The sequence below is a fragment of the Candidatus Neomarinimicrobiota bacterium genome (assembly GCA_018651745.1).
Lineage (GTDB): Bacteria > Fidelibacterota > Marinisomatia > Marinisomatales > TCS55 > JAAZYX01.
Map to the genome: position 1 here is coordinate 1 of JABIDL010000020.1, position 57,671 is coordinate 57,671.

The window sequence follows — 57,671 nt, forward strand, 5'->3', positions numbered from 1 at the left end:
ACTGCGTTCAGATCCAAAGAAAACAGCTTAACCAACTGTCTAAATTTCTTCTCAGAAATATGGGAACGCTTAACATACTTGTTTCTCATTGTCATACAAGAATTTACAGCCTTTTGTCTTATGCATTCTAGTCATGACCCTATATTATTTAATTCGGATTCGGAAATTTCATCCCCTTCTGCAATTGGGTTAAAAAGAAAAACGTCTTCAGATATTCTGAAGACGTTTCCATTTTCCAATTCAATAATCCGGTGGTTATTTTTCACCTGGACCTTAGTGATTTTAAGATTTCTTTTTGGCACGCTTCTTTTCCGGCATACCAAGAAAATTCCTAACAGCCTTTACGATTTTTTCGCGGATATCCTCATTATCTTTCAGAAATTCTTTCGAATTTTCTCGCCCTTGACCAATCTTAGATCCATCAAAAGAAAACCACGCACCCATTTTCTGAACAATATCACCGGCAACTGCAAGATCAAGAATATCGCCTAAATATGAAATACCTTGACCATACATGATGTCTAGTTCTGTATTCTTAAACGGAGGCGCAACCTTGTTTTTGACAACCTTTACTCTTACCCGATTGCCAACAGGATCTTGTCCTTCTTTGATGGTTGCAATACGTCGGATATCCATTCTAATTGAGGTGTAAAATTTCAAAGCGCGTCCTCCGGGAGTTGTTTCCGGGCTTCCGTACATTACACCAATTTTTTCTCGAATTTGATTGATGAAAATGACACAAGTATTTGAACGCTTTACTGTCCCAGTCAACTTCCGTAGCGCCTGAGACATTAATCTTGCCTGCAAACCAACATGAGAATCACCCATTTCGCCTTCAATCTCTGCTCGTGGAACTAATGCTGCAACTGAATCAATTACAATGATATCCAAAGCACCGCTTCGTACAAGTGTTTCTGTAATTTCCAATGCCTGTTCCCCGTTGTCAGGCTGAGAAATGAGTAGATCTTTTACATTAACGCCAAGTTGTGCAGAATACGCAGGATCGAGGGCATGTTCCGCATCAATGAATGCCGCGTTGCCTCCCTCTTTTTGAGCTTCTGCAAGAATATGAAGTGCAAGGGTTGTTTTACCGGAAGATTCCGGACCATAAATTTCTATTATCCTTCCCCGCGGCACACCACCAACTCCTAGGGCCGCATCTAAACTGAGCGCTCCGGTAGAAATAACATTGTCCATTATCTTGGGCTGATCTGTCCCAAGTTTCATTATAGATCCCTGACCGTACTGTTTATCAATCTGTGCGATTGCAAGTTCGAGGGATTTTGTCTTTTTTGTAGTCGTTGCCATTTAATCGCTCCTAATTATTAATAATGTGGGTGCCTAAAATAGTATACTCAGAACCATTTGGAAAGAGTTCACTTCGCATTAAAGAAAAATATTTTGGTTTCCACGGAATGGGATCGAATCTTTTGGATAAATATTGTTTGATATTGGGTGTTTTTGTTCTCGGATACGTAATTCGACCCAAAGTAATGTGTGGATAAAATTTCTTTTCATCCGGTGGAAATCCAAGTTGGCTCATTGATTCTCGAACAGAATGTCCCAATTCTATTAGAGGAGCAGTGTTTCCTTTGGTACCCACCCAGAGAACTCGAGGTCGTTTGGATGTAGGAAAGCATCCCGATCCTGCAATATCCAATTCAAATGTTTGATGAGATTTTGCCACCGCATCAAGCGCAGTTTTAATATCCGGGATCATTGATTCCGGTGTAGGACCGAGAAATTGCAATGTGAAATGAATATTAGATGGATGCATCCAATTGATTTTTCCTGTATAATCTGCGATTGTTGGCTTAAACATTGACTGAAGATTCGAAACAGCTTCCGGCACCGGTAAGGCAATAAATGTTCGTAAAAGCTGATTATTCACGTAATAAATAAAGTCTGAGCAAATTTATAGCAGCTTGGGATGTAAGTTTTTTATTAGCGAGACGATTCTTTGTAAGATTTAATTTTTTCGTTAAGACTTCCTCATCATTCGCTAAAGCAATATACACTAATCCAACCGGTTTTTCTTCAGATCCACCACCCGGACCGGCAATGCCTGTAGAAGATAAACCAAGGTTTGATTTGAGCGAAGATCGGATTCCTTTTGCCATTTCATTTGCAGTTTGTTCGCTGACGGCGCCAAACTTTTCTATCGTTTCTTTCTTTACTCCAAGTTTCGAAATTTTGACTTCATTTTGGTACGCTATCACACTTCCAAGCAGATAGCCGGAACTTCCGGGAACATTCGTAAGTCGATCAGAAATGAGTCCTCCGGTGCAAGATTCAGCAATAGAAATTGTCAATTGCTTGTCTAAGATTAATTTCCCGACAATTTCCTCTAAAGATATGCCATTTTCTCCGAATATATATTTTCCTACACGTTGATAAATGGATTCTTTTAATGTGGTTAAGGACTTTTTATCTTTGGAACTAATTCGTAAATCTACTCCGGTTAATTTTGGTAAAAATGCAAGTTTTGCATTGATATTTTTCAAAATAGGTTCAAGCTTTTCCGCTAATGCAGATTCCATTATTCCCGTTGTTCTTAATGTGAGAATATGGATTGGATTTTGAATATTTATTTTAAGAAAAGGAATGACCGATTCTACCATCATAGCTTTCATTTCGACAGGAACGCCGGGCAAGGCAACAATATCCATTCCATTTTTTTGTAATTGAATTCCGCGTGCCGATCCTAACGGATTGGGAATCAGTTCACCATTTATTGGCTTCAATGCTTGGTTTTTGTTCAGGTCAGGAATTGAAATGTGCCTGCTTTTAAACCTTCTTTTTAAATCTTGCCAATAATCATCATCGAATTCTGTTTCTACATCGGCCCAATCGAAAAGCGAGTTGGCTGTAATATCATCATGCGTTGGTCCAAGACCACCTGTAATAATTAAGGCATTCAGATATGTTGGAATAGAATTAAAACTATTTACGATTGCTTCATGGGAATCTTGTACTGTGTGGTGCCAAACGATTTCAGCACCAATCTCACTCATTCGTTTTCCAATCCATGAAGCATTTGTATTGGTTGTAAATCCGGAAAGTAGCTCATTCCCGATCGTGATTAAACCGATTTTCACAGTGTGAAATATCTTATAGAGTGTAAAATGATTAGGACAAACAAACCAGCGGCTAAATCATCGGCCATGACGCCAAGCCCGCCCTTTAATTTTTCAAGATCTTTGATGGGACCGGGCTTGATAATATCAAATACACGAAATAATACAAAAGCACCTAAAGCATATTCAGGAATAATAGGAAGTCCGATTACAGCCACCCATTGTCCAGCTAATTCATCAATAACTACAAAAGAAGGATCTTCTTGGCTTTGCCTTTTCACAACCGAATCAGAGACTCTTTTACCAATAAGAGATATGGATAATATTAAACCAATGAAAGTGAAGATATGTAATAAATGCCCAAAATAAAACCACGATAAAATAGCAAACAAACTTCCCCAAGTTCCAGGGGCGAACGGAAGTTTACCAATGCCTACTACAGAAGCAATCCATTCAGGAAAACCCCATTTCATAAGACATGTACTTTAATCAAAGGCCCGCTTTATGATTGAGCGGTTTGTGTAAAAATAATTCATTCCTGTTACAACGGTGAACAGCGTGACGCTAATCGTTAAATAATAAATCACTCTGTATTCCTTAATGATCGCTCTCAAATCTGTAATTGGAAAAAAGGTGAATGCTTTCGCACCAACATAGACCAATACAAAAATGATGAACCCAATCTGTACTCCAGTTTTGATTTTGGCTATTTTGCTGGTTTGAATAATGAATCCTTTTTGATTCATTAACATTCGTAAGCCCGTAATAAACAAATCTCTGGAAATAATAAGTCCGACCATCCAAAATGGGACAATTTTCATGACGGCAAAAGAAATAAAAGCAGATGAAACTAAAATTTTATCGGCAAGTGGATCAAGAAAACGTCCATAATCACTTTCAAGATCATATTTTCTGGCAACATAACCGTCGTACGCATCGGTGATAGACGCAATGCTAAACACTACCAAAGCCCAAAAATTAGAATAAGGATGATCATGAAATAAGAGTACAATAAATATCGGAGTCAAAAGAATGCGTAAAAATGTTAACATATTTGGGATTTGTTTCTTCATAAAGATGTTCTGCCTTCCATTGCACTTAAAATAGTTGCATCATCCGTGTATTCTAAATCTGAACCAACAGATAATCCACGTGCGAGCCGTGATACAGTTACCCCTTTTTGTTTTAGGAGTTTCGCAAGATACAAATTGGTTGCTTCCCCTTCGATGCTCGGATTTGTGGCGAGCACAATTTCCATCCCCTCTTTCACACGGATCAATAAAGAGTCTATATTTAAATCATCTGGACCAATGCCATCCAAAGGTGACAATAATCCACCTAAGACGTGGTATCGTCCCATCGTGATGCTGGATTTTTCAAGCCGATAAATATCGTCGGCATCTTCTACTACACAAATCAAATGATCGTCTCTCTTTGGATCAGAGCATAATGTGCACGGATCTTCTTGCGTTATGGAACCGCAAATAGAACAGGCCAAGATGGATTGTTTCATATCTAAAACGGCTTCAGCTAAATGAATCGATTGTTCTTTCGGAGCATTTAGTAAATAAAATGACATGCGTTCTGCAGTTTTTTTCCCAATTCCGGGGAATTTTGCAAATTGCTCAATTAATCGATCAATAGTGTCCGGTACAGCCATATTACATTCCCGGAATTTTACTTCCACCCATCATGGGTCCCGCTATCGAATTCAGACGCTGCTTACTTTCGTCATCTGCTTTCCGCATGGCTTTATTTACAGCAGAAAGTATGAGATCCTCCGCCATATCCACCTCTTCGCTCAATAATTCCGGTTTCAATTTTAATTCGAGTAATTCATGTTTTCCATTAACAATAGCAGTAACCAAACCTGATCCTGCATCAGCTTCGACTGTCAGATCAGCAAGTTCGGCATGAGCAGATTCAAGTTCTGCTTGCATTTTCACCGCCTGTGCTTTCATTTTATTTAACTGTCCTTTATTAAACATAAGCTACCTCATTATTTCTCCATCAAATCGTTCAATCATTTTTTCCAAAATAGGATCTTCCCCATTAACCGATTTTGCTTCATCATTTAATTGGTCTGGATCTATTTTGGGTTTAATATCCTTATCAATAGTGTAATTTAATCTCAACACTTTCCCGACAACAGATTCAATAATTGTCTCTATATCTTCTCTATTCTTTTTTAGGGAATTCACAGAAAATTTGGATGTGTCCGGGATGCTGATTGTTAACTTACTTCCTTGGACATCTTGTGGAATTGAATGTTCCAAAATAGATCCCAAAGATGGACGCTTGGATGATAAAGTAGTTAAAAATTGACTCCAGTGATTATGTATAGCACCTAAATTTATTCCATTCGAAAGACCATTCGGTTCCGATTCTGGTGCTGTTCTTTCAATGATTGGTACTTCCTTTGGTTCAACCTTCTTTTCAGAGACGGAAGGCTGACTCAAAACCGCCGCACCTTTTGGTTTGACTTCAGGATTACTTTGTGGATTTGAATTGTCTTCTCTTGCTGGATATTTTTTTGGTAATCCCCCGGACACAGGTCCGTTGTTAATTAAATTTTCGATGGATTGCGTTTGATCCATTTCCAATAGTTTTAATGACATCATTTCCATTAACAGCTGGGGTTGTTCTGATCGTTTTATTTCTTTAGAAAAATCGCTGATAACATTTCCGATCCTTAATAAATCCCGGTTATCCCAAAATGTAATTTCTTTTAAATAGGATTCCCGAATATCTTCATTCAATTCAAGAGCATCCAATCCCTTGTTAACAGATGCAAATAATAAATTCCGAATATGATGTGTCAATCCAAAAACTATGTCCTCAAGCGGTGTTCCGAATGACCGAATTTCCCGTAACAAAGCTATCAAATCTTCACTATTCTTTTCACGTAGATATTGTGTGTATTGGAAATATAATTCATGCGGAATGAGACCAAGCACTTTACTGACTTCTTCCATAGAAATCACATCGCCCCCATAAGCAATAACTTGATCGAGAATACTTAAAGCATCCCGCATACTTCCATCAGCTTTGCGAGCAATTTCTTTTAAAGCATCTGCTTCAACTATTACTTTTTCATCTTTTAAAATATGCGATAGTCTGTCTTGAATCACCGGAACAGAAATTCGATGAAAATCGAACCTTTGACACCGTGAAATAATAGTTGAGGGCACTTTCTGTATATCGGTAGTACATAGCATGAATTTCCCGTGAGGCGGTGGTTCTTCTAATGTTCTTAGCAAAGCGTTAAACGCCTGAGTTGTAAGCATGTGTACTTCATCAATAATGAATATTTTATAGGGAGCATTTACAGGTGCGTACTTAATGACCTCTCGAAGGTTTCGTATTTCATCAATACCTCGATTAGATGCGCCATCAATTTCCAGGACATCCATATTTCTTCCATCGGTAATTTCAGTACAAACGGTACAAGAATTACAGGAAACTCCCTCTTTTGATTTGGGACAGTTTAGGCTTTTCGCTAGAATCCGTGCGGATGTTGTTTTTCCGACCCCGCGAGGACCGGTGAAAATATATCCTTGCGCAATCCTGTCTTTTTTAAACGCATTTATAAGCGTTGTTGAAACATGATCTTGTCCAACCAAATCCTCAAAGGATTGTGGTCGCCATTTTAATGAAAGGACTTGGTAGCTCATAATCTGTTTAGAATCATTCTTGTAATTTATAAAAAATTATGGTCGTGCGCCATAGTTTGACTTACCTGAAATTTAAAGCTGTAAACCAGTAAACTCCACTCCAGCACCCATCGGCTTATTGCTTAAAAACGTACCGCTGCTCCCTTCCGGGCCTGACGGGATTCAGTTAAAAGTAACTCCAATAGGATGAAGCTTCAACGTCACTTAATTCAAGAATCAAATCCAGCATAAGCCTCGCCATGGCATTCGATCCTGCTATAGCGGATTGCAGGTTACAGGGCACCGCTGTCTCCCCATCTAGCACGACCAAATTTTCAAAAAACTTCTCGCTCACCAATCGAAGATTGCGAAGATTGGTGGAATCAATCTCGATGTAAAATCGGGACGACCTCTGCATTGCTTTTGTGGAACCGAGGAGGATCGAACTCCTGACCTCTGCATTGCGAACGCAGCGCTCTCCCAACTGAGCTACGGCCCCAAAAAATAATCACATTACGCTAAGGCTATTTATCCGCCGTAGCAAACCATCGGCGTGCTGGCCCAAAATATAACACACAATTTAACGGATATTCTGAACTCGAGGCAATAGTTTGCCAAGTTTCATAATTCAATTAAATAAAATATAGAAAAACTATTACTTTTTCTTCTTCCGTTTAAAGAATCCTTTTTTCTTGGGTTTTTTCTCTTTCTTTTCATCAGTTTCCCCTTTTTTATTTATCCCACTTGACTTGGATTCTTTCTCCTCAATTCTTTTTTCCCAATCACTTGCATCTTCCTGAGGCTCATCTAAACTTTCGGTCGAATCCTTTTCAGGCGTGTCCGACTCATTGGCTTTATTCGCCCAGCGGTTCTTCAGTTTTTCTTGTCGTTCCATAGATCGCTTTTTCAAGTCAACCAGCATATCAGATACTTCCTCATGGAAATCCGCCACCGTTTTTTCTAAACGATTCATCAGTTCTTCCAAAAGTGGTTCCCCATATCCTTCACCAATTCCATCGGAAATTTTATGTAATTGCTCACTTATATATTCTTTTTGGGGATCTAGTTTTTCAGTAGGTTTTTCAGCCATTTTAGACTCCTTTAGTTTTTTAATTTGTCCATGTCATCAGGTGTTAGTTTAAATACAGTTTTTGGCGATGTTAAAACGGAAAATATTTGAAATGATTCCGATCCAGCCAACAACCCAAAAGTAGCACCTAAAAAGCGATTATACCATGCAAAATCTATATCCGGACGCGTTTGGACATTCCACCCCTCAGAAAGTAAAATGCCGGCTAAAGCACTTAAAGAATACACAATTGGTTTCCATGAATTCCGATCTTTAATCTCTTCTCGATAGGTGATTTGCTTCATATTCCACATTGGAATTATTTCAATGGAAATGGGCGTTTGAATTTCCAATTGATTGTTTTCAAAGGATGTAAGTGTCCCCTGAATTTTGCTGCCGTTTCTATGCATTAACGTGACAAATTGTCCACTGGGAATATTTTGAACCGTTTCTTTTGTTCGCAGAAATGTGAGGTTTTCCCGAATCCCGAGTCGATCGTTTTCTGTAATCATTTTTTGTAAATTCACGTGCGTTTGCATGGTTGTGAATTCTTGTAAGGAATAATATCGTTTTGAAGATTGCAAATTACTGAATTCCACGAAAACAATTCTCGCCATGTACTTATTTTTTTTGATTTCGTAAAATTGCACACTTTCTAATCCTTTGACTCCCTGAATAATTCCGTAGTGAATATTTTCTTCTGCATCAATGAGGAATCCTACTTTTTTGCTTAAGGCTATTACTTCAGGTTCAGATCCATTGGACCATCCAAACAGAATGGCCATCAATAAACTATTCCGAATCAAAAAGAGCAATGATTTCATTGTCATCAGGAAAACGGTCTAAAGATTTTTTTGAAAAGATTAGGTTTTGATTTAGTATGACTTCAAATACGCCTCTGCCGGAAGGTATCATCTTTAGCGAAGTAATTTTCGTCCCGTAATTTTCGAGTAATTCGGTGGCCAGACCGGCCGCCCTTGGGAGGTAATTTCAAACGGTGCAATATTCGATTGATATGTTCATAGAAAGTCCTAAAATGAGGTTATCCAAAAAATTCCGAAAATTACAAGCATGGCTGACATTCCAACGAGAAATATCGCGGCTTTTTTAAAACCCTTCCCACCGGAATCATAGCGATAAATCGTCGTTTCATTATTTGCTTCAGTCGCCATGTCAGAATGTAAAAGCTGTTTCAATCGTTGTCATTTTCACAGGTTCGAGACTACCTGTACCATCATCACGGTAAAACTGTTTAAAATCCCAAATAAGACTCACACCCGAACTCACTTCGTATCCTAGCCTGTATCCCAGCACTGTATTAACGGATGGATTCGCAAAATCAAACGGATTTGAATCGTTGTTGCGCTGATAATACACCATTGCTTCGCTGAGCTTTGGAATTTTTTCTGCGTTGATATTGATGGAAGCTGTAAAACTCTTCACTGTGTCAGTTTCTGAGGTCATATTCGCATATGCGCCGGTAATACTAGCAAAGCCGAATACATCCGCACCCATCGACCCGTAGAACCCTGTTAAATCTTCGTTCATAGTTGAATCTGCAAACAATAGCATATCTTTTGTATAGATCGATGCCTGCTCGTCAACAAATGTTTGAGTTACACGGGTAATGTCGTATGATTGATCAAAAAACTGAGGTACGTAATACCCGCTTTTCATTCGGAATTCAAAACTGAAATTCAGAAAACTGAATACGCTGGCTCTAATGCCGGGAACGGAAAAACCGGATCCGGATCTCGCTGGGCGGTAAAATGTAGAAGCGCCTGACGAATCCTGCGTTCCCGCTTCAGGAAAATTCAAGAAATTGAACTCAGCATATATGTCCAGTTTAAATACTTTTCCTTTAAGAACAGGATATCCAATATCAACCGCATAACCCGTTACTGAAGCTTTATTATCTTCAATACTAAAAGGGGTGCCTTTAAGACCAAGATTCGTTTCATTGGCATCCACAACATTGTTTCCATTCGCATCAATATCAACCAGCGAGCTGTCTAGTCCCGGATGCGGATCCGGAAAACCATCTCCGTCAGTGTCGTTCCAGAGAGAAACGTCATCCGGAAAATCATCAAAAATATCCGGATATGAATCATCATCTTTATCGGACATACCGGAAAATTGGTTCATATCCATTACAAAATTAGCACCGATTCGTAGCGGGAATTTTTTAGAGACCGTATAAGATCCACGTAAACCCATTAAGGTGCCACCTCGAGAAAAATCCTTGATATTTGAAAGAAATACTTCAGCACCCATTTTTCCAAAATTGACACCTGTATTAATGCCAATACGACGGATAGACGGGAATTCCATCATATTTGAATATCCGGAAAGCAAACCACCATATCCGAGCGTTACATTATCCATAGAACCCCATTTAACCCAAAATGGATCTTCCTTTTCTCCCCAACGAATGAAGAGGAATTTGTCAATATAATCACTGGCTTCATCCCATTCATCTTTTCGAATTTCGCCTGCATTATCAATGTACAAAGCAAGATCAAGGCCAATGCCGAGTTTCCCAATTTTGAATTCCGGACGAAGCGCTAGCTGATTGTAAAGAACACCATCAATCGTAACCGATCCAACACCTAGACCCAGATCAAATGGTTTGTCCGGTACGTCTTTTGTATCTGCATCAGGTTCGCCTGCATCTTCACCTTTTTCAGCTGACTGCTCTTCAGAATCTTCCGGTTCTTCCGTTTCCTCAATCTCTTCCTTTTCATCTACTTCTTCAGATTCCTCAATTTCTTCCTGCGTTTCAGAATCTTCTTCAGATTCCTCTTCTTCAGCTTCTTCCTCTGGCTCTTCCTGAAAACCGGTTTCCGGGTCTTCCGGATAATCTCCGGGTGCGGCAGGTGCTTGCATTAAATTTCCCATGGAATTTGAGATCGCCTTTTGCCCGGCACCTACATTAACAGTTTGTCCTGTAATCTGATTTGTTACATCAAAATTCCCAGACTTCCCTATAAAATTATCAACTCCAGCAGGATTTACGATTGCTGCAAATTCTGTTCCTTTTACACTAGCGACAGACACCGGAGTTTCTACTCGGAAATTTTTAGTACGCCCTTCTTTATTAATGTTATTTAATATCGTTCCCTGATCAATTTGAAGCGTTCGAGTATTAGATGTTTCGATAAATTGGAATTCTGTATTTTCACGAACTTTCACTACTGAACGATCATCAATAAATATTACAACCGCAAAACCACTTTCTCCGACGCGCATCGCATCGCCATTATTGATTGCCAAACCAGGTTTAGCTGCCTTATTGAATGATGAGCTTCCCATCGTTTTCACCTTTACATCTCCATTGGACTTCATAACTCGTGCAATCGTTTCAGCTTGTCCAATACCGACAAATATTCCTAAAAATGTAAGTAATAATAGTTTTCGATTCCGTTTCATAATACCTCTCTCAATTCTATTTAATTCAATGCTAAGCTGAAATTTACTTAATTATTTACAGACTTCAAGTGATTCAGTTCGCATTTTCATTATTTTGGTTCAGATAATCTCTTACGAGCACAGCGATTGGATAAAATGGATGTTGTATTGCTGTCGTCAATCCAATTTCGCAAGTCAAGCTGGTAGAATATCCTATTACCTCTTTTTCTGTGTTTTTCCACTTTTCTGTAATGTCTGATGTCGCGCTGGCTGTGAGTTCTGGATGTGTCAAACCTCTATCTCCGGCAAACCCGCAACAAAAGGAATTTTCCGGATATTCCACAGTTTTTGCACATTTTTTTGCAATTGCTATTAAATCTGAGTCAGTTTTCATCTTTTGATCCGAGCAGGTTGGATGGACCAGGATTTTTCTCTCTAATGGTGGGAGGACTTCCTTTTTCAATACAGTTTTCATGAAACTTGACATGTCCATAAATGTCAAACCGAATTCTGAAGATTCTTTGGAAATTTCCATGAATTGGGTCATGCATGGAGACGTATCTATTAAAATTGAGTATTTTCCATTGTTTGATACTTCTTTTAACATGGATATGGTTTTCTCTGCCATGCGTTTTCCTGCCTGTGCAAATCCTTTTGAAACAAAAGGTTGCCCACAGCAAAACGTATCAATCCCATCAGGAATCATTAACTCTATCCCCGCACTCCGGACAATTTCATCCAATACATCTGCCATGCTTTGTTTTCCACCTGCACCAAAAATCCTACTAATACAGGACGGGAAATAAATCATTTTTTTTCCTTGCCCAAACAAGCCGGGTTTGATTTTATTTGCCTTTTCCGGAAAATTAAGATTCCATCCCGGGAATTTGGGAAATATTTTTTGCGTGATTTTTGAGATACCAGTCATAATTGTATCACCGAAAAACTTTCCTTTTGCTAATGCCGTTCTTGCGCAAAACTGGATAAATGCAAAATGGTCCACACACCAATTAGCAAGCGCAATAGAAATGTCACTTGCTTTAGATTCTCTCAAAGACTTGATATACGACCCTGTATTGATATTGACCGGACAGGAAAGCTGACACAATCCGTCTGTAGCACAGGTATTTTCACCATCGTAATGATATTCCTTAAGCACCTGAATAATTCTTGGGTCATTTTTGGATCGCATGGATACAATTTCCCTCGAGACCGCGATACGTTGGCGTGGTGTCATGGTTAAATTTTTTGAAGGACAAACTGATTCGCAAAATCCGCATTCAACACAAAGATCAATTTTTTCAGAAACATTGGGTAATGGCTTTATATTCTTTAAATGAAGTGAATTATCCCTATTCAATAAAACACCTGGATTCAAAATGTGATTAGGATCTGAAGCCGATTTGATTTTCCACATAATATCATACAATTCGCCGCCCCATTCCGCCTCAACAAATGGTGCCATATTTCGTCCGGTTCCATGTTCTGCTTTTAATGAACCGTCAAATGTAGTCAAAGTCATTTCGGCAATATCTCTCATCAACCCATCAAATCGGCTGATTCCCGTAGATGTATTCAAATCAACAGAACTGACGAAATGAAGATTTCCGTCTTTCGCATGCCCGAAAATAACCGCATCTTTAAATGTCCATTTTTGAAATAATTCTACTAGAGAATCAACCGCTTCCGGCATTCGACTATAATCGACACAAATATCCTCTGTAATTAATGTCGTTCCCGATTTTCGCAATGATCCGACGGTTGGGTAAAGACCTTTTCTGATTTCCCAAATTCGATTTCGAATTTGAGTTTCGGATGAAAAATTCTGCAATATTTTTGATTCTTGCTTTAATTCTAGCTGAATGGCATTGCACATTGCATTGACAGTTTCCTTGTCATCCCCATGGAATTCAATGAGCATTCCCGTCGAATTCTTATTTAAAATGGTTCTATCGTAAATAGGATTATCTCTATACGAAATGGTACAAAGGGATGCGTAATCCATCAATTCTACAGCGCTGGCATTTTTTTCTATTAACATCGGTATAGATTCACAAGCGTCATGGATGGATTCAAATAATAATAGTCCTGTAGATTTTACCAACGGATTAGGAATTGTGTTCAAAACAACTTCAGAAATAAATGCTAATGTTCCTTCGGATCCCACAAGCAAATGAGCAAAAATATCCAATGGATTATCATAATCAAGAAATGCATTAAGTGAATACCCTATCGTATTTTTAATGCGATATTTATTACGTATTTTTTTCATCAAAATAGGTGAAGATTCAATCTGAAATTTGCATTGGTGAATCGCATCGCAGAGATCAGATTCTTCTGACAGAAACCTTTCTCGATCTTCCTTATTGTCTGTATTGTAAAGATTTCCATTTGCCAGAATAAACCGGATTGAATCCAAAGTATGATATGCATTGAATTGGGTGCCACAAATCATTCCTGAAGAATTATTGGATACAATTCCTCCAATCATACATGCATCCATAGATGCGGGGTCCGGGCCAATCTTTCGACCGTATGGTGCTAAATAACGATTGGCATGACTACCGATAATTCCGGGCTGTAGTCGAATTTTGTCACCATTTTCAAGTATTTTGAATGATTTCCAATCTCTCACCGTTTCGGCTAGGATTCCTTTTGTGACGGATTGCCCGGATAATGAGGTTCCCCCAGCACGAAATGTGACTGGAATCTTGTTGGAGTAACAATGTTTCATCAAAGCTGAAACATCCTTATCATTTCTGGGACGGACAACTGCTTCGGGTACTAGCCGATACATGCTTGCATCATGTGCGTAAGCAAGTCGATCGATTAATCGAATAGATACGCGTTCTTTAGGAAGAACGGAGTTAAGCATCATTAGAATTGATGTAAATGAGCTATGACTTCTTTAGGTACAGGAATAGAATGATTATTGTTATAGTTAAATGAAACCATCCTGAATAAACCGACGCAAAGAGGATGGTCTTTAGTCTTTGAAAAAACAGCGCCTAACAAGTCAAAACTCTTATTCCCAACCCTGTTTACTCTATGGCATATATTTAACTCAACCGGGTGCTCACATTGGTCAAGATATACAATATCCATTCCACCTAAAATAATACTTTTATCTTGTTCTTTCCGTACACTTGAGAATCCCATAGAAACATAAAAATCCGTCCGGGCGGATTCCATGTAGGTAAGGTAAATTGCATGGTTCAAATGTCCAATCGCATCCATATCTCGCCATCTTGAATTCATTTTAATTATATGATCAAAATCGGATCGAGTTAACGCGTTATAATTTGAATTTTTCATATTGCGGAGAGGGAGGGATTCGAACCCCCGATGATCTAGGACCATACCGCATTTCGAGTGCGGCGCATTCAGCCAGGCTCTGCCACCTCTCCCCTTTGGTTCTATAAATTCCTAAAGGATCATTATTTACCAAAAATCTTTGGTCAATTTAAATGGGTTAATCCTAAGATTTTTACGGAAACAGATTATATCTAATAATGTGAAAAAATGCGGAAACACCATCTCGCCAGGTGATTTTTTTTCCTTCATCATAGGTTCGTCCGTGATAAGAAATCGGTACTTCATAAATGCGATACCCTGCTTTGGAAACTTTTGCTGTAAATTCGGGTTCAAATCCAAACCTATTTGATTTAAATGTGATTTTTTCTAAAATTTCTCTCTTAAACATTTTATAACACGTTTCCATATCCGTTAAGTTTAGGTTAGAAAACATATTTGACATAAGCGTTAACATTTTATTTCCAAAATAATGCCAAAAATACAATACTCTATGCGGACCGCCAAGGAACCGGCTGCCGTAAACAACATCCGCATTTCCGTCAATTATCGGTTTCATTAGTTTTGGATACTCTTCAGGATCGTATTCAAGGTCTGCATCCTGAATTACAACGATGTCACAAGATGCTTTTTCGAATGCTGTCCGCAAAGCTCTTCCTTTGCCATAATTTTTTTCATGTTGGTAAAACTCAAGTTTCACATTTGGATATTGATTCTTCAAATCATCCAATGCATTCTTTACCACCGATGCAGAATGATCTGTAGAATAATCATCCACAAGAATCATTTCATTAACGCAAGGTGATTGCGCTACTTTGTTCAATAGCGCCACAACACTATTTTCTTCATTAAAAATTGGAAGAACTACGGTTAATGTAAGATTTGATTCGGGGGAAGTCATGATTTATACTTGAATTCAAGGACATAATTTTCGGGTGCTTGTGTGACATACACAAGCTTAAATAATTCAGGATATTTTTTTACAGCCGGCACTAAATACCGAGGAGTAGATGAAAACCCTAATTGATCCACAATAACATATTTTACTTCATTATCTACCAAATGTTGAACTACCTCATCCGGTTTAAGAGAATATTTATATCGTACACACTTTCTATCGCTAAAAAGGTAAGTAAATTCTCCTTTCCTGCAAGAGATAATATCAGTTTTATCTGAGTTCCGCTTAATCCATTGAGATGCTGATTTGTATTGCGCGAATTGCACAGGATAAGATGATCTCCCAGTTTCGATTCTTGCAATATTTGAACCGATTACACTAATGAATACAATTCCCCTGATCCATAATGATTTATCCCAATTTTTCAATAGTGAAAATCCATAAGTTCCAATTAATAGTAAAAATGGAAGCATCGGAATAACAAATCTTTGGGTAGTCCAGACAGACGGCCATATCAGCAGAATACCACATCCGCAAACTGTGATAGAAACAATTAATGAATTCTTTTTTCGAATTCCGTTTATGATTCCTGCAACCAAAATAATGGTGATTAAAATTGCTAGGATAGTAAAAACAATAGCACCCTGACCATTTCGTATTGCAGCAAGAGCATTAGCATTAAATATCGTCGGAAAAGTCATACTAGGAATTATACTATTTGAATACAGTAAAAAATTATCTACCAACCGTTGAACCAAGTCACCAAGCGAAGCCATACCAAGTTCGGGTCTATACGGGTTTATTTGAAATATTTTTGCGCCATATCCACCTGCTGATACTCCATAGAATTTTTTTATTATTCCCCAAAATAATAATGGGCCAATTGATGAAATTCCAAATACCACGCTTTCTTTCCATTGTTTATTGATGATTAAAAATAACAAACCAGATGGAACTAAAAAAATTAATGCAGATCGGGTCAGAAGACCAATCGCACAAAATAATCCTGCTATAACAACAGGTTTGTAATTATTTTTTGTTATTCTTTGCAAAAATCCTACTGTCATGATTGCAAAAAACATAGATGGAATTTCAGACATAACCCAATGACCAAAACTAACAATCTCAAAATTTAAAGCAAGAATGATTGCCAATAAAAATCCAATCAATTTTGATTGAGGGGAAAATGCCCAATAACACGCCAAGACAGACGCAACATAAAACAAGGTAACAAGTATTTTATAATCCACAATGGTACCGGGAGTAATCCAATGAGTGATTGCAATTAGTAAAGGGAAAATTGGTGGATATTGACTGTGAAATGATTCTGCAGGCGCATGCATATTCTTATAACCATCACCATCGGCTATTGCTTCCCCCAAAATTATATAAATCGCATTATCACCGTTAGTATGAAGAAATTTATCAAATGAAATCACTGCCATGAAAACGCAAACTATAAATAATATTCCATAAGATAGGGTGGGATTTTCGGAAACCCGTTTTAATCTATCTTTAATCGTAACTATCATAATTCATTTCTTTTTTTCATAAAAAAGTTTGATAAAATATCAGCACATTCGTTTTCCATCAAACCACCAATTACGGCTATTGGTTTCCCTAGCCTACGATCCCCGCACATTTGATAGAGAGATCCGCAACACCCTTTTTGTTCATCATAGCACCCAAATACAACTTGTTTTAATCGTGAATTGATAATTGCTCCGGCACACATTGCACATGGTTCTTTGGTAACATACAAAATAGAATCGTTCAGCCGCCAATCTTCTAGCGTATTGGCAGCGGCTGTTATAGCAATGATTTCAGCGTGGGCTGTAGGATCTTTTAATAATTCGGTCTGGTTATAACCGCGTCCAATGATTTTAGAATTATGAACAATGATTGCCCCGATAGGGATTTCACCATTTTTAAGAGCCTTCTCAGCTAGTGAAAAAGCTTTTTCCATGTAAGATTTATGAATTCCGTTCATTGGGAATTTTTAAAATGGATTTTTGTATTTTTATTCTACGGGGTCGCCAAATATGTCTGTAACGAATCCAACTGAACGGCTAGTTCTCTTCTACCATCAACTGTTAAAATATCGATATTTGCTACACTAATACTAGGATTTAACACAGCCCAAATTTCGGAAACATGATCCAAACTTTGTGAAAAGTTTCCTACTCCGAAATTGGACATCCCAAGTGTCAACATGACATCAAGATAGTTCATCGTTGTATCATGAGTAAATGTCCAAGGTGTTTTATTGAATCCAACAGTTGCACCAATTACAGTGTCTCCCCAAATGATTGCCATGGAATCGTCACCCACATTTCCACGTGCATTGTACGCAAAACAAAGTCCTGCTTTTAATTCATTTGCAACATCAATTACATTAAACGGATCATCGGAAAGCAATATCCCTTTATTGAAGTACTTGATACTTGAATCTATATAAGTCAATTGTCCAAAAGACCATGCAATACCGTTGTACCCATCTTTATAAATCGTATCATTTTGAATTGAATTCTGAAACCAAAGAGCGCTGTTAGAAAAGTCTTCTTGTTCATACAAAGTCCATCCATACTCCGACATATCTTGTGCGGTTGCATCATAATTATTTCGACAAGCATCACCCATAATAACCATAAATATCATAGCTAATATCAGACCTGAGTTTTGAAAAAGTTTTTTCATCGAATTAACATAACTTTTAATGTTTTAGCAATTCCTCTATCAGTCATCATTCTTGCAAAATAAATTCCGGAAGAAACTGGAACACCAAATTCATCTTTACCAAACCAGCGAACCGAATATCGTCCGATAGATTTATCTTCATTCACTAAAGTCTTTACATGTTGCCCGAGTAAATTATAGATTGAAAGATTCACTTTTTGGCGAGGACCCTGAACTATCCCGAGATCATATTCAATCGTTGTTACTGGATTGAATGGATTCGGATAATTTTTATGGATAGAGGTCATTTCGGGGACAAATATTGTTTTAAGACCAAGTTTGAAATATCCCATTTTTTCTGACCATGCTCTAACCAAACCATATTCAGTAATAGAAGGAAGTTCTTCCCACTTTCCACCGTCGATTCTCCTATGAATTGCCTGGTTATCATCTGTTGCAGGAAGCATTACCTCAACAGCTCCATCAAAATCAAAATATTCATTTCCCAATAAATATGAGGCTTGATCGCCAAAATATGGACCAAACATGGTGGAATCGGAAATCATCATTAATTGATCATTTCTAACTGATCCGGGGTATCCGTTCACCCTAAAACGCCCATCTATACTTGAACCGGTCCAAGTTCGTGCAGAGGTTGCGAGCGATAGGTTTATTCCTTTTGAAATTGAAGTATCACCTACAATTCCTTTTGCCAAAATATCAAAAATATAAACGCCCGGACTCGTAAAATAATAATTTCCAGCATAAGTGTAAAGACCTACAGTGTCAATTGCAATTGGAATACTCTGAACTTCCACAGAACATCGCTTAACCTTTTGAGCGGTATCTGTTACAAAAAGATCATAATAATTCGTAAATGCATTATTTTGTACAACACTTAAAAATAAATGCGGCCTTGGAACTCGAAGAACATCAATCGTGAATGTGACTGTGTCTGATTTTACGTTAGTTTCGGAAAAAGTGGATCTATCTCGAACAATCAATCGGATGACCGATGAATCTGACCAAAGTTTTTGTGGTTCAAATTTGATCAAATATCCAGTCGTGTCTATAGAAAATGAAGTGTCAGAAATTGACATGTAACCAGAATTCGTTAAAGCGCTTATATGAAAATAAAGTAGCGTATCATCAACATCTGTTACATAAGAACCCAAATCAAGAATCAGTGAATCATTTTCGGTTACAGTAGTATCGGAAAGCAGTACAGTTCCTTTATTTATTTCAGGTGCATCATTGTTGGGCGTAACCGTGACAAATGTTGTATCGCTTGCAAGCGCCCCTTGTGGGTCTGAAACTTCAAAAATGATTTGATAATCCTCAATATAGTAATTTGAATCTGCATCAAAAGTTGCAAAAGTGTTACCTCCACTCGTATCAATGGTAACTTGAATTTTTGTAGATCGGTTTACTGGAAGGTTTAAAGAGTTCTCTGAATCAGAAAATAAAGAATTCTGTTTCGAAGACGTTTTAGGTTGATATTTTCGTCTGATATTTTCCTTGGCAATGTCTGATGTATTTGGACCAAAAACGAATGAAGGCATTGTTCTTGGATATCCTGGTATATCAGGCGTTGTCGCCAATACAGCAGTCCAACTCAGTTCTGTGCTATCGTTGTCCACATCCGTTGCATAAGTTGTCATTGTGTATTTCACTGTATCCTGATAATCTTCTTCAAAAGATATTTGCCTTGCTGGTGTTACGATGGAAACAACAGGTGTATCATTCACTCCAATCACTGTCATGTTCCATGCAGTGGAATCAATAAATTTGGTTGACTCCCAATTGTCTTTCACCCAAGCAGTGATCGTATATTTCCCGGTATCGGCCTGAAGTGGCGTCCACGAAACGATAGCGGAATCCTTGCTAATTTGGGTAATAGTGGCTGAATCTGCAGAAATAGTACCTGTAATTCCGACAGATTGAATTTTATAAAAACTTATAGAATCGGATAGTAAAGTAAGAAAATCTGGATCAGACACAGTTAGTGTGTCTTTCCATAGAATATCTTCATACGATATTGCAGAATCCATTGAAGCGAGAGTCGGTTTTGTATTATATCTTCGAAAAGTAGCGGAAGCAAGTGTATCTGAAATGTTTCCAGCAACATCGAATGCGCGGATATGAATGCTATACTCATTATCGTGCTCTAATGGAAGCAAGGTGTCAAACGATGCTGTTGACATCGTATTTACCCAATTCATGAACTGGGTAATAGAGTCATCCCCAACATGTGCAATGGCAACTTGATATTTATCAAGACCAGAAGCGGTAGCGGGTGTCGGTTCATCAAAATCATCCCATTCAACTCTAACAGTATCACTAGAGATCAATGTATCCACATTTAATGTATTTCCAACGGTTATTTGGTTTGTCCCAATAGTCATTTTGTTTGGATCATAAACATATTTGGTTATGCTTTCTGTTCCGTTAGTAAAATTCCCTGCAGCATCATATAAAACAGCCCGTGTTACAATACTATCGCCTTGAACTAATCCTTCCGGTGTTAAAGCTGCAAGTATTTCAGCAGTTGTCTTGTAAACAACCGAATCAACGGTAGTCTCAATACTGTCTTTAGCTCCAACCTGAACCCACGTTGCAGCAGGCATACGCAGAGGAATGCGCATTTGTATGTAGATATCCCCGCCAAAAAGTAAGGTGCCATCATTTTGATCAATCGGAACCACAACTGATACACTGTCGGTTTCACCATTAATCCATCCAGCAACCTGATTGTAACCGAATGTTGTAATCGTGCTGACGGTAAATGGGGTCGGATCTGTATTATCTACAACAAACTCGGTACTATCCACATAAATTAATGTTTTATTACCAGCTACATCGTAGGCAGTTAATGTAGCCTTCAGGTTACCATCATTCGTGCTGCTGTCTGGCAAAGTGAATGAAAAAGTCCATGTTGTATCATTATTTGAATTATTACCTGCCGTACCGGTAAAAGAAGCAGTGGTAGAATCGGCATATTGAACATTTAATACAGGTTCAGGATTTGTCCCGGTATGCTCATTAAATTGTGCAATGAGAGTAATTTGATCTTGGTATTTTCCAAGATTAGTGAGATGCGTTTGGGTAGTATTCACATAAGTCAACGAGCAGGTTGGCGCGGTATAATCTAAAATGACATTAGCCAAACTAGAACTTTGAACAAGATTCCCAGATGTGTCTTCGCTGCTAACATATAGCGAATATGTTCCTTCAGAAATACTTCCTTCTGTAATAGTAAAATTAGTTCCCGTAGAATCCGAACCTACCACTGATATAATACTATCAATTGCCGTATTTGCAGTATCTACAACCATGAATTTCATTTGTGTACCCGATTCTAGATTTGTAGTTCTAAAAGTCGGTGACCGATCTTTTGTAATATTATCGTTGTCTGAATCTCCCAAATCTTCTGTAGAAAGTAAATCCGGAGCAGAAGGTGTAGAAGGATCTATAAGGTCAATAATGACTGGATAAAGTGCTTCACTTGTGTCAGAGATATTTCCAGCTGAATCCATAGCAAACACATTAAACGTATAGGTCCCGGAAATTAAAGCGCTGGTTTGCAACGTATCAGAATCGAGTTGGGAAGTCCATGAGGACGAAACAACCGTAGATGAATCTTTCAGAAGAAACACAGAATCAATAATTCCGGGACTAGTTGGACTTACGCCTGTAATTTCAAACTGTGGTTGATCAACGTTTGTTATTTCATCTGTGTTTGAAACCCATCCGCTGTCTATAGCAGTTAACATTAAAGGTGCACTATTAGGTTTGGCAGGAGCTTCTGTGTCAATTTCCACGGATACTGCTGTAGATGCATCTGAAAGATTTCCGGCATAATCCCGCAAAAGAGAAGAATAACTGTAAGTTGCGTTTGCTGTGACTGTATCGGTAGAAACTATATCCGGACTGGTGCTGGTAACATCTCTCCCGACCGTATCGGTATTTGTAATGATATATACTGAATCTGTTGCGCTTCCTCCCCAGACATTAAATCTTGGATTAACAACATTGGTTAAATTATCTGAATCTAGTACACCGCTGTCATCCGCCGAACGAAGCGTTAGCGTAGGTGCGGTAGGAGCTTGCGAATCAAGTGTAATATCTAATAATGATGCGCCGGAAAGGGTTGTGGCGGTATTTCCGGCAGAATCCACTGCATATGCGTGAACTGATATAACACCGTTTCCAAAAACTAAAAAACTTGTATCAATTGTAGATAACGTAATATTTGTAGAATTACCACTGGTTACAAATCCATTCCCAAGTGTATCCTGGACGCTACCTTTTTTGAGAACTACGAAAATAGAGTCACCCACAAAACCATCATCACTCGTGATTGTAAATTGTGGTGTAAGTTTGTTCGTTAAATTATCAGTTGAGTCTACGCCGGAATCCGATGTTCCTTTTAAATCGGCAGAAGAAATGGAATTGGGATTTGTTAAGTCTATTGTTAAACTAAATCCATTTGCAATCGAGGTTGTGTCAGAAACATTTCCCGCAGAATCAATAGCAACTGCTCTGAGAGTGTACGATCCTTCAGGTATATTGGTTTCAGGTGTTAAATTGTCTGTTCCTCCATGGCCTATAGCTACAACCGAATCTACCGCGGTAGTAATGCCGGTATAAAAAACTCTAACCGAATCTCTGTTGTTTGCATCCAGGTTTGAAACAATAATTGTAGGTTTCTGAATATTTGTATATCCATCATTATCGTAATGACCGGAATCGTCGGTAGATAAAATTCCTGTAATTGACGGAGCATTTGGAGCATCTGTGTCAATTTGTATATAGAAGGATTCAGATGTTTCAGATGAATTTCCAGCAAGATCAATTGCCTTCACACGTGCCCAAAATTCATTATCGACTTGAGATGAAGCTGTTAATGTTGCTGAACCGGACACGTCAATTGGTCCTGACACTACCACAGACCCGATACTGACAAGAGTTCCAAAATAAATATCTGCTGAATCGGGATAATCGGCATTTAGTGAAAATTCCGGTGTATTATCATTGGTAATACCATCCGAAGAACTAATCCCAGGGTCGCTGGTAAGGGTCAGATTTGTAGGTTTGGTCGGGTTGGTAACATCCAAGACTAAATTATTTCCCATCGCGCTGGAAAGTGAACCAATATTCCCGGCCGGATCTTTTGCAATTGATTTAACAACATGCGTTCCCTCTGTTGCAGAGCTTACAGTTATATCCACTGTTGTTTCTGATGCTTTTCCTCTTCCGACCGTATCTGTGCCAAAAAGAATGAAAACAGAATCATCTGCAGTGACTCCACTGACTGTGAAAATAAGCGTAGTTTCCTTTGTTACATCATCATTATCAAATTTCCCGCTATCATCAGCTGCTTGTAAATCAATTCCACTTGGAGCATCTGGACCTGAAACGTCAATTGTAATGGATTGATTAAATCCTGTCGTGTCCCGCAAATTTCCCGCACTATCTAAAATAGCTGCTGTAACATAATAATTTCCTTCATCCTGATTTACTGTTGGTTGAAGTGTATGCGGATCAGCAGTAATAATTTCCGCATCAACGGCATTTGTGGATCCGTCAGACTTATCCGTGAAATATAAAATGATGGAATCCGCATCGGCAATACTGGTACTAGAACCTGATAAATCAATTTCAAATTTGGGACGCTGGTTACTGGTAATTTTATCTGTCTGACTTTCACCCGTGTCATTGGTTTCATCCTCTACCATATTTATGCTAACAAGTGCGGCAGGAAATGTAGAATCTATACTTACACTAAAAGCAGCGGATGCATTACTAACATTCCCCGCCAAATCTATATCAGTATAAGTAATTGAATACGTTCCATCTGCACCAACATCGGGAATGGTGATTTCTATATTACTCGTTGCCCCCGCCAAAGCGGTTACAACTTTAGATCCATCCTGATAAACATAAATAGAATCCGTGGAAGCTTCTGCAGCAAAAACAAAAGTTGGAGTTCTTCGGTTTGTTAATCGGTCATTAGTTAATGTTCCCGTGTCGTGCCCAGATTTAAGACTTGGTGCAGAAGCAGGGTCGCTCGGAGCTGAAGTATCCACAACGAGGTCTGGGGTAAGGTAGGATGTTGCACCAGAAGTATTTCCGGCAGAATCAACAACAAAGGCTGCTATAGAATTATATGTTGCTGCGCCCAAGGCGTTTGCTGCAGGAACTGTAAGCGTAATGGTTCCATTTGTCGCAACCCAACCGCCTACCAACACCGTAGCTCCGTTTTTAACTTCTATAGAATCTCCAGCCAGCACGCCGGCACCTGTCATAATAAATGTTGGGGTCGTATCGCTGGTATAATGATCAGATTGGCTGAACCCTGTATCAACATTTTCATCCGTATCCAAATTTGGCGTTACATTTGTAGCGTCTGCATCGGTATCAATTGTAACAGAAATAGAATTTGATGCGCTTGACCGATTTCCTGCCGGGTCAACTATGACAGTCGTGACCGTATAGGTTCCATCAGTTATGGCACTGCCTATAGTAACATCCACAATATCATCATTATCTGTGGTGCTGTCTGTGGCTGATCCATCCAGATAAATTACTGCCCGTCCAAAAGTCCAACCAACATTGCTAACCCAATTTGATAATTCTGATCCACCCACTCTAAAAGTAGGAGTATTATCATTGGTTAATCTGTCCCATTCGGAAATACCACTATCCGTGCTAGACAATAAATTCCATTCATTGGCTTGATCTGCATCTTCTTCGGACACGACCAATGGTGGCGATGGCGAAGTTTGATCTAAATAAACATATAAATATGTGGAAGTACCTTCGCTTCCATATTGATCTTTAGTAACCGTATATACAGAATTAGTGCCGGCGACGAGAGATGCTGGCCATTGATATGACGCGGAACCAGAACTAGCTTCCACATGATTTACGGCAGATCCAACATAAAGGGTAACTGTATGCGTACCTCCAGCGTTTGCATTTGAAATGCTAAATTCAACACCATCATCATTCGTATAATTATCAGAATCGCTTCCGCCTGTATCATCGTTCGCAACTAGGTCCGGTTGGTCAGTAGCTGTTGGAGCTGTTTCACGAAATTGAAAAGTTCCTGCTGTAAGGGTGTCTTGTTGGGCACCATTATTATATCTTATAACATAAACCGTAAAGTTGACACCCGTTCCCCGACCCGAAATATTTTCAATGGTTGAAGAGCTAGTATTTGATAAAGAATAGGTACTAGCTGAAAGGCCATTTGTAGTGCCTCCAAAATATTTCCACGTTTCTCCGGCTACTACTCCATAAACTGCATATCCATTCCCATCACCTGAATTACTTAAAACGATTCCAGTTACATCAATATCTGTATTTGTATTATTCCAATAATAATCAGTTCCACTTCCCGTGACTACATTGCCACCATCAGGGACAGCAGTCTGTGCTTGTAAGAAAAAAACGGTAGCCCCTCCTACCGTCAATAGAATCCTGAGGAATTTATTCATGCTCAGTTATGATTTATATACTTACGCCGAGAATCAAAATTCCGTCCATCCAACTTACGGTACCAAGGTCAGCCCCCTTAGAGTCTTTCACGCCAAAACCTGTGGTCGATCGGACGCCAAACCTGATTTCCACCGCATTACCGAGTGTAAGTCCATAAGAAGATTCAGCAGTTAATCCGAAAACATTTCCGACGAGACCTGCCCCCAGTTTTACTTGTCCGGGACCAGCAGGAAAGGACAATATTCCCATAGCCAAAAAACCACTGAATTCGCCGCCTACAGGCTTGTAATTGGTAAATGAGAAAGTTCCAAGTTCAGCACCCAAGCGGAATCGGAGCGGTCCGACTTGCATCAGTGCAGGAAATTCAAGTCCTGCTTTAAAATCAACACTGGAATTGTATGTATTTAATTGGTGATTTACAAAACCGGGTGATGCACCCATAATTGTGAGCGAATATCCCTGCCTCTCAGCAGCATCTGCTAATTCAACATCCTCAAGTTCTCCTTCTCCGTCAAATTCTTCGTCTTCATACTCTTCATCATAAATTTCTTCGTCATCACCTTCTTCATAAAATGCATCATCTTCTTCATCAAAATATTCATCTTCTTCATACTCTTCGTCCTCGAATTCATCATCATATTCTTCATCTTCATAATCTTCTTCATACTCTTCGTCTTCATAATCCTCATCATCGTACTCGTCCTCATCATCCCCCCAGAATATTTCGACGGGATCATCCGAGTCATCTTGTGCAACCAGAGTACTTCCAGATGTAAATAATAGGAAAAACCCAAGAAAACCGGGTAATAATATTCGATATATATATTGATTCATTCGCGCCTCATTTGGACATGCTATGTGTAATTTATTTTTCATTGAAGGAATCCTTACCTCGCGTGGGAATTCTTTCGGTAGGTGAATATAATTCTCACCGTCAATCCAATGCAATTGCAAATCTGACATAATATAAGTTTCTTTTCTACTAAATTATAAATGGTTTTATATGTAATACTAAGTGATATAGATCAAAATTAAGAACTTAGAAAAATCTTCCTAATCTAAATCCAATTTAGTACGCCCGGGAGGATTCGAACCCCCAATCCCCTGGTCCGTAGCCAGGTGCTCTATCCAATTAAGCCACGGGCGCATATTTTTCGATGTTCTAAACCAAAATTTAAGGGATTCCTCTATCCAATACCCCCGAAATTATGACGTAGCTCGTAGGGGGATCGAACCCCTGTTGCAGGAATGAGAATCCTGAGTCCTAACCACTAGACGAACGAGCCAATGCGCTGGGGAGCAGGGTTTCGAACCCCGATTGCCTGGGCCAGAGCCAGGTGTCCTGCCGTTAGACGACTCCCCATAATGATTATCAAAAATCGGGCGGAAATATACGGATGTTTACCGTGTTCGCTCAAAGATTATTTACAGTGTTGGGGCTATTATTTAACCAGGAATGCTTTGCGCAATTCCTGAGCAATCGGTGTTGAAATCTTCACAAAGTAAATACCGGAAGAATAAGCGGAAGCATCCCAAGTAAAGACATGGAAACCACCAGACATGTAAGGATTATCCACCAATGTGGCCACATGCTGACCTGTAATATTATAAATGGAAATATTGGTATACATTTCATACGGAATTGAGAATGGAATGGAAATTGATGGATTGAATGGATTTGGATAGAGTGCCTCAACTTTTAAATTTTTGGGGACTTCAATTTTCTGAGGTAAGCCAGATTCCGAAGAAACTTTAATCAGACATCCGCCTGGGCTACATGCTACAATATCTGAAATTCCTCGTATTTGAGATGGGAAATCCATGACTAATTTATATTGGCTTTGGTTCCCGCTGATGTCTGCAACAATGACTTCCATATTTCCTTCTAACATTCGTGATTCAATAATCCAACCATTAGGCAGATAAACATTCTCAAGAACTTCATTAGAAACAGGATGAGAAAGGGTGAATTGGATTCCACTAACCTCATTTGAACTTTCAATTATAATTGATGTGCGGTCACGTCCCGGCAATATAGAAATTTCTCCGGTACCGGTTTCTCCTTTACTTAAATTAGATGATGGATATACTATTTGGTAGGCAAGTTGCACAATATCTAACATACTTACAGAGCCGTTGCCGCTGTAGTCTGCAATTTCCGCGGCGCAACCTGGATAATCATTGTCTTTCCAATAATCTACAAGTGTCAATACATCAAAAATATCAATAGACGGCGCATTGTTAATCATATCACCATTGATATTCCCGGCAACCCAAATATTTACATTATCGCAAGGATCACAAACGTCCCCCGGACCATCATTATCAGTATCTAGCTGATCAGGATTATACGTTTCAGGACAATTATCAACATCAGATAGTATTCCGTCACCATCAACATCAGCATTCATTGCATCTATTAATATAGCATTTACTTGAAAAATTTCATCACTCGATGAATTCTGCACAATAGCGATAACTTTCAAATTTTCTTGCACCCAAGAAGAACCAATATCAAACGATCCGGAATAAACTTGAGATTCTCCCGAAGAACTAATTGTCAAATTTTCCGGAGGAGTGAAATCTCGATTTACATTTCTGGCCATATGATATTGGCCTACTGCACCCCAATAGGAATATATATTATCTTCAACTAGAAAAACATATACTCGCTGGTTAGAAGAACTATGATCAGAATCCATAGACACTGTAATATCATAATCAATTGTACCGTTATTGACCAACCCATTAATATCTATCGAATAGGGTGATGTAGCGCCAATCATTCCGTTATAGATAATAAGAAAATTATCATACATAGGCGGCCAATTTGCATTGGCGTATCCACCTTCAGTGCTTTCCAAGCCATTCCATTCTGAATGAGGAATCCCGTTGATAGTGTACAAATTTGCTCTCATATCGTACATTGCTGGAATAGAAAAATCAGAATTAGAAGGTGTATAGACTGCGTTATGAAGTTCTATACTGAAAAGCGTTTCGGGGAACTGATTTAATAAGGTGTCTATCGCAAAACTTGCGCTTGGGCAGTATGGTCAGTCAAGCCCGGTAAAATCTTCTACGAATACTTTTTGATCGGAGCGGCTTGCCATTTCAACGATTTCGCGAAGATTTCCCTTAGAAACCAATTGATTTGGATTCGAAATCAATTTTTGAGAAAAGATTGCACTCACCACTACAGTAAGAAATAATATGTTTTTATTCATTATTTAATCCGAGTTTATTAATAGCCAAATTTTAGTTTTTTCAATTTAAGAATAATTCAGTCTTAAAACATAGAAGTGAAACTGATCTTGAATCCGTCTTCAAATGCTTTTATCTCTCGACATACACCATTACTACAAACCAAGCCTCCTTGCAAAGATCCATACATCACAGATAAGCGATGCGTAGGTGAAACATTATAAACTGCATCAATCGCAATCCAACTTCGTTCAATTTTCGCAAATCGCTTCAATAATTTTTCAAGTTCGTTCCCTGTAGAAGATTTAGCAGTCGTCCCATATTGGAAAGTTGAGATATTATCAATACTCAATGTGAATGACCATTTGGGGGATTTAGAAACAGATAATGCAAAAAAGCGATTTTCTTGCTCCGGTTTTCGAAAAAGGCTTATTGATGTATCCAATGTGGTTATTTCGTTAAGTTTATCTTCCTGAACATAGTTTTTTGTAACATATTGATATTCACTCGAAATTCCGATATTCAAACCATTGGGAAACAAATAATCAAATTCTATCGGAAGGGATGTACCCTGTATTTCTTCATACATCAACCTACGACTAGAATCAGTATAGATATTCCTAATCAGGAGTGAAACGTCATTCAAAAAATTGACTCCGACATTAGAATGCAATTTATCGTTTAAGAAAAACCCATCTATGTTCACATTCATTTCCTTTACCGGATTGGATGGTTTTTCTTGACTGAACAAAAATCCGGTTGTTGAATTTGGAACCCAAGTGAACCAATCAACTTGTGACCAAATATGGGTTCGGCTTGCCTGCGCAACATGTGCGGAAAAAGTGATTCTATCCGTAATCGGACCACTGAGTTCAATTTGAATTCCTTTCTCGCTGTTAAAATCCACTGGATGCGTTAAACGATTTTGTAGGGTTGATGTAAATTCATTAATTCCAATTGGAGGTTGCTGAAAAGGCGTTCGCCCACCATAATAATTCACAATATCAGATCGGTAGTTAGGATCAATATCCAAAAATTGATACCTTTTCATGTCCACACTAAGCGTCCATAAACCTAAATAAATGTTCATATTTGCAAATAAACCATGACCACTATTTTCCGATGTTGTGCTGTCCGTATGATCTTCAAGTGTATTATTATCCACATATTCTGCGTAGAGATCGAAAAAATCGCCAAAATATTCGATCCTGCTGCCAAGCATTGCAGTTATCAGCTGCACAGAATCCGGCGGAATGGGGTGATTTTCTCTGGTACGTAAATAAGATAGTCCAAGATTCATTTTCTTGTACTGCGCAGAAAGGTCGACACCGAAAAGGGAATGGTCAATTTCATAATTGTGCACACGATCATTGAAATTATTCACATAAATGCTACTTTGGCGGATAGTACTCTCCCCTGAAATAAATTTACTTTCCAACCAATCATTCGAATATTGAAATGATAATCCCCGAATACCGTTGTCAAAATCAATAGACTGATCATCAAACTGGTTCAGTACCAGCCCTCTTCCCCAAATCTGGTAAATGTCACCAACTTTTAGCAGGAACGGACCATTATTATACTCAAAGCTTATTTTTCTAAGACCATTGAATGATTTTCCAAGTTCTGGTTCCGGGCTGAATTCAAATTCTCCCCAAAATGATACATGATTCCAAAATCCATTCAACGCAAGATGTGTTTCAGAATAATTGAATCCGTTTTCGCTTTCACCAATTTGAAGTTCAGAATTCCCGGAAATTGCTACCTGTCCATGCAATATTATTGTGGTAAATAGGATGGCAACCGAGTGCCGCATAAAATCAATAATTGTTAATTTTCTTCAGATTTAGACAGGTTGAGAACCCTTTGGATTTGGTGCTCAATTTCCACTTCATCGCCAGCCATATATCCTTGGTGACGCCATACAATTTCACCCGCTTGGTTAACCAATAACGTAGTAGGAAGCAACCGGGCATTCAATTTTTCGGAAATTTGTTTATTGGGGTCCATCGCAACAAGAAAATTGAATTTCCTAGAGCGAACTGTAGATTTTACTTTTGACAAACTTTTCGGAGTATCTTGATTGATGCTTAACACTTTAAACCCGGTTTCTGCATATTTTGCGTGGAAGCCATCCAGGAAACGCATTCCTTTTAAGCAAGGTTTGCACCACGTAGCCCAAAAATCAATCAGTACAGGTCCATCCTCTAGCAATTCATTCATAGTCATTTTTTTGCCATCAAGCATTTTGAGTTTGAAATTGGGAATTTTTGTGGTGTTTACAGAACCTTCTGCCAAAAGGATAGTAATAAGACAAATTGAAATTGTGAATAAATATTTCATCAATTTTTTCTATTTATTGAAAAATGAACACTCGACCGTGGATAATAATCGAGCATTTTTTGAAAGGGAATCCAATCAGTTTCAACCATCTATAAATAAGGTCGAAGAAATAATTCTAATTCGTGTTCAGGAATAAACTTGAGGCTGATTCTTTGAAGGTTTCTTGCTTCATCAACATCTATAATAAATGAATAGTCCACCGGGATATTAACTGCTTCCATAGCAACTTGAAGTGACCACCCACCAACGGTAAAATCTATCAATTGAGCAAATTTTCGTTCTACAATATAATGAATACGTTCACTTTTGGCCGTGTGCCACACTTTTTCCGGAGTATCCACAATGACAACTTTTACTGCACCATTATTATCGTAAAACCGTATGACCGGAACAGCACGGTATTTACCAAATTTAATTCGTTTGGTTAGTTCACCGGGGAAATTGAATTTGTCTTTATCAAAAAAGAAAACTGTGAGCGCACCTTCTTGCTTAAGTCCGGAATATGGCAATGAAGTAAGCATTTCTTTAATTACATTGCCTTTAATTGAAAAATTTACCGGAAGATGAATGGTTATTTTTCCGATGTTATCTTCTGAATAGATAAAATCTGGACGCGTAATGGTTACTTCATACGGATCAGCCATAAGTTTGTCAAGAACCCCAATCAGCATGGATGTGTTTTCTGCCATATCGGGATCGCCGGAAATAAAAGGGTCGGAAGTAATATCCATAGACCACTCGCCACCGGATTTTTTATAATTTGGTTTAATAGGAATTCCTCTCGCGCCAGCCATAATATCCATAGACGCCTCTAAAGCTTCAAGGGATTTGTCTATTTCTATACCCACTTCAGAGGATGATCTGGCATAGGATTTGTCCATTGGACTTGGCTTAGATTCAAGTAAAGCAGGATATTTCGAAGGTGCGATTTTAGGCAGGAATGGTGTCAGCATTGTCTGGATTGCCTCCGTTAATTTTATATTGAGCTTGGGGATTTCATTATATTTTTCAGAAATTTTTCGTCGATCAGCTTCCTCCCAAGTTGCAACGTCAATCAATTGAATATTGATTTGGATATTATCTAAAGATCTCGAAAACTTGCCAAGTAACAGTAGATTTTTAGATCCGCGAGGTTGGTGTAGCATTAACGAGCGGTTATCCATAATTACTTCAAGATCTTGTCTATTTTTTAAAACAACTCCCTGCTGGTTTGTCAGCTGAGCATTTAGCATATCCACGAACCCCTGGGCAAGCCAATCTACGGATTCATCCCGTTCAGTATTTTCGAACTTGAGGATATAGACGAAAGTCTTTGGAGCAGAAAAGGCGATAGTAGAAAACGCTATTAGCGCAATGATGGTTTGTTTGCTTCTAAGCATACGAATTCAAATTAGTCGCTTTGAGGTAGTTTTTCCAATGCAAATTTAAGGCGACGGATACAAATTTCTTTTCCCAATATTTGCATCAATTCAAACAATGATGGGCCAAATCCAATTCCTGTTAATCCTAGTCTGACAGGATGAATTAATTTACCTGCAGATATTTCGAGTTTTTCTGCTGATACACGCAATGCCGATTCAAGGTTTTCTTCTGACCAATCTGTCAGTCCTTCTAAAGACAAAACATAATTCTGTACGAATTCATTTATCGATTTATCTTTCCACCGTTTTCGAACTGCTTTTTCTTCATAATTTTCAGGATCTTGAAAATAAAAAGCACTTAAATTTCTCAATTCGGATAAAGATTTGACGCGGTCTTTCAAAGAAGATATAACTTCCATCGCAAAAGATTCTGTGGATCTGTTCGCCCAATCCGGGTAAAGTGCATTCATCATTTCAAATACTTGAGGGCCGGTTAAGCGAAACATATGTTGTCCGCTCACCCAATGTAATTTCTTCTCGTCAAATACAGCACCTTTTTTTTGAACTTGCGATATATCAAACAATTCAACCAAATCTTCACGCGTAAATATTTCCTGTTCTGTATCCGGATTCCACCCCAACAAGCCAAGGTAATTCAATAATGCATCCGGCACATAGCCTTCATCCCGGAATTCTTGGACACCCGGCGCACCATGGCGCTTACTTAACCTTTTTTTATCCTGCCCCAAAATCATTGGTAAATGTGCAAATTCGGGCTCAGTAAAACCAAATAATTTATAAATAATGAGTTGCTTTGGTGTATTTGGGATATGATCTTCACCTCGAATAACATGTGTAATTTCCATCGCATTATCATCCAGTACACAAACAAAATTAAATGTTGGGCTCCCATCAGATCGAGCAATAATAAAGTCGTCTATTTCGGAATGTTGCACGGTTATAGCACCGTAAATAAGGTCTTTGTAGTGGGTCTCCCCTTTGGGAATTTTTATGCGAATTGTATAGTTCTCTCCCCTATTCAGTCGATCGCTCTCTTCTTTTTCATCTAAATTTCTACAGGTTTTAGCATACCGATAAACACGTTTTTCTTTATCTGCAATTTTTCTATCCTCATCAAGTTTTTCTTTAGAACAAAAACAGCGGTACGCATTCCCGTCTTTTAAGATGTGCTGGATTGCTGCATGGTAGGAATCTTCTCTTTCAGATTGAAAAACGAGCGGCCCGTCCCATATAAGACCCAACCATCGCATAGATTCGCAGATTTGATCTACATATTTCTGTTGCGATCTCTCTTTGTCTGTATCTTCGATGCGTAGATAAAACTGACCTCCTGTTTTTTTCACAAAAAGCCAATTGAACAAGGCTGTCCGAGCACCTCCTAAATGAAGTTCCCCTGTTGGGCTGGGAGCAAATCGTACTTTAGTCATTTGATTGAATTTAATTCGAACATAAGCTTTGCTAAATTACAAAAGATAAATCAAAGTAAAGAAAACAACTCCGCAAGAAATCTATCTGTAAAAATGATGAATTCTAGGAATTTGAAAGATGAGATGATGGATGGAAGCAATACAATTTCTAATAGAATAAAACCAAATACCATGCCCGTTCCAAATGGAATTTGAATGGGGTTTTTATCTAAATTTTTTATTTTCATCATTGCGACCCAATAAAGAATTCCAAACACAGAAGCAATAAAATACATTAAAAAAGAACGATAAGGTCCAAGATAAAATCCCAAAGAAATTGCCAAAAGTATATCGCCACCGCCAAGATTTTTGCGTTTATTAAAAACTTGCACTATCCAGCTGACACCCCAAATAAATCCCGGACAAAATACCATCCCGGCTATATGGTATTTCCATGAAAAACTGCCAAAAAATAATGATGTTGCTAAAAAGATGAATGAGGCGATTAAAAGCCCATGATAAATTTGAAAATGTTTTAAATCAATAATGGCAATTGCTAAAAGGAAACAAATCCCCAGACAAAGTGAGGTCGTTTCAAATGGATGATTGAAATTGAAAAATAATATCCAAATTCCAGCACAAAGTAATTCAACGATTGGATATTGCCATGAAATCCTACCCGAACAATAGCAGCATTTTCCTCCAAATATGAAAAAGGAAAACAGGGGAATGTTCATCCACCACTTAAGAGGTGTGTTGCATAAAATACAATGAGAACCGGGGGTAATAATACTTTCTGATTTTGGCACCCTCACGATTAGAACATTGATAAATGAACCGATAAGTAAACCGAATAATATTTTAAGAGTAAGAATCAAGGGGCTGGAATCGTTGCGGAGGCGAGAGGATTCGAACCTCTGGTCCACGTAAGTGGACGCTGGTTTTCAAGACCAGTGCATTCAGCCAGACTCTGCCACGCCTCCAATTTTAAGTATGAGTTAATATTGATTGCGGAGAGGGTGGGATTCGAACCCACGGTACGGGTAAACGCACACACGCTTTCCAAGCGTGCTCCTTAAGCCACTCGGACACCTCTCCAATATCTAAACAATTCCAATAAGCTGTTTAAACGCTTCTCCACCTTTGTATGATTTAATCTTCTTTTCCCTTTTTCGTGCTTCTGCTATTGTACCATAATTTTCTATGTGAATCAACTGTAGTGGCCTTCTCAATTTAGTGGATTTTACCGATCCATTGTTATGAGCAATTAATCTTTCTTCAAAATTTTTGGAATAACCAATATAATAATTTCCGTCTTTTAAACTTTGAAGAACATAAACACAATATTTACTCATATTGATTATAGGTACATCCCGCAGAATGCGGGACTCCTTAAGCCACTCGGACACCTCTCCAATCGAGCATAAAAATAATTAATTGGATTCTTCGGATTTATCCTTTTCCTCTGAATCTTCAGTACCATTTTCTTCAACAGTTTCATCAGTTTCTTCGGGTTGTTCATCTTCCGGTGTGTCGGCATTTTCGGCCTTATCTTTTTCTTCAGAAGATTCTTTTGATTCATCTTCAGAAGAATCTTGAGACGATTCTTCCAATTTAATTTCCGGTTCTACGTTAGGTTCTGGATCTTCTTTTGAATTAGTATCTACAGGTTCTTCATTCTCTGTATTTTCGGTTGAACCATCTTCAGTTTCAACATCTTCCAATGATTCTGTAGTCGCATTTTCCGCTTCGGTAGATTCATCAACCTTTTCTTCTGCATTCGGATCCGGTGATGATTCGGAAACTGGTTCTTCTGCGAGATCTTTTTCTTGAGTGTCTTCAGATTGTTCAGCCCCTTCTTCCTGCACTGCATCATTATCCAAAACAATATCCGCCAAATGAGCTTCTTCATCCATACGCTTTAAAGCACCGTCCAAAGTTTCACCATCGTTCATTTTTACCATTTGTTCATTAAAACGGTAGTACCCAGTCTTTTCGGATAACACACTTTTTACATATTTAACAAATGTAGCTGCTTTATCCTTTTTGCCTTTCGCTTTATCTGCAAATGATTTTTGTTTCTTAGCCATTGTTATACTTTCTTTTGATTTATGTTAATAAAAATTATCAATGAATTTAGTGGCTTATTCGTATTAATTCAAAAACCAATTCACCTTATGGTTTGTAATCATACTCCATTATTTCTCCATCAGACCAAGATGTTGGGTTTTTCTTTGCTTTTGTTAAGACTTTAATCCTATTTGGTCCAATAAATTCAATTAGACTAAATCGTTTTTCACCTGTATCCGTTTGTTCGGTTTCTAATATCCACGGAGAAGATGAATAATCAATGGTATAGGTTCCAAATGTCTGATTACTAATCTTACTTCCAATGGCTGCACCCTCAGCGAATTCCCCCGTCAATCCAAATGAACCATTCAGCGGTGTAAAGGTCCACACCACCTGCATAATAGGTCCCTGCCAATACCAATTTCCTTCAAGGCTTCTGACGTACGTTATCCCGTTAATAGATACCGGATCATTCTCGTTCCCGGCAATATCTTTTCCGGAAAAAGATAAACTATATTCCGTTCCGGGCGATAATTCATTCATATTGTTTAATTCAATATTAGGATGTTCACCTGCATTTAGTTCATCATCAATTAATAGTATTGCGTGTGGCGCTTGGGCATCGGGATTGCCTCCGGTTCGAGAGAAATTAACAGTCGCCGTTGTTAACAATTCTGAATTTGAGTAGGTCAAATTCGGTCCCAGCATAACTTGATTCCCACTTGGTTTTTGAAATAAAATTTTAGGTTTGGTTATATCATACAAAACATCATTCGAAACGTTTAAAATAGAATTAGAAGTGTTAGAATTATTTGCTAAATCCATACCTTTAAATTTGACCAGATATATGGATCCATCTTGCAATGTTGCAGAATTTGATAAATGAGTTGGCGATAATTGAACAATCTCTAATTCCAAATCTTGTAAAGATACTGAATGCGGGGAAGATGGATCAGTGGTCCCTCCTGTTTGAATATAAGTTATGCTACCTTCTGATAAAGGTTCGGATATTTTATATGCTAACTTAGAATTATTTATTGTCGAATTATTTTCCGGATATAACAATTCCAATGTTGGAGGAATATCATCGTACACGATATTCATAACAAGTTTTTTACCAATATTCCCTGAAAAGTCCGCTCCTTCAAATGTGATTCGGTACATCGTTCCCGTCACAAGATCTGGTTGGATAACCGTCTCCGACGAATGACTTCCTGCAGATAGCATTTCCGAGGTAAAATCTACTCGATGAGGCACACTCGGATCATCAGTTCCTCCCATGTATTTCCAAGTAAATGCCCCGGATTTTAATGTTTCATTTATAGTGAACTTGACTAAAGGTGAATTAATTCTACTCGTCATTTTTGGAAACAGATTGGTAAACATGGGTTTTGAAACATCATAAGTAAGCCCATGAGCAAGGTCTATTCTGGTGGAATTTCCTGCTCTATCTGTTCCCGTTGCCAATAATGAATACACTGTTCCATCCTGCAATTCCGTTTGAAAACTTAGCGACCCAAGAGTTGGCATACCGTTTGCCAATTCGGATTCAGAAAATTCAATATTGCGAGGACTTAATGGGTCTGTTTCGCCGCCGGTAGCTGACCACACAATTGATCCATTTACCAATAGCTCATCAATTTCGAATTGAACATTAGGATCTTTAATGAACATTTTTGTTACGGGTAAATAATGGGTAAAACTGGGTGGCTGGTTATCAAAATGCATTTCAGTTAAATGTGCTGTAGCAGAATTCCCGGCAAGATCAACACCGTGTAACGCCATTGAATAAGTCACATCACTCACCAATTTCGGTGAATTACTCAAAAGGATATTATCATATTTTCCTGCCAACAAATATTGGCCCGTCAACAGCTGTTGATGTGGCGAATTTGGATCCGGTTCACCGGAAACCCGCGTCCAAGAAATGGCTGCCTCTTGCAAAGTCTCACCTATCCTAATTCCAAATCTAGTATGATTGACAAACGTATCAACCAACGGTGAAGTGATTTCCAAAAATGGGCGATCTCTATCAATTTGGATATTTTCTACAACAACAGTCGTAGCGACATTTCCTGCTAAATCTTCCCCTGAATATGAAATCGAATACGTTGATCCACTCACTAATTCCATACTTGTCAAATCCAATGAATATTCTCCTGGATTTAAATGATTCGCTTCCAATGAAAAGGTATGTGGGCTTTTGGGGTCTATTTGCCCACCGGTTTGTATAAGGTTAATGTCCCCTTTTTTAAGGTTTTCATCGGAAAAAATATTTACCATTAAATTTTGATGAAATGATTTTGCTTCAGGATAGTGAATGGAAAGTGCTGGATCAGTAATGTCATAATTTATTTCTGTAAGCGTGACAGTCTCAGATCGATTCCCTGCAAAATCCATTCCGTCAAAACTAATTGTATAAATACTTCCATCTTGCAAGGGATGATTGACATTTATCAATTCGTGGATTCCGTTGCTTAACTCATCCTCTGCCAATTGATAAACATGCGGACTCCCGGGGTCTGGGGCACCACCGGTTCGAAAAAATGTTATTGAGCCATCTGCCATCTTTTCTGATGACGAAAAAGAAACAGTAGAATGGTTCACTTTTGAAGAAGGAATTGGATAATTCAATGTTAGCATGGGAGGTTTTACATCAAATAAAACGTTTGTAGCTTGAGCCACCTTTGCAATATTCCCCGCATTGTCTCCTCCTTCAATCGAAATCGTATATCGCCCTCCATCCGCAAGTTTATCCATGATATTGAGGTCAAATCCAGAATGCATTCCTTGTTCCATTTCTATTCCAGACATTTCATGAATATGCGGTGAATTTGGATCCTGCGTGCCACCGAATTGAATAAATCTGATTTTTCCCCAAGCAAGATTGTCTGAAAGCATATAAGAAACATCGCTGGTTTTTATCTGTTCGGAATCGAGTGGCTGACTAATTGAAATTATCGGGGGCTCATTGTCAAAACCGACATCAGAAACCACATTAGATGTAGCTTCATTTCCTGCAAAATCGACCGTAGATACTGAATAATTATATATTGCGCCGTTTACAAGATTTGGTCTGTTTGTAGATAAAAAATATAAAGCTGAAAGGTCTTTTCTGCCTTTTTCTAATTCGGCGCCGGTCAGTTGAATGAAATGTGGAGATTCAGAGTCCATTTCACCATCCGTTCGTTTGATGGTTAATGTAGCCTCTTTTACATTTTCATTGATTGAATAGGAAAATGTTTCTTCACGGATTTCAGAATTCGATATCGGGTTCAATATATTAATTTCCGGAGGGTTAATGTCGTAGGAAATATTTGAATTTGTAGCGGCATCGCCAACATTACCGGCTAAGTCAGTACCCGATAGCGTAATAGAATACACGCCGCCGTCTTCCCACACATCCAACCCCGGAATCGTTACATTATTAAAATTATTTGCATTCAAATATTCACCGGACAATGCTACTCGTATTGGTTGTTGACCATTTTGGAGCAACTCGATGGATCCCTCCTTTAAATGTTCACTAATGCCAAACGAAATTGAACTTTGCCTTACAAATGTGTTAGACTCGGGCGCAAATAATGCAATATTTGGTTTTTCGCTGTCAAATTTAATATCAGTTATATTTGTTGGACTTGTTTCATTTCCAGCTAAATCTTTTCCATAGAATTCCATTTCATATACAATACCACTTTCCAAGCCAACAGATGGCGGTAACTCACCCCCTCCTATACCGGCTTTAAGTCTATTTCCATCTAATTTGAGTTCAAATTTTCCTTGACCTAAATTTTTTGTTTTGCCGATGCTGATTTTTCCTTCGGTTAAATCTTCTGTCAGATTGTACGAAAGGGTAATTGAATTTAATAATGTGTCACTCGATGGTGAAATATGGATAAATGCAGGTTGGGTAATATCATACTTAATATTTTCCAAAATTGATATTTCTGACAGATTCTCAGCGCGATCAAATCCCTGGATGGCAATTGAATAAAATACGCCATCTACCAGATTCAATCTATCCATTGAATAATCATTATATTCACCTACTTTCAAAAGTGCATCGGTTAATTGTAATCGATGCGGACTGGCTTCATCGGCACCATCCGTTGCTGTCCACGTTATATTACCACTTGATAAAGTTTCATTTGTGGAAAATGAAAAACGTGTATGATTAACAGAAGAATTGGAAGATGGTTCTGTTAATTTGATTTCCGGTGGTGTACCGTCGTAAGTGACGTTTATAATATCTTCTGCAATACCTTCATTCCCGGCTAAGTCAACTCCGGTAAATTTGATAGTATTTGGAATATTTTCTTTGATGGATAATAAAGAGCCAGAAATAATATGTATTCCTTTAGCTAAATATTCCAGTCCCAAATCAATTTGCGATTCTTCATATTCACTCGAAATCCAGGTTATCGAACCACTTTTGAGTGTTTCATTGAGAGAAATTTTCATATCAGAATTTGTGATATAACTATCACTAACCGGTGATATAATATTCAAAATCGGCATAGAAATGTCATAAATAATGTTCGTTTCAATCAAAGGCTCCGAATTATTCCCTGCAAAGTCAGTACCAATGACAGAAATAGTGTAATTGGTTCCATCTTTTAAATTTCGCATGTGGCCTACGAAATTTGGATTTTTTGATGCTGTTTTTAACTCTTCCGGGGATAAGTCTATTGTAAAATTTTGATTACCGGATATCATCACTTTTCCGGATGCCAATACTTCAGAAATGGTAAAGATGATGTCATCTGAATTAATAAAACTATTTGATTTTGGAAACAGATTCGTTATTTCTGGAGGCGTTCGATCAACCCTGAATTCTGTTATTGTAACTGGTGTAGCCTGATTCCCGGCTGGGTCTGTCGCTTTGATGGAAATATTATACAACCCACCGTCTGTTAAGATTGGTTGAATATATGTATCTGAATGATGGATTCCTTTTTTAGCTGCTTTTTCTGCGATTTCAAAAAGTTTATGAAGCGGAGCACCGGAAATGTCTTTTCCATTCCATGCAATAGAACCGGTTGCAATGTTTTCAGAAAGGCTGTATTCAATGTCGGTTAAGGCACTTATAATTTGACTGTTTGGTGAAACAATTTCGATTACAGGTGGCGTGATATCATATAAAATATTATTAACGTAAACCGTATCACTATAATTTCCTGCAAAATCAGTTGCATAAAACTGAAGGTCGTATGTTGATCCATCTACGAGATTTGGCTGATTTTTTAAAACTATATTAGTAGTCAATCCATCGTTCAATTCTTGGCCCTCTAACACAATGATTTTCGGAGATTCTGTGACAGTTGTTCCACCGGATTGAGACCAAACCATAAAGGCAGTCTTCAACTTTTCGCTATTATTAAAACTTACTTTCGTATGATTCACTGCGGAATTTTCTTTCGGCATTGTAATGGATAACCTCGGCGGAGTAGAATCAAAAATGATGCGTTGAATTGTTTTATTAGCAATCATATTTCCTGCTCTGTCTCGTCCTGAGAATTCAACTGTATAAATTCCTTGTTCAACGAGAGTTGGACCATTCAAAAGAAAAACATCTTGGTGGTCACCCTTTTTCAACATCGCATCTTTCATATTAAAAATATAGGGACTATTGGAATCAGGTTTTCCACCGACAAATCGATACAATACAGATCCTTCAAATAGATCTTCGTTGATAGAAAACCCGATTGCCGGCGTGGAAATATATTGATCATCCTGAGGATATAAAGGTGTTAATACCGGAGCGGTTATGTCATACAGGATATTTTCTATCGTAGGAATATTTGATTCATTTCCGGCTGGATCTTTTCCACGAATAAATACCCGATAAATTGTTCCATCAACCAATAAAGGCGCTCTTACGATGACCTGATTATCTTTGTTTCCCGCGTTCAATTCAAACCCAACCAGAGGCTGGATATGAGGTGAATTATTATCATCCCTTCCACCCATCTTTTCCCAAATTACTTCTGCACTCAACAAATCTTCGCTCAATGAAAAACTGATTTCTTTATGATTTACCGCCGTTCCGGATTCAGGAAATGTCAAAGAAATATCAGGAGGGGTAAAATCATACATGATATTAGAAAGAATAACTTCTTCAGCGTGATTCCCAGCGCGATCTGATCCATTAAATGATATAGAATAAAGGACATTTTCTAACACATCAGGCATTCCTTCAATTTCGATTTCTAAATGTTCGCCGGGTTTTTTATCCTGATCTGACCAAATAACTTCGAATGGATCATTTAACTCCCCATCGGTTTCGGTTGGATTCCAAACAATCATGCCTTTATTTAGCTTTTCTGATAAAGAATATGAAATATGTGTATGATTCAAAATCATTTCGGACAATGGATGGGGCACTGAAATAATTGGTTTGGAAAAATCGTATAAAATATCTTCGATCATCAAAGTATCAGATTGATTCCCTGCTCTATCTGATCCTCGGAATTCAAGCTTGTAAATTCCACCATCCACAAGTCTAGGATTATTCCTTAGCGTAATGTCTGCATGAATCCCTGATTCTAATTCTTCTTTGGCCAGATTCATTCTATAGTTGTTCTTTGGATCTTCTTCCCCTCCAGTTCGAGTCCATTTAATTGACCCTTCATGTAATTTTTCAGACAATGTATATGATAAATTATGATGATTCAGGGCAGAACCATTAAGTGGCATTAAATCAGTAAATTTAGGTGGACTTGCATCAAATAGTATATGTTGTATTTGAATCAATTCCCCTTCGTTTCCGGCATAATCTATTCCGGTAAGGGTAAGTGCATATTCGGTTCCATCTACCAATTCGGGTTCTTGTTCTAAATTGATTCGAATTTTTTCACCTTTTGTAAGTTCATCCTTTAGAAGTGGGACGATTCGTGGCGAACTAGAATCAGCGGTCCCATCCGTTCTATCCCAACGAAATTCAGCAGCTTGTAAATTTTCATTAAAAGCAAATGAAACAGACGGATCACGAATAGCTACATCATTTATCGGATAAATCAAGGTTAGAACAGGTGGTGAAATATCGTAAAATATAGAATCCACATTTACAATTTTAGATATATTCCCGGCTAGGTCAACGCCAGACACCGAGAAACGATACATTGCACCATCAACAAGCATAATGGATTCGGTAACATCTAATTTGAATTCTGATCTTTCTTCAGAAATCATTTCTCGATCAATGATATGCGGCGCATTCACATCTTTCAAACCAGCCATCTGACGAATTTCTAATTTCCAAGATTGAATTGCTTCATCCGTTGAAAAGGTCGTATTCCCATTATTAATAAACGAAGCTAATGGAGGATTCGTAAGAGAAAATCTTGGTGCGGTAATGTCATAATGAATCGAATCAACTTTTACAGGAATTGAAATATTTCCAGCTTTGTCAATTCCAATCATTTCAAGTTGGTATATTACACTATCCTGCAAATCAGTTTGATTGGTTAAAATCATTTTTCCTGAATCTGGAATCAATTCATTTTCAATAAATTGAATAGTATCAATGGAAGTATTAAAATCAACGTTGTCAGGAATCCACATAACAAAAGCACGTTCCATAGATTCTGAAACACTAAACCCAAATTCCGGTTGATTGATATGAGGATCCACGTTCAGTGTTAAAATTGGTGGTGAATTATCAAAAACTAAATTCCGAATGATTCGCTTATTTGCCACGTATTCTTTTGTTGTAAATCCTGTAAATGTAACATCGTATTCCAAACTGTCGATCATAAGAGTGTCAACTCTCCAATCAATCAGATGATTCCCTGTTTTAATTTCAGCCTTACTCATTTGGAAGCGTAATGTATCTTGAAGATGACGCCAAGTAGAATCAGATAAAGTCCACGCCAAAAACCCGTACTCAAGATCACCGTCCAATTTATAACCAACTCGAGAATGATTGACTAAGGATGAATCTTCAGGAGACAAAAAATGTAATATTACCTCCGTTCCATCTGCAGCAAGATTGATTTCAAATGCAAGTGTATTTGTCGAATCATATTCAAGAATGTGAGTAACATTTGTAATTGGGTCAGTAGCATACAGCCATTTACGCATAGATTTGCCGGAGGGTCGTTTAATCCATTCTTGTTTCGACATATACCCAAGAGAATCGTATTCAAATCTAATGTTTCCGTACTCAAACGCATCCACATCTAAAAACTGATAGGTTTCAACTCGTCCGCTCTTATTAAATGTTTGGATGGTAAACCGGTCATTCCATCGCTTTACCGTATCTACTCCATATACATATTCGATATACGCTTCCGTTTTTTCCTCATGACCAAATGTAGTCTTTTGAACCATTACCGTATCATTAATCAGGATTTCCTTTGTGGATAGGTCATCTGTAGAGTCCGCGTATGTATATCGCTCAAACCGAGTCATGTCACCCTGTTCGTTTATGATGGATTTTAGGATCAATTTCCCTTGAGAATCAAAATCAGCGCGAATGTATATTTTTCCGCTTACTTTATATTTTGACACCGGCTGATCACTAAGAAACTCAGCTTCGGACTGATAGTATTTCGTTTGATCTTCCGAAAGCGCAAATAGACATAGCGCAAGTGTGAAAATGGAAAGGATAACCCGTTTCATGGATCGAAATTTAGGCGATCCTACCCACGGATGGAATGATGAGTTATTTTATTGTTTTTCTGAATACTCGCGTCTTTTTCGCATTTTTTCAACTGCGAGTTTCCGCATGTCTTCTACCGAGTCGAATTCGTCAACAATCTCTACGCCAAGAAGCGTTTCGATTGCATCTTCTAGCGTGATCAAACCAACTGTACGATCATTTTCATCCGTAGCAATAAATAGATGTTCACGTTTCTTTACTAACAAATCGAGTATTTCCGAAACAGATTTTTTTTGATTAACACTTATCACAGGTCCTGCCAATGTTTCCATCGTTACATTAAATTTATCTTCAGCTTTACTTTTTATGATTTGATATCGCCGCACCATTCCAATGATGTCATCCAAATCGCTACCATAAACAGGAATCCGAGAGAAAGATATATTTTTATTGGTATCAAGAACTTCTTTAACGGTTTGGTTTTTTTGAAGAGTGAACAAAACAGACCTAGGCGTCATTACTTCTTCTGCGGTAATATTATCCAGTCGAAGAAGATTTTCGATAATCGTTCCTTCCCGATCTTCAATGGCGCCTTCATCTTCACCCATTTCTGCCAAAACGCCGATTTCTTCCCGCGTTACCTTTATAACAGCTTCATCTGCTCCGAGCCAATTAGACACTAATTCCAAAAGCAAGACAAAGGGATAGTTAATCCAAATCATCAATTGGATCATGTAAGCTGTTGAGCCTGAAATTCGTTTCCAATGAATTACACCAAGTGTTTTAGGTATAATTTCTGAAAAAATTAGAATAGACAATGTCAAAATTCCAGATGCGATTGCCACCCATTCTGATCCAAGGAGTATATATGCCTGCGCACCCACACCTGCAGCGCCAACCGTATTAGCAACTGTGTTTAATGTTAAAATAGCTGCCAAGGGTCGATTGATTGACTCTTTCATTTTTTTTAATATTTTAGCACTTTTATGGTTTTCTTTTTCCATCATCATAATATGGGTATGAGTTACAGAAAGAAGAACTGATTCCAGAAGTGAACATAGAAATGACACAGACAAGGCGAGTAGGAAATAAACAATTAACAAAGTCATATAGATAATGTAATTAAGTAGAAATCAATCTACTAATATTTTCCTTTCGGTATTTAAGTCCATATGGAAGATACACAACGGCAAAATGCAGAAGTCCCGCAATTTCAAGTCCGATTAGATGTTCCGGAAAATCACCGATAATAAACGGATTTTCAACAATCGGCGGTGCACAGATGTACATATAATTTGCATCTATTAACCAATTAAATATGCCAATAATCGGTAATAATATTTGGGAACCGAGGAATATTTTCCACCATGAACCGGGTCTCGGCTTGAATCCTAGAAGGATCGTACACATCAATGCACTTAGTATAATTCCTCCATGGGAAATATAATATTCTACAAATAAAAGCCCCTGCCAGCCTTGTGTAAATTCCGGCGTAACCAGCGAATGAAATGCGCCAGGAATTCCCCAGAAATATACCAATTCAAATAACAGTTGTTTCCTGACTAAAAGTACAATGCCGGAAAGAATTGCCGACAATCCACAAAGATGCAGCGGTAAACTGTTGTATATATCCCAGCCAACAGTATAATGAACATATGGATGCACCAAAATAGCTCGCGCAATCAAGAATGCAGCCACCGTCTTTATGAGCATTTCCCTTTTTATGGAATCAAGCTTTTTTCCAATAAATATAATCCCAGCAATTAAGCCGGCAGACCAGATGATCGTCTGCCACCAAATTGGCGTCAACGGAATAAGTATTTCGTGCGGACTGGTCAATGTTTATTATAGGGTTTTGTGGTGGTTTAATTTTTTGAAAAACCTCATTAGAGACTCCTATTCTCATTTATTATTCTAATCCCGCACACGGAGTGTCGGGAGAAGAATCTCAAACGTCTGGTTCGTATTCATAGATTATTTGAAATCACCCTCCGCCATCCGCCGAATCAGAATGACAGTGAAAAACTTGAGAAATTTTGTCAATTCTTTTGGAAGACTTTACTTAAATACACAAGGCGTCCATTTGTAAATCCATTGTAAATGCGCGACCCTTTTACAGCAGCAAAATCATTGAAAGCACTTCGGATAAATCCCGGGACAAATTGGCTAATGGCTTTTTCTTTTCGATTCGTGATACCATCCAGCGCTTTGAGGACATTTTCGGTAATGACTTCCTCTTTGACTATGGTCAAACCTGAATGTTTAAATACAGTTTCCAATGCATCCACATCATCCGCCCCACGCAAATCCACCCAGGAAAAAATACCTCCCGGTTTTAGCACGCGCTTCACTTCGCCTACGAACGATTCCATGGAACCGTAGCAATGGGACGATTCCACGTTGATGACTGCATCAAAAGTTTCTGCCTCGAAAGGCAAGGACTCCGCATCCCCTTGCACATAGTCTAAATTATCTTCATTAAAAAACTGGTTGGCGAGTCCTACGGCGTTTTCCGAATAATCCAGCCCTGTCATGTGAGCCGGATTCAAATAGGATGCCACATACCACGATCCGCCGCCACGGCCCGAACCGACCTCCAATATCCGCTTTCCGTTTGGATCTGCAGATTGTGCCGCATGGTGATAAAGCTGAATGAAATAGCGGTCTTCTTCGTCTTCCTCAGATTGTAGTTCAATCGGCATAGAACCGTTCAATGGCGCATATCCGTAATTCATAAAGCGCCAGTTTTTCCCCTCGTGTTTTTTTGCAAGTTTCTGATACCACCATTTCCAAATCGCTCGGCGAATTGTCGGCGAAAGTTGAATGATTTTATTAAAGAGTTTTGATAGCATTTATTTTTATCGGATAATGTGGTGTATTTCGTCAAATAAGTTTGTTGATTTTTGTCATACCGGACTTGTTCCGGTATCCAGCAAGGATAATCAAATGTTTTCTGGATACCAGGTATCCTTCGGATCCCGGTATGATACTGTTGTTCAATCCAACCCCTGCATTTTTCGCATTTCCGCAATCAAGTCTTTAAATGGTTTATAGTCTTGTATCTTGGCCATTTCAGCATCGTGTAGCAAAAATCCGATCCAAGCATTCATGGGCATCACATTATACACTTTTCGCAATTCCTTTAACGCAAGATCAAATTCGCCTACTAAAACATAAATTTTGGCCAATTGGTAATTATAATCCCCTCCTTGTAGCTTATCAGTCTCTATGGATTTTCGGGCAATAGCTTTTTCACCATTTTTAATGGCTTCTTCAAACCTTCCCAAATAAGCAAGAATCTTCCCTTTAGAAAATAAAAAACGTTCATCATTAGGTAATTCTGCCAATTTTTGATTTACATCAAGCAATGCTTTTTCAAAATATTGGTTTGCTTTCTCTTTATCGCCTTTTGTTTTATATACAATTCCCAGCAAGTAATCATTGTTTCTATAGATAGTCTGGTTTATTGCATCTTCTTCTTTCATACGATTAATGTTTTTTATGGCATTATCATAATCTCCTGAAATCAAATAATAAAAACTAATTTCACCATAAAACCAACTTTCATGGTCTATCTTTTTCGCTTCTTCCACCACTTTTTTAAATTCATCAATATCACCGTTCCGTCCAAATTTTTCAGTATTATTGAGTCCCAAACCCATACCTATCTCCATACCCATATCTTTGGCTATAGAATAGTAATTATCAAATTTTTCCGTTAATCCAAGCAAAGTACTCATTCCTATTAATTGATTTGGATATTGATAATTCTTTGGATCCATCTCCATACATTTTTCCATCAAATCATAAGATTCCTGAAATTTCCCCTGCCGTCTGTAAACAAGGGCCTGACGCCATAAAGTTTCAACATTATTTGGTTCAAGACGATCAGCAAGGGCAAATTCCTTTAATGCTGTTTCGTAATCCGCTTGTATATAATAGTAAAATCCGACGCTCTGGTGCACTTCTGCTAATAGCGGATCAAGATCCATGGCTTTATCCAATGCAGCCTTGGAGTTTGCTAACCGGGCTTCTGACCGATCCATACCTAAGAAATATATCCATGAATGAATTTCCCCAAGCCTGGACTGAATGTAAGCAGATTTCGGGTCCAACATTGCCGCCTTCTCATACAGTTCCATTTTTTTAGTATTTTCTTCTTTAATAAACCACTTTAAAGGTTTTGTTTTCTGAAGCAATTCATAGGCGTCCGGATTGGTGGTCATTGTCTTATTCAGCCGTTCCACATCCTTGTCTGTCATTTCCGTTTCCAGTGCAGCGGCGATGCTTTTTGCCACTTCTGTCTGAACCGTAAAAATATTGGCCATATTCCTATCAAAAATGTCCGCCCATAGATGTTCGTCTGTAATTGCATCAATCAACTGCCCTGTAATGCGCACTTGATCTCCAGCTCGCCGTACGCTTCCTTCTAATATATTGGTAACACCCAACTCCCTGGCAATATCCTTAATATTCATTTTGGTATCTTTATACTGCATCACCGATGTTCGGGAAATCACTTTTAATCCTTCAATTTTAGAAAGGTACGTAATGATATCTTCCGTAATACCATCGCTAAAATAGTCATCATTCTCCCCCTCACTCATATTATCAAACGGCAGTACTGCGATGGAAGCTCGTGTATCAACCGGGGAAGTTTCGCTTTTGCCAAATCCAACTGCCACATAATATCCGAGTCCAATACCCAGTATAATTCCCACAATAGCAAACCACGAACGCTTTTTCCCGAAAGTAGCGCGTGTATCAGATGTTTCCATTGGCTGACTTCGGACAATGCCTTTGTTTGTTACATCAAACAACCACGAGAAAACGATAATGACCGGAAAACCAATGAAAATTAAAATAATAATCATCCGTCCTGCCCAGTCTGGAATACCAAATATAGGAAAGACAATCTCCACTATTTGCATAATAATAAATGCGACTACAGCATAGGCTGCAGCAGTGCGATAAACTTTGCGCTGTTTTAGTTCTTCGAAGAAAGACATTTCTAAATCATCTCTATTGTCATACCGGACTTGTTCCGGTATCCAGCAAGGATAATCAAATGTTTTCTGGATACCGGGTATCCTTCGGATCCCGGTATGACAGTTTTTGTTGGCAGTGTAATCGACATTTCATTCCTCGCAATGACGATAATTATTCTTCCTCTTCAGCGGGTTCTGGCACATCATCCACAGCATCTGAGCCTAACCTTACTGAATGAATCGGTACCGTCCAAATCTTCCCGGATGCATCTTTCAAATGATACCGAGTTGGAAAATGAATGATGGCATCAACAGTCAATTTGGAACCAATGGAAATCTCTTTCCCAAATTCACGGTGATCCCTGAGAAGCGTCACTTCTGTGCCGGCTTCTATTCCGCCGTGTTCATCAGACGGAAGATGAAATTCTTTTGATTCTCCCATATTAGAAATTAACAGAAGTCTTCCATCTTAATCCACATTCTTTATTCTAAACTTTCGTATAAAATTCTGACATTCTTCTATAACCATTTCGTTTTCACGTTTATTGGCGCCTTGTAATACAATTTTAGCCTTTTCTATGAGCATTTTAATCGCAGCGTTTTTATAAGAGTCTGATAAAGTTTCATCAGAAATTAGCTTATCTAACGCCTGAATTCTAAATCTATCCATTCCCCAATGTTTGCGAGAAAGTTGATCCTCATGACCACCATATTTTACAATGAGTTTTTCTACCAAATAATGAACAGGATATTTTGAGCAAATCCTAAGCCACAAATCGTAATCTTCGCAAACTTCCAATAATTCATCAAACATTCCTATTTCAGAAAACAATGCTCTTTTGATCAATACTGAAGATGGTGAAATCAAGCACAACGGCAGACATTTTTCAAAGATCCACCCACCGGATTTTTCATGCTTTTTCATAGGATTGACTCGAACGCCATTGCGGATCCATATTTCATCCGTATGAATCAGGACAGCTTTCGGATTTTTTTGAAAATGATCCAATTGTTTCTCAATTTTTGTCGGAAGCCATTCATCGTCCGAATCCAAAAATGCAATCCATTGATGTGTTGATTTTACTATTCCTGTATTTCTAGCAGAACTTACGCCGGCATTTTTTTTACTAACCAATTTAACATCAGGAAAATCTCGTTTAACTAGGCCAGCTGTTCCGTCAGTAGAACCGTCATCCACTACAATGATTTCATCGGGTTTTACAGTTTGATTTAATACAGAATGAAGCGCACGTGGAAGGACATTTTTTCTATTCCAGGTAGGAATAATGACAGAAACAGATGTGGTCATAAATTAAAAAAGGGAAGCATGGCTTCCCTTTTACATTGTTTTATTAAATAAATATTAGCGTACAAAATTACCGTTACTCCATACTTCTTCACGGTCAAATTTTCCATCAGGATTCCAATAAGTCCAAGTACCGTGCCATGTACCATTTTTGAAATTACCAGACTCACCTTTGGTACCATTATTCCACCACACAGTCCACTCACCAGTTTTCAATCCATTATGAAACGAACCTTCTTTATGCGTCTGCCCATTTTCATACCAAAAAGTCCAGACACCTTCCTGGTAATTATCGGAAAATGATCCTTCCGCTTTTTTATTTCCGTTTTCCCAATAGTATTCCCATAATCCTTCTTGACTTCCGTTATCATATTCACCCGTGACTCTCGGTGAACCATTGTCGAAATTCCACACCCAGCTACTATCGGCAATTCTGTTAGTTAAAAATCCATCATATTCTACGGTCGTTTCGTCAAGCATCCCTGTTGTAGAACGAGTTCCGCAAGAAATCCACAATAAGATTATGGGCAATAATGTATATAATGTTTTCATATTTTCAATCAAAAGTGATGTGGAACTTAGGACATTCAAACTTTATGAAAAACATTCAATTCATTCGGTATGGATTGTATTTCTACAATGAATTTGAAACAATGGTTAAATATCCTTCGTTCACAATGAAATATTTTGGATATAATTTTCTGATTTCTTTATGAACTTCTTTATTGTCTTCTACAAAGTAAACAAATTCATCGGCTAAATATGGAATAATGTTCTTCATTGTATTTAAAATGCTACTATTGGAATGATAGCCGTCATCTATACAAATATCTATTTTATCTCCCTTCAATAAACCGCCAATTAATTCAGTATTATCTAGAAACTGATCAAACTCATAAAGTTCGGGATGGTTGTTTTGGAATGCTCCAATTTTTTTCAAGTTTTTCATATTTTTGTTTATGTGTTCCAGATCTATATCAAATCCAAGAATCCGCCCATTTTTAAATAGCTCACACCAAATTGCCAATCCTGTACCTTTAAGAATACCAATCTCCACAAGAGTTAGAGGTTTCCCCCTCATCACAAAAGGAATGAGATATTTTGAATAATTTGATGCATACCCATGGTGAAGCATCCTATCTCCACCTATCATGCCTCCAATTAGTAGTTGTTTTTCGGATCGTGGATCCTTTGGGCTAACCTTTGTCCTCGGTACGTTAGTGTGAATTCCTCCGTACTTAATTTCAGTATTTATTAGCCAATCTTCAGTTCCTGGATTAATTGAAGAATGTCTAATTATCCCACCTAACTGATATTTACAAATTTTACATTTGTTTCTTATTGAAACTAGAATTTGTTTAATGATAGTAATTATTTTCATTTTCCCAATAATATACCCACAAGCCTTCTTGAGTACCGTTTTCATATTTTCAATCAAAGGTGATGTGAAACTTAGGACATTCAAACTTTATGAAAAACATTCAATACATTCGGTATGGATACACAACAATTCTCCAGCGCAAACTGCTTTCTACATTAAGATGGTACATTCCAGCCTGAACATTGTAAATAACGACTAATTCCTCGTGAGATGATTTCTTTTTTTGCCAAGATTCATCTAATGGGAAATTCGACCGAATCGAGAAAGTTCCATTAACCACTGCCATACCATCTTCTGAAACAATTTCGTATTTGGAAATGGGTGCTACCACTCCTTGAGCTTGGTAAGTTGTAACCTCAAAAGACGCCTCAGTTCCTGGCAAATAAAAACTACGAGTTGATCCGATTCCTTCACCATGGAAAAATTGAACCCCCATTCCGGAATCTTCGGTCTGAAAGAATAATGATATAATTTTTTGGAATATGGATATTTTTTCAGTATTTGAAGTGTCAGAAGTTTGAGCTTTTAGCGAGAAAGAAAAACTAATTAGAATAGTAAATAGTAATCTAGAATTCCATTTTAATATTCGGCTTAGGTAATGATTCATCATTTTAAAAAAGGTCGGGTATCATTTCTTTGAATTCGAAACACCCACTATTTTACGACGTGAAACCAATGGTACCCGGGGCCGGACTCGAACCGGCACGGCCAATTAGCCAACAGATTTTAAGTCTGTAGTGTCTACCAATTCCACCACCCGGGCAATTCATTATAGGGCTTCACAAGAATATAACTACTCATGAGAGGCGTCGGCCGGATTCGAACCGGCGAATGACAGTTTTGCAAACTGCTCCCTTAGACCACTTGGGTACGACGCCATTATTTAAGCAACATATAATCTTCATAAATAGGCGAGGAATATAATTCGTCTTTTGGTGCGGTACAATTAGACAAGCCTAAATAAAAGCTCACTAATTGAATCAATCTTGATTTTAAGATTATTCAAAGTCTGCGCTTGAATCCATAACTGGGCCATTAAAGATAAAAATCCAACAATCACAAGCGCATACAATATTTTGATATGTTTTTCCATATTTCCCTTCTTTTCAACCTTAGAACTTTTCCGTAGCTTGAAGCATGGATATTCTCAAACTTTCAATCTTTGAGCGCCTTCGGGATTTTCGAGTCCCAATGGCTGTCCTCGATGAAATTTTTGCAAATAGCGACGATTTAGCAATTTTGATTAAATCCTGGCGTGAACTCGAATCCGCCGGAATGACCGGTGACCAAATTGCATCGCAAGTAGCAGATACGATATTTAAAGAATTGGATATTGATCCTCATGATTTTGACGAAAAATAATGCTTAAAATATTTAACCGGTTTATCCTGATCTAAGATAATTTGGTAATTCCTTCCTTTAATAGTTTTCAATTGGTTAATAACTCCTACCGCAGATTTATCTAATTCCCAAGCATCTAACGATCCATTCTGAATCTCTTGATGAAGCTCATCAACTTTTTCACCCAATATTTTTAGATCCACCGATTTCCAATCCGTTAAGTGGATATCAGGATTATGGATTAAGTTTATCCAAACAATGGTATTCGCATATTTCAATTTTTGAACGTCTTTTTCCATTTGTGGGTCTGATCCAATGAGATGACCCATTGAAATCGTTACAATAATAAGGAAAGTTTTCACAGTCCAAGACTTCGGGTAAATGCTTCACTATTTGGCTCTCTTCCGAGAAACTCTCTAACTAGATCCAGCGGATTTTCTGTTCCACCCTTTCCAAGAATCACTTCTCTATAACGTTTCCCTGTTTCAGGATCCATTATTCCTTTTTCTTCGAAAATAGAAAACATATCCTGCGCAAATACTTTAGACCACATATATCCATAATAAGCGGCACCATAACCATTGAGATGCCCAAAGGCTGCCTGCATGTGTGTCCCGGCTTGCATCGGATAAAATGTGATTTCGTTTTGAAGCTTATTCACAATTTTCGTTGTTGACATTTCGCCTGTCGGATCGAATCCGTCATGAAGCGTAAAATCTAGCACACCGTAAAATATTTGCTGAAGCGTTCGAGTCCCAGAATTCACGTTTTTTGCAGCTATCATTTTGTTCAACAATTCATCAGGGATCACTTCACCAGTTTCATAATGTTTCGCAAAAAGCGATAAAGATTCTTTCTGCCACACCCAATTCTCTAACATTTGCGATGGTGCTTCTACAAAATCTCGTGGAACCGATGTTCCTGCATAGCTCATAAGATTCGATTCTGTTAGGACGCCATGCACTAAATGTCCGAATTCATGAAAGTAAGTTTCTACATTATCATGCGTTAGTAAAGATGGTTGAAATTCGGTTGGTTTTGGGAAATTGCACACCAAAGCAGTCGCAGGTTTTTGATACCCATTGTCTGTCATTTTTCCCATCGTAACAGAAAATGCGGCTGCATGTCCGTATTTATTTGGTCTCGGAAACATATCGAGATAAAACCTACCTATCAAATCCTTCGATTCTCGATCGTAAACCTCAAACATTTGTACATCTTCGTGCCAAATTGATGGATGCTCAACTTGTTTAAATCGAACATCAAATAATGTTTGATAAATGGTAAAAAGTCCTTCTGTTACATTATTGAACTCGAAATACTTGCGAACTTCTTCAGGGTCCAGATCAAATTTTTCCTTCAAGATTTGATTGTAATAAAAGCTAGCCTCCCACGGCTGAATGACATTCTCGTCTTTTCCGGTACGTTTCGATTTGATCTTCAACATTTCATTCACATCAAGCTGTCCTTTTGGCCGAACTTTCTTTTTTAAGTCATTTTCAAAATTCCAGACATTCTCTGGGTTCTGCGCCATGCGGTTTTCCGTTCTATACTCCGCATACGAAGCATAACCAAGCACCTGAACCAGTTCCCGGCGCTTGCTGATAATATTATCCAAAACAGATAAATTGGAATTTTTCGCACGATTTTTGTATTTGAACTGAAGCTGCTCTCTCGCTTCATCTGACTCTGAAAATTCCATGAACGGCACATACGATGGATACGGCATATCAATAGCATAACGACCATCATCCAGCAAATGCTCTTTTTGATACGATTCCGGAAGACCTTTCATTTCCTTTTCCGTTACATAAAGCGTATCCTGAAAATCAGATATATTTTTACTGAATTCCAACCCGAGATCAGACAATTCGTTGAAAATGATTTTCACCTTATCTCGTTCTTCCTTCGACAAATCAAAACCGCTTCGCTTGTAATCCAAAATCGTATCATCCAGAAATTTCTTTTTATAGCCTGAGAGACCTATGGCTTCTGCTGAAGCAGAATACGCCATGACGGCATTGTACAAATCTTCATTGAGCGAAAGATCCGTAATGTATTTTTGAATGGTGCGGCTGGATTCCAATCCTTCATCTCGAATCAGTTTTTCTGTATGGGTGGATCCCATCAGGTAGCCCGGACTCCATACCGCTTCAATCGCGACATAAATATCATCAATGCTAACCATTGTATTTTTGAAATTACGATTTTCATCTGCAACGGCTAGAATCTCGGCTAGAATCATATCAGTTGATTCCAAAGCATAGGTTGTGGCACGCTTAATATGCCCAGGTTTTAAAGCACTAAAATCGTGCACATCATTAAAATCTACTAACAATGGATTATTGATCGGTTTCCGTATTTTTGGATTCTCTTTATTATACATAAAAAGAACGACAGCGATAGAAATAATGCCAATAAAAATAGTATTCTTATTCATGAGTTTTCCTTTCGGTCAATATTATAAACTTGATGAAACAATAAACACAAATACTGCTGCAATTGAGCAATATGCAATGCAGGATGTAAATCCTTGAAACGATTTCGATGCTTCAAAATCTGCTTCATGCTGTTCCATGTTTGCATTCATTAAATATCTTGAATTGTTAATTGATTTCCGGCATTGAAACCTATCCCAATAAAATACTGGGACTTCCCAAACCTTTAATGATCTTAGCCCATGCTCTTTTACTTTTTCGATCAAGGGCGTTCGGCAAGGGTGGTCTTCAGGATTCTCAACCTGAGCAGAAATTACGGCTAGACCGGAACAGAAAAAAATTAAGATTATTTTCACCATCCAAAAATAATCCGCATAGTAATCATAGGCACATTACTTAGATTTAACACAGGACCCGTAACTGTATCCCCCTGAAAAGTCCACTTGGTTTCGTCATAATAATTTTCCATAAATCCAATTTTCGATTCTAAACTCATCCAAGTAAATAAATGATATCTTAGACCGATAGAACTAGTAAACCCAAACCATGTTGTCGTCATTTGATCAGACCGAGATACAATTGAAGAAGGATTTCCGAAATCACTTAATAGATTATCCCACTCTTGGTCTGTTGCATCTGTAGTCATTGAAATAGTTCCTGAATTGTACATCGGCGATAAAGTAAAATTAAATTCAATTCTTTTCCATGGACGATAAAATGATTCAATTGAAAATTCTCGATATGTCAAAGTCCGAGTAAATGGAAACGTATTGATATTTCCAATTTCGAAAGAATTATGCGATGCATATCCCACACGTACATTGGGATAGAATTGATAAGAAACTCCATATCCGATTAATATATTTTCTGTTACTGAAGTTGGTGTCGGAAAAAGTGAACTGTTTTTAAATCCCGTTAACTCCGGTGAATACAATCCCATTTCTAAATGGGCACTGATTTTGGGTTGAGCGGATAAAATTCCGACCATTATAATCCCGAAAACTAGTTTTTCTTTGCCATGCATTAGGTGTTGAATTTAATGGCTGAATTGTTCATAATTAAGGGCAGAATGAAACACTTTTTTTCAATCATACTCACCATTCTTTTATTTTCCTCTTTCGGGAAGCCAAATGACGTCCAGCACGTTATTGTGATGAATGATGGAAAATCAAAAATTGGACTCATCGATTCAATGGATTACAATACGGTCCACTATTTCGATATCGATGAACAAAAACAAATTTCAACCAACATGCAGGAAATCTATTATATTTACGAAGACTTAAATAAATCTTTTTACTTCAGCCCCTCCTTATTTGATCGGTTAGATTACGCAGAAGAACGGGGCGGTTATGTTATAACAGTCCAAAATGATACCATCTTTTATAATCAAGTCAAATTTAACCGAAATTTGAAAGATCCCCTCGCACTTCTATACTTACGAGATGGCGGATTTTCAACGATCCCACTATTAGACCTTCATGCTATCCGCGTCGATAAAACCGTAATAGAACATTCCGTTCGAAAAGGTGCACGAGCAACGAGCGCTGCATTTCTCATTTCAGTGTATTTTCATCTAAAGGACAGTTTTTCAAATGCAACTAATTATTTGCCAAA

General features: G+C 38.1%; 46 protein-coding genes, 9 tRNA genes, 1 other RNA gene and 1 pseudogene (1 of these 57 running past the window's edge). 2 read left to right on the forward strand and 55 right to left on the reverse strand.

The genetic code is table 11. The features are described from left to right. The 51 genes and pseudogenes from HOD97_03100 to HOD97_03350 form a co-directional block, all read right to left on the reverse strand. Positions 1-95 (reverse strand): IS1595 family transposase (locus tag HOD97_03100; GenBank protein MBT4280600.1); only part of this gene is annotated, 95 nt, incomplete at its 3' end. 187 nt (positions 96-282) lie between these two features. Then, positions 283-1,308, reverse strand: a complete 1,026-nt coding sequence (gene recA, locus HOD97_03105; protein ID MBT4280601.1) for a recombinase RecA — start codon at positions 1,306-1,308, stop codon at positions 283-285. Between the two features lie 10 nt (positions 1,309-1,318). After that, entirely contained in the window at positions 1,319-1,891 is a 573-nt protein-coding gene (thpR, locus tag HOD97_03110; protein MBT4280602.1) for an RNA 2',3'-cyclic phosphodiesterase, read from the reverse strand. After that, a complete protein-coding gene (locus tag HOD97_03115) occupies positions 1,884-3,098 on the reverse strand; it encodes a competence/damage-inducible protein A (protein MBT4280603.1) in 1,215 nt (404 codons plus the stop codon). The genes thpR and HOD97_03115 overlap by 8 nt, the downstream gene beginning before the upstream one ends. Continuing rightward, a complete protein-coding gene (locus HOD97_03120; GenBank protein ID MBT4280604.1) occupies positions 3,095-3,550 on the reverse strand; it encodes a phosphatidylglycerophosphatase A in 456 nt (151 codons plus the stop codon). The genes HOD97_03115 and HOD97_03120 overlap by 4 nt, the downstream gene beginning before the upstream one ends. A gap of 12 nt (positions 3,551-3,562) precedes the next feature. Then, positions 3,563-4,150: a CDP-diacylglycerol--glycerol-3-phosphate 3-phosphatidyltransferase gene (pgsA, locus tag HOD97_03125; protein MBT4280605.1), complete on the reverse strand. Its 588-nt coding sequence runs from the start codon at positions 4,148-4,150 to the stop codon at positions 3,563-3,565. Beyond that, the gene (gene recR / locus HOD97_03130) at positions 4,147-4,737 is read right to left on the reverse strand and encodes a recombination protein RecR (protein MBT4280606.1); all 591 of its coding nucleotides are present in this window, start codon (positions 4,735-4,737) and stop codon (positions 4,147-4,149) included. The genes pgsA and recR overlap by 4 nt, the downstream gene beginning before the upstream one ends. Before the next feature lies 1 nt (position 4,738). Continuing rightward, positions 4,739-5,065 (reverse strand): YbaB/EbfC family nucleoid-associated protein, encoded by a 327-nt coding sequence (locus HOD97_03135; protein MBT4280607.1) that lies wholly within the window; start codon positions 5,063-5,065, stop codon positions 4,739-4,741. 3 nt (positions 5,066-5,068) lie between these two features. Continuing rightward, positions 5,069-6,751 (reverse strand): DNA polymerase III subunit gamma/tau, encoded by a 1,683-nt coding sequence (gene dnaX, locus HOD97_03140; protein MBT4280608.1) that lies wholly within the window; start codon positions 6,749-6,751, stop codon positions 5,069-5,071. Positions 6,752-6,793: 42 nt separating this feature from the next. Beyond that, an RNA gene (ffs, locus tag HOD97_03145) (signal recognition particle sRNA large type) lies at positions 6,794-7,057 on the reverse strand. A 99-nt stretch (positions 7,058-7,156) separates the two neighbouring features. Continuing rightward, a tRNA-Ala gene (locus tag HOD97_03150) sits at positions 7,157-7,229 on the reverse strand. A gap of 156 nt (positions 7,230-7,385) precedes the next feature. Continuing rightward, positions 7,386-7,820 carry a hypothetical protein gene (locus HOD97_03155; GenBank protein MBT4280609.1) on the reverse strand — a complete coding sequence of 145 codons (435 nt, stop codon included), beginning with the start codon at positions 7,818-7,820 and terminating at the stop codon, positions 7,386-7,388. Between the two features lie 11 nt (positions 7,821-7,831). Beyond that, positions 7,832-8,623, reverse strand: coding sequence for a hypothetical protein (locus HOD97_03160; protein MBT4280610.1), 792 nt, complete (start codon positions 8,621-8,623; stop codon positions 7,832-7,834). After that, a complete protein-coding gene (locus tag HOD97_03165; GenBank protein ID MBT4280611.1) occupies positions 8,592-8,822 on the reverse strand; it encodes a SelT/SelW/SelH family protein in 231 nt (76 codons plus the stop codon). Before HOD97_03165 ends, HOD97_03160 begins: the two co-directional genes overlap by 32 nt. An 8-nt stretch (positions 8,823-8,830) precedes the next feature. Beyond that, on the reverse strand, positions 8,831-8,995 hold the full coding sequence (locus HOD97_03170; GenBank protein ID MBT4280612.1) for a hypothetical protein: 165 nt from the start codon (positions 8,993-8,995) through the stop codon (positions 8,831-8,833). After that, positions 8,973-11,228, reverse strand: coding sequence for a FecR domain-containing protein (locus tag HOD97_03175; protein ID MBT4280613.1), 2,256 nt, complete (start codon positions 11,226-11,228; stop codon positions 8,973-8,975). Before HOD97_03175 ends, HOD97_03170 begins: the two co-directional genes overlap by 23 nt. 73 nt (positions 11,229-11,301) lie before the next feature. Then, positions 11,302-14,085 (reverse strand): FAD-binding oxidoreductase, encoded by a 2,784-nt coding sequence (locus HOD97_03180; GenBank protein ID MBT4280614.1) that lies wholly within the window; start codon positions 14,083-14,085, stop codon positions 11,302-11,304. Beyond that, on the reverse strand, positions 14,085-14,522 hold the full coding sequence (locus tag HOD97_03185; protein ID MBT4280615.1) for an acyl-CoA thioesterase: 438 nt from the start codon (positions 14,520-14,522) through the stop codon (positions 14,085-14,087). The genes HOD97_03180 and HOD97_03185 overlap by 1 nt, the downstream gene beginning before the upstream one ends. A 4-nt stretch (positions 14,523-14,526) precedes the next feature. Next, positions 14,527-14,614 (reverse strand) — tRNA-Ser (locus HOD97_03190). Between the two features lie 80 nt (positions 14,615-14,694). Beyond that, complete coding sequence (locus HOD97_03195) at positions 14,695-15,420, reverse strand: glycosyltransferase family 2 protein (protein MBT4280616.1); 726 nt, start codon at positions 15,418-15,420, stop codon at positions 14,695-14,697. Next, on the reverse strand, positions 15,417-16,949 hold the full coding sequence (locus HOD97_03200) for a hypothetical protein (protein MBT4280617.1): 1,533 nt from the start codon (positions 16,947-16,949) through the stop codon (positions 15,417-15,419). Before HOD97_03200 ends, HOD97_03195 begins: the two co-directional genes overlap by 4 nt. Continuing rightward, entirely contained in the window at positions 16,946-17,383 is a 438-nt protein-coding gene (locus tag HOD97_03205) for a nucleoside deaminase (GenBank protein ID MBT4280618.1), read from the reverse strand. Before HOD97_03205 ends, HOD97_03200 begins: the two co-directional genes overlap by 4 nt. 59 nt (positions 17,384-17,442) lie before the next feature. Further along, on the reverse strand, positions 17,443-18,114 hold the full coding sequence (locus HOD97_03210; protein ID MBT4280619.1) for a hypothetical protein: 672 nt from the start codon (positions 18,112-18,114) through the stop codon (positions 17,443-17,445). After that, positions 18,111-25,595 carry a hypothetical protein gene (locus HOD97_03215; protein MBT4280620.1) on the reverse strand — a complete coding sequence of 2,495 codons (7,485 nt, stop codon included), beginning with the start codon at positions 25,593-25,595 and terminating at the stop codon, positions 18,111-18,113. Before HOD97_03215 ends, HOD97_03210 begins: the two co-directional genes overlap by 4 nt. 13 nt (positions 25,596-25,608) lie before the next feature. Then, positions 25,609-26,472: a hypothetical protein gene (locus HOD97_03220; protein MBT4280621.1), complete on the reverse strand. Its 864-nt coding sequence runs from the start codon at positions 26,470-26,472 to the stop codon at positions 25,609-25,611. Positions 26,473-26,669: 197 nt separating this feature from the next. Beyond that, positions 26,670-26,743 (reverse strand) — tRNA-Arg (locus HOD97_03225). 67 nt (positions 26,744-26,810) lie between these two features. Then, positions 26,811-26,882, reverse strand: a tRNA-Glu gene (locus tag HOD97_03230). A gap of 6 nt (positions 26,883-26,888) precedes the next feature. Next, positions 26,889-26,959: transfer RNA gene (locus tag HOD97_03235), tRNA-Gln, on the reverse strand. A 79-nt stretch (positions 26,960-27,038) separates the two neighbouring features. Further along, positions 27,039-28,514, reverse strand: a complete 1,476-nt coding sequence (locus tag HOD97_03240; GenBank protein MBT4280622.1) for an Omp28-related outer membrane protein — start codon at positions 28,512-28,514, stop codon at positions 27,039-27,041. A 135-nt stretch (positions 28,515-28,649) separates the two neighbouring features. Next, positions 28,650-28,820 carry a hypothetical protein gene (locus HOD97_03245; GenBank protein MBT4280623.1) on the reverse strand — a complete coding sequence of 57 codons (171 nt, stop codon included), beginning with the start codon at positions 28,818-28,820 and terminating at the stop codon, positions 28,650-28,652. Between the two features lie 62 nt (positions 28,821-28,882). After that, a complete protein-coding gene (locus HOD97_03250) occupies positions 28,883-30,613 on the reverse strand; it encodes a hypothetical protein (GenBank protein ID MBT4280624.1) in 1,731 nt (576 codons plus the stop codon). Positions 30,614-30,627: 14 nt separating this feature from the next. Continuing rightward, positions 30,628-31,140, reverse strand: coding sequence for a TlpA family protein disulfide reductase (locus HOD97_03255; protein MBT4280625.1), 513 nt, complete (start codon positions 31,138-31,140; stop codon positions 30,628-30,630). An 89-nt stretch (positions 31,141-31,229) separates the two neighbouring features. Next, on the reverse strand, positions 31,230-32,519 hold the full coding sequence (locus tag HOD97_03260; protein MBT4280626.1) for a hypothetical protein: 1,290 nt from the start codon (positions 32,517-32,519) through the stop codon (positions 31,230-31,232). A gap of 11 nt (positions 32,520-32,530) precedes the next feature. Next, positions 32,531-33,949 carry a glutamate--tRNA ligase gene (locus HOD97_03265; GenBank protein MBT4280627.1) on the reverse strand — a complete coding sequence of 473 codons (1,419 nt, stop codon included), beginning with the start codon at positions 33,947-33,949 and terminating at the stop codon, positions 32,531-32,533. A 50-nt stretch (positions 33,950-33,999) separates the two neighbouring features. Further along, positions 34,000-34,806 (reverse strand): prepilin peptidase, encoded by an 807-nt coding sequence (locus HOD97_03270; GenBank protein MBT4280628.1) that lies wholly within the window; start codon positions 34,804-34,806, stop codon positions 34,000-34,002. Between the two features lie 16 nt (positions 34,807-34,822). Then, positions 34,823-34,911: transfer RNA gene (locus HOD97_03275), tRNA-Ser, on the reverse strand. Positions 34,912-34,939: 28 nt separating this feature from the next. Then, positions 34,940-35,026: transfer RNA gene (locus tag HOD97_03280), tRNA-Ser, on the reverse strand. A gap of 5 nt (positions 35,027-35,031) precedes the next feature. Next, a complete protein-coding gene (locus HOD97_03285) occupies positions 35,032-35,283 on the reverse strand; it encodes a GIY-YIG nuclease family protein (GenBank protein ID MBT4280629.1) in 252 nt (83 codons plus the stop codon). A gap of 591 nt (positions 35,284-35,874) precedes the next feature. Next, positions 35,875-36,018: pseudogene (locus HOD97_03290) on the reverse strand (DUF4295 family protein). An 85-nt stretch (positions 36,019-36,103) separates the two neighbouring features. After that, positions 36,104-44,620: a hypothetical protein gene (locus HOD97_03295; protein MBT4280630.1), complete on the reverse strand. Its 8,517-nt coding sequence runs from the start codon at positions 44,618-44,620 to the stop codon at positions 36,104-36,106. Positions 44,621-44,668: 48 nt separating this feature from the next. Next, on the reverse strand, positions 44,669-45,709 hold the full coding sequence (locus tag HOD97_03300) for an HlyC/CorC family transporter (GenBank protein MBT4280631.1): 1,041 nt from the start codon (positions 45,707-45,709) through the stop codon (positions 44,669-44,671). A gap of 13 nt (positions 45,710-45,722) precedes the next feature. Next, the gene (locus HOD97_03305; GenBank protein MBT4280632.1) at positions 45,723-46,409 is read right to left on the reverse strand and encodes a TIGR02206 family membrane protein; all 687 of its coding nucleotides are present in this window, start codon (positions 46,407-46,409) and stop codon (positions 45,723-45,725) included. 230 nt (positions 46,410-46,639) lie between these two features. After that, entirely contained in the window at positions 46,640-47,452 is an 813-nt protein-coding gene (locus HOD97_03310) for a class I SAM-dependent methyltransferase (GenBank protein ID MBT4280633.1), read from the reverse strand. 144 nt (positions 47,453-47,596) lie between these two features. After that, positions 47,597-49,609, reverse strand: a complete 2,013-nt coding sequence (locus HOD97_03315; GenBank protein ID MBT4280634.1) for a hypothetical protein — start codon at positions 49,607-49,609, stop codon at positions 47,597-47,599. A gap of 151 nt (positions 49,610-49,760) precedes the next feature. Continuing rightward, positions 49,761-50,030 carry a hypothetical protein gene (locus HOD97_03320; GenBank protein MBT4280635.1) on the reverse strand — a complete coding sequence of 90 codons (270 nt, stop codon included), beginning with the start codon at positions 50,028-50,030 and terminating at the stop codon, positions 49,761-49,763. Positions 50,031-50,057: 27 nt separating this feature from the next. Further along, the gene (locus tag HOD97_03325; protein ID MBT4280636.1) at positions 50,058-50,897 is read right to left on the reverse strand and encodes a glycosyltransferase; all 840 of its coding nucleotides are present in this window, start codon (positions 50,895-50,897) and stop codon (positions 50,058-50,060) included. Between the two features lie 54 nt (positions 50,898-50,951). Continuing rightward, on the reverse strand, positions 50,952-51,446 hold the full coding sequence (locus HOD97_03330) for a toxin-antitoxin system YwqK family antitoxin (GenBank protein MBT4280637.1): 495 nt from the start codon (positions 51,444-51,446) through the stop codon (positions 50,952-50,954). Positions 51,447-51,528: 82 nt separating this feature from the next. Further along, the gene (locus tag HOD97_03335; GenBank protein ID MBT4280638.1) at positions 51,529-52,320 is read right to left on the reverse strand and encodes a hypothetical protein; all 792 of its coding nucleotides are present in this window, start codon (positions 52,318-52,320) and stop codon (positions 51,529-51,531) included. Between the two features lie 55 nt (positions 52,321-52,375). Then, entirely contained in the window at positions 52,376-52,885 is a 510-nt protein-coding gene (locus tag HOD97_03340) for a hypothetical protein (GenBank protein ID MBT4280639.1), read from the reverse strand. A gap of 66 nt (positions 52,886-52,951) precedes the next feature. Beyond that, positions 52,952-53,038, reverse strand: a tRNA-Leu gene (locus tag HOD97_03345). A gap of 41 nt (positions 53,039-53,079) precedes the next feature. After that, a tRNA-Cys gene (locus tag HOD97_03350) sits at positions 53,080-53,153 on the reverse strand. Between the two features lie 259 nt (positions 53,154-53,412). Between HOD97_03350 and HOD97_03355 the strand changes: the two genes are divergently transcribed. Beyond that, positions 53,413-53,637, forward strand: a complete 225-nt coding sequence (locus HOD97_03355) for a hypothetical protein (protein ID MBT4280640.1) — start codon at positions 53,413-53,415, stop codon at positions 53,635-53,637. Here HOD97_03355 and HOD97_03360 read toward each other — a convergent pair. Genes HOD97_03360 through HOD97_03375 form a run of 4 tightly spaced genes read right to left on the reverse strand, consistent with a single transcriptional unit; the run spans position 53,616 to position 57,042 of the window. Beyond that, entirely contained in the window at positions 53,616-53,978 is a 363-nt protein-coding gene (locus HOD97_03360; GenBank protein ID MBT4280641.1) for a hypothetical protein, read from the reverse strand. The two genes, HOD97_03355 and HOD97_03360, sit on opposite strands and share 22 nt — an antisense overlap. Next, a complete protein-coding gene (locus HOD97_03365) occupies positions 53,975-56,056 on the reverse strand; it encodes a Zn-dependent oligopeptidase (GenBank protein ID MBT4280642.1) in 2,082 nt (693 codons plus the stop codon). Before HOD97_03365 ends, HOD97_03360 begins: the two co-directional genes overlap by 4 nt. Before the next feature lie 21 nt (positions 56,057-56,077). Then, positions 56,078-56,413, reverse strand: a complete 336-nt coding sequence (locus HOD97_03370; protein ID MBT4280643.1) for a hypothetical protein — start codon at positions 56,411-56,413, stop codon at positions 56,078-56,080. Continuing rightward, positions 56,407-57,042: a hypothetical protein gene (locus HOD97_03375; protein ID MBT4280644.1), complete on the reverse strand. Its 636-nt coding sequence runs from the start codon at positions 57,040-57,042 to the stop codon at positions 56,407-56,409. The genes HOD97_03370 and HOD97_03375 overlap by 7 nt, the downstream gene beginning before the upstream one ends. Positions 57,043-57,123: 81 nt before the next feature. Here HOD97_03375 and HOD97_03380 point away from each other — a divergent pair, with 81 nt between their 5' ends. Next, on the forward strand, positions 57,124-57,671 hold the 5' portion of the coding sequence (locus HOD97_03380; GenBank protein MBT4280645.1) for a hypothetical protein. The gene runs 253 nt beyond the window's last position; 548 of the gene's 801 nt are visible here — the first part of the coding sequence; its start codon is at positions 57,124-57,126; its stop codon lies beyond the right edge, outside the window.

Coding starts and splice junctions, on each gene's coding strand:
- HOD97_03255 (MBT4280625.1), bottom strand. CDS start 31,140: ATGAAATATTTATTCACAATTTCAATTTGTCTTATTACTATCCTTTTG.
- recR (MBT4280606.1), bottom strand. CDS start 4,737: ATGGCTGTACCGGACACTATTGATCGATTAATTGAGCAATTTGCAAAA.
- HOD97_03260 (MBT4280626.1), bottom strand. CDS start 32,519: ATGCTTAGAAGCAAACAAACCATCATTGCGCTAATAGCGTTTTCTACT.
- HOD97_03205 (MBT4280618.1), bottom strand. CDS start 17,383: ATGGAAAAAGCTTTTTCACTAGCTGAGAAGGCTCTTAAAAATGGTGAA.
- HOD97_03335 (MBT4280638.1), bottom strand. CDS start 52,320: ATGAAAACGGTACTCAAGAAGGCTTGTGGGTATATTATTGGGAAAATG.
- HOD97_03355 (MBT4280640.1), top strand. CDS start 53,413: ATGGATATTCTCAAACTTTCAATCTTTGAGCGCCTTCGGGATTTTCGA.
- HOD97_03295 (MBT4280630.1), bottom strand. CDS start 44,620: ATGAAACGGGTTATCCTTTCCATTTTCACACTTGCGCTATGTCTATTT.
- HOD97_03375 (MBT4280644.1), bottom strand. CDS start 57,042: ATGGTCGGAATTTTATCCGCTCAACCCAAAATCAGTGCCCATTTAGAA.
- pgsA (MBT4280605.1), bottom strand. CDS start 4,150: ATGAAGAAACAAATCCCAAATATGTTAACATTTTTACGCATTCTTTTG.
- HOD97_03250 (MBT4280624.1), bottom strand. CDS start 30,613: ATGCGGCACTCGGTTGCCATCCTATTTACCACAATAATATTGCATGGA.
- HOD97_03370 (MBT4280643.1), bottom strand. CDS start 56,413: ATGGTGAAAATAATCTTAATTTTTTTCTGTTCCGGTCTAGCCGTAATT.
- HOD97_03245 (MBT4280623.1), bottom strand. CDS start 28,820: ATGAATAAAAACATATTATTTCTTACTGTAGTGGTGAGTGCAATCTTT.
- HOD97_03135 (MBT4280607.1), bottom strand. CDS start 5,065: ATGTTTAATAAAGGACAGTTAAATAAAATGAAAGCACAGGCGGTGAAA.
- HOD97_03180 (MBT4280614.1), bottom strand. CDS start 14,085: ATGATGCTTAACTCCGTTCTTCCTAAAGAACGCGTATCTATTCGATTA.
- HOD97_03325 (MBT4280636.1), bottom strand. CDS start 50,897: ATGACCACATCTGTTTCTGTCATTATTCCTACCTGGAATAGAAAAAAT.
- HOD97_03220 (MBT4280621.1), bottom strand. CDS start 26,472: ATGAAAAATAAATTACACATAGCATGTCCAAATGAGGCGCGAATGAAT.
- HOD97_03215 (MBT4280620.1), bottom strand. CDS start 25,595: ATGAATAAATTCCTCAGGATTCTATTGACGGTAGGAGGGGCTACCGTT.
- HOD97_03320 (MBT4280635.1), bottom strand. CDS start 50,030: ATGGGAGAATCAAAAGAATTTCATCTTCCGTCTGATGAACACGGCGGA.
- HOD97_03185 (MBT4280615.1), bottom strand. CDS start 14,522: ATGAAAAATTCAAATTATAACGCGTTAACTCGATCCGATTTTGATCAT.
- HOD97_03300 (MBT4280631.1), bottom strand. CDS start 45,709: ATGACTTTGTTAATTGTTTATTTCCTACTCGCCTTGTCTGTGTCATTT.
- HOD97_03310 (MBT4280633.1), bottom strand. CDS start 47,452: ATGCTATCAAAACTCTTTAATAAAATCATTCAACTTTCGCCGACAATT.
- HOD97_03285 (MBT4280629.1), bottom strand. CDS start 35,283: ATGAGTAAATATTGTGTTTATGTTCTTCAAAGTTTAAAAGACGGAAAT.
- HOD97_03265 (MBT4280627.1), bottom strand. CDS start 33,949: ATGACTAAAGTACGATTTGCTCCCAGCCCAACAGGGGAACTTCATTTA.
- HOD97_03210 (MBT4280619.1), bottom strand. CDS start 18,114: ATGAAAAAACTTTTTCAAAACTCAGGTCTGATATTAGCTATGATATTT.
- recA (MBT4280601.1), bottom strand. CDS start 1,308: ATGGCAACGACTACAAAAAAGACAAAATCCCTCGAACTTGCAATCGCA.
- HOD97_03315 (MBT4280634.1), bottom strand. CDS start 49,609: ATGTCTTTCTTCGAAGAACTAAAACAGCGCAAAGTTTATCGCACTGCT.
- dnaX (MBT4280608.1), bottom strand. CDS start 6,751: ATGAGCTACCAAGTCCTTTCATTAAAATGGCGACCACAATCCTTTGAG.
- HOD97_03160 (MBT4280610.1), bottom strand. CDS start 8,623: ATGAAATCATTGCTCTTTTTGATTCGGAATAGTTTATTGATGGCCATT.
- HOD97_03155 (MBT4280609.1), bottom strand. CDS start 7,820: ATGGCTGAAAAACCTACTGAAAAACTAGATCCCCAAAAAGAATATATA.
- HOD97_03365 (MBT4280642.1), bottom strand. CDS start 56,056: ATGAATAAGAATACTATTTTTATTGGCATTATTTCTATCGCTGTCGTT.
- HOD97_03340 (MBT4280639.1), bottom strand. CDS start 52,885: ATGATGAATCATTACCTAAGCCGAATATTAAAATGGAATTCTAGATTA.
- HOD97_03240 (MBT4280622.1), bottom strand. CDS start 28,514: ATGAGAGCAAATTTGTACACTATCAACGGGATTCCTCATTCAGAATGG.
- HOD97_03200 (MBT4280617.1), bottom strand. CDS start 16,949: ATGATAGTTACGATTAAAGATAGATTAAAACGGGTTTCCGAAAATCCC.
- HOD97_03175 (MBT4280613.1), bottom strand. CDS start 11,228: ATGAAACGGAATCGAAAACTATTATTACTTACATTTTTAGGAATATTT.
- HOD97_03195 (MBT4280616.1), bottom strand. CDS start 15,420: ATGACTTCCCCCGAATCAAATCTTACATTAACCGTAGTTCTTCCAATT.
- HOD97_03330 (MBT4280637.1), bottom strand. CDS start 51,446: ATGAAAACATTATATACATTATTGCCCATAATCTTATTGTGGATTTCT.
- HOD97_03120 (MBT4280604.1), bottom strand. CDS start 3,550: ATGAAATGGGGTTTTCCTGAATGGATTGCTTCTGTAGTAGGCATTGGT.